Origin of the sequence: Bartonella sp. ML69XJBT (assembly GCF_028618515.1) — a bacterium.
In the GTDB taxonomy this organism is placed as follows: Bacteria; Pseudomonadota; Alphaproteobacteria; order Rhizobiales; family Rhizobiaceae; genus Bartonella.
Window position 1 is genome coordinate 57,672 of the sequence record NZ_JAQITB010000005.1, and the last position, 57,671, is coordinate 115,342.

Genomic DNA, 57,671 nt, shown 5'->3' on the forward strand with positions numbered 1-57,671 from the left:
GCACATAGCAATTCGATGATCAAGATATGTGGTAACGTTTCCACCACCCAATCCTTTTCCGGAGCTTTTTCCATGAACAATGAGAAAGTCTTCCCCTTCTTCACATTCTACATGATTTATTTTGAGTCCTTTTGCGATTGCAGAGAGTCGATCTGATTCTTTAACGCGTAATTCCTCAATTCCGAGCATCATCGTTTTGCCTTCAGCAAAGGCTGCTGCTACCGCTAAAGCGGGATATTCATCAATCATTGATGGGGCTCGTTTTTTGGGCACAACAACGCCTTTTAGCGTTGAGGATTGAACACGCAGATCGGCAACATCCTCTCCACCTGTTTGGCGTTGGTTCAAAAGTTCAATTTGAGCACCCATTTCCCATAATGTTTCGATAAGTCCTATTCGAGAAGGGTTTATAAGAACATTTTCAATGGTGATATCAGAGTCCTCTACAAGAAGGCCAGCGATCAGTGGAAAAGCCGCAGAAGAGGGGTCTCCTGGGATATCAAGAATTTGTCCGGTAAGATGTGGTTGGCCATTGAGGTGAATAAAACGTGTGCCTTCTATATCTGTTTCTATTTCAAGTGCAGCACCAAATGCTTTTAACATCTTTTCCGTGTGATCTCGTGTTGGAATTGGTTCAATAACGGTTGTGGTACCAGCTGTATTAAGACCAGCAAGCAGGATTGCAGATTTAACTTGGGCAGAAGCCATGGGAATACGATAGCAAATTGGGTTAGCCATTTTGGGACCATGAAGCGTTAAAGGAAGAAGGTCACCACGAGTTGCTGTAACGTCAACACCCATTGATCGTAATGGATCGAGAATACGTCCCATAGGACGTTTGGAAAGAGAGGCATCACCGATAAAGGTTGTTTTCATATGATAAGGGCCAACCATTCCCATAACGAGGCGAACACCTGTTCCAGCATTACCAAAATTGAGAGGGTTTTGTGGCGCTAAAAGGCAACCATTTCCAGTCCCTCGTATAATCCAGCGATCATTTTTCTTTTTCATACAGGCGCCCAAAGCTTGTATAGCAGCCGCTGTCTTTAAAACGTCATCACTCTCAAGTAGTCCGTGAATATGTGTTTCACCAGTTGCGAGTCCTCCCAATATAAGAGATCGGTGAGAAATTGATTTATCTCCTGGTATTTTAATTTTTCCAGAAAGACGGGTAGATTTGTAAGCGGTTATAGGTATTGCTTTTTGCATAGAAATTCTATTTAATTTTATCTAAATTTTACGAAATTAATCCCCTCCTTAGCACATGCTTTGAGAGGCGTCATGAGGAAATCTATGGAGAATGATGTATTTATCTTTTGACAAAGACATTATTTTTTGATTAAGCACCATGAAATTTATTTTTTAATGGAATGATAGTTAAGCAAAAGAGGCACGGTTTATGGCAAAACAGGATCTTGGAACTAAGCGTGTTGATCCAGAAACGGGAAAGAAGTTTTATGATCTTAATCGCGACCCTATTGTATCGCCTTATACAGGGATTTCTTATCCACGTTCTTATTTTGAGGTTGCAGCAGCTGAAGCAAATAGTGAAGAAGATGTTGATACTGAAGAGCTTGATACAGCACTTGAGAAATCTGCCTTTATGCTTCTTGAAGAGGATGGTGACGATTCTAAAGATGATGATCTTCCTGATTTGGAGGATGGTGATGTTGATCTTGGTGATGACGATGATGCCTTTTTGTCCCATGATGAGGACGATGAGGATGATGATGTTGCCGATATTCTCGGAGGCGGTGTTTCTAACGACGATGATTCTTGAAAGTTAAGAGAAGCGTAAAGTTATTCTTTTCATTGAATGCAAATTTTTCTTGATCTTCGATTTTTATCGTTCTAGAAAATTTCAGTCAGGTTGTTTACCTTTCTTTTAAAAGGGCAACTATATGGGGCTATAGCTCAGCTGGGAGAGCGCTTGCATGGCATGCAAGAGGTCAGCGGTTCGATCCCGCTTAGCTCCACCAAACAGACCAAAGTTTTTTTCAATAAGCTATCAATATTTATAAAAAGAATTTATCTGCTGTGAAGGGTGCATTTTTATCTATAGCATTTTCAATGATTGCATATTGCATAATGTGCCTATTTCCAAGAGTTCGCTATACGCCTTTTCTTTGATAATACTCAGGAAATTTATTGCTATGAAAGCGCAAGAGCAGATGAGTGATATTTTGTAGTTTGCGCAAATATCTTTACACGGAAAATGAAAGTCTGTTCTCATATTATTTCTTAAATCAAAAGCTTTAGCGATCATTTTTGCAGAAAATGTTATTTGGATGACCAACAATAGCTGTAGCTTTCAATTTTGTGATTTAATTGTCTCAATAACGGGCTTTTTTTATTTTTCGCAGGCGACCTCTTGTTTTTAAGGGGAGATTGCAGCAAAACAAAGAAAATGGAATTATTTGAGGGGAAAAAATAATGCCTTCTTACCGTTCAAGAATATCGACTCATGGACGCAATATGGCAGGGGCTCGCGGTCTTTGGCGTGCGACAGGGATGAAAGAGACTGATTTCGGCAAACCTATCATTGCTATTGCCAATTCTTTTACACAATTTGTACCAGGACATGTCCATTTAAAAGATCTTGGACAGTTGGTAGCACAACAGATAGCAATTGCTGGCGGTGTTGCGAAAGAGTTTAATACTATTGCTGTAGATGATGGAATTGCGATGGGGCATGATGGAATGCTCTATTCTTTGCCATCACGTGAAATTATTGCTGATTCTGTTGAATATATGGTCAACGCCCATTGTGCTGATGCACTTGTCTGTATTTCCAATTGTGACAAAATAACGCCAGGTATGTTAATGGCTGCTTTACGCTTGAATATTCCAACAATCTTTGTTTCAGGCGGTCCTATGGAAGCAGGTAAAATTAAATGGAAAGGTCAAAATCTTACTGTTGATTTGGTTGATGCCATGGTTGCTGCGGCTTCAGAGCATAATTCAGAAGAAGAAATTGTGGAAATGGAGCGTGCTGCTTGTCCCACATGTGGTTCTTGTTCAGGAATGTTTACGGCTAATTCTATGAATTGTTTAACCGAAGCATTAGGGCTTTCTCTTCCTGGCAACGGGTCAATATTAGCAACGCATAGAGATCGCCAAATGCTTTTTGAAGAAGCAGGAAGACAGATTGTTACATTGGTCAAACGTTATTATGAACAAGGAGATGAGACAGTTTTACCGCGTTCGATCGCCTCACGCAAGGCTTTTGAAAATGCCATGGCTGTCGATATTGCTATGGGAGGATCCACCAATACTGTTTTACATCTTTTAGCGGCTGCGCAAGAAGGTGAAGTAGATTTTACCATGACGGATATTGATCGGCTTTCACGTCGTATTCCTGTTTTGTGTAAGGTTGCTCCTTCTGTTGCAAATGTGCATATGGAAGATGTCCACCGCGCGGGTGGAATTATGGCTCTTTTAGGAGAATTGGATGCTGCCGGACTCATTGATACCTCTACTTATACGGTTCATGCAAAAACGATGAGGGAAGCTCTTTGCCACTGGGATATAAAACAGACACATGAATCAACGGTTCATGAATTTTATCGTGCAGCGCCAGGGGGGATTCCAACGCAAACAGCGTTTAGTCAATTTTGTCGCTATGAAACCCTTGATCTTGATCGTGAAAAAGGTGTGATTCGTGATAGAGAACATGCCTATTCGCAAGATGGAGGATTAGCGGTTCTTTATGGGAATATTGCCAGAGATGGTTGTATTGTAAAAACAGCGGGTGTTGATCAATCAATTTTAACTTTTAAAGGTTCAGCAAGAATTTTTGAAAGCCAAGATTCAGCAGTTTCAGCAATCTTAAATAATAAAATTCAATCAGGCGATATTGTTTTAATTCGCTATGAAGGTCCCCGTGGTGGACCTGGAATGCAAGAAATGCTCTATCCAACAAGTTATCTCAAATCCAAAGGATTAGGCAAGGACTGTGCACTTATAACGGATGGACGTTTTTCAGGAGGAACTTCAGGACTCTCAATAGGTCATATCTCACCAGAGGCTGCAGAGGGAGGAGAAATTGCTTTGGTAGAAGAGGGAGATATCATAGAAATTGATATTCCTAATCGTACCATTCATATGTTGGTCGATGACGCTGAGATAAAGCATCGTCGTGCTAAAATGGAAGCAAAAGGAAAAGCAGCTTGGCAACCGGTTGAGGAGCGTGAGCGTAAAGTCTCAAAGGCTCTCAAAGCTTATGCAGCGATGACAACTTCTGCTGCTAAGGGTGCGGTTCGTAGCATATGATTGTATGAAAAACCTTATTTATGGAAAATGAATAGAATTGTAAGTCTTTTTCGTAAGATGACAATACATTGATTTATAATGATGAATTATCATTTTTCAACTTGGATCACAACTCCGAATATCGTGAGATTTTCTCATCACAAATCCTCTCATATTGAATCGATTAAGATCACTTGCTTGCACGTCATAAGCGGGCTGGCGTGTGGGTAAAACTGGACAAGAAAGGAGTAAAAATGCCTCTTATGAATGCTCTCAAAGGCAAGGGTTATCGCAATATTGGGAGTTGGCAACTATAATGATGGTGCTGGCTTGCTTCTTTACAAGCATAAAGATGGTGGTGCTAATAGCTTTATCGTTATACCCTTCATGGTAGGTTCCGTGAAATTGGCTTTTGTGCTTTAAGAAATGTTTCTTTAAAATAAGCCCGTGAATGTGCAACTGGGTGGCGTTCTGTTTTACATGAAGGTCGTGACTTCATGAAAAAACGAGAGAAACAAAAGCGTGAAGCAATGCGCAATCTCCATTATTTAAAGGACATTGCTTGTGATACTTTTGAAAGTCGGAAAGCAGAGTTTCAAACTGATTATTTTACATGCTCTGGAAGAATATTTAAAATCAGAGCGCATCAGAATGACAAGTATCACGCTGACGAATATGGGTGCTACAAATTGCATTTTTGTATAAAAACAATTAGCTTTAAGAAATGTTATGCATTTGCTTTCTTGGTCTCTACTTTTTACTGCTTTTAAAGAGACATTGTGTGAAAGCAATGATAAGATAGTGAAGAGTCGATATGCGTTAGAATGATCAAGGAAGAATGCTTTTTTTAATTTTCTATAAAGGGCTTAGTTTTTTTCCAGTTGTTTGAGGCGGTAAATTTCTTCTAAAGCTTGTTTAGGGGAAAGTTCATCAGGGTGAATATTTGCTAAAGCTTTATGAAGTATGCAATGGTCTTGTGTTTTTTCATTGACAGGAGATACTGCTTTAAGGGAAAAAAGCGGTAAATCATCAATGAGTTTATGTCCTTTCCCAGCCATTTCACCTTGTTCTAATTGGTGGAGAACATCTGTAGCACGGGCAATAACCGCTGGCGGAAGCCCAGCAAGTTTTGCAACTTGTACGCCGTAGGATCGGTCTGCAGCTCCTGGTGTGACTTCATGAAGAAAAACCACATCACCATCCCAATTTTTAACTTTCATTGTTACATTATGAAGGCGGTTAAGCTTTTCTGTCAGTGCTGTCATTTCATGAAAATGGGTAGCAAGAATAGCACGACAGCAATTAACTTCATGCAGATATTCCACAGCTGCCCACGCAATGGAAAGTCCATCAAAGGTTGATGTTCCTCGTCCAATTTCATCAAGAATAACAAGGGATTTGTGACTAGCGTGGTTAAGAATTGTTGCTGTTTCCACCATTTCCATCATGAAGGTTGAGCGCCCTCTTGCAAGGTCATCGGAAGCACCAACACGACTAAAGAGGCGATCAACGACGCCAATATGTGCGCAAGTTGCTGGAACAAAGGATCCCATTTGCGCCATAATAGCAATAAGTGCATTTTGCCGTAAAAAAGTGGATTTTCCTCCCATATTGGGACCGGTCAAAAGCCAGATTGCTGCATATTGATGATTTTCTTGTACAGAAAGATCACAATTATTGGCAACAAAGGGTTCTGCTGCCTGTTTTCGGAGTGCTTGCTCTACGACAGGATGGCGACCAGCAGTGATATGAAAGGTAAGAGAATGATCAATTTTAGGACGACAATATCCTTGTTCTTCAGCCAGATGTGCTAATGCGACGGATACATCCAAGACAGCAAGTGCTTCGGCTGCTTTACGAATGAAATCAACCTGCTCAGTAATTTCATGCACAAGGGTTTCAAAGATTTCTAGTTCAAGTGTCAGTGCGTGGTTAGCAGCATGGGCAATACGGCTTTCAAGGTCAGCAAGCTCTGTTGTGGTAAAGCGCATAGCATTTGCCATTGTTTGCCGATGAATAAAACGTGCTTTGGCTTGAGGGTTATTTGTGAGTGCGGATGCTTGCACATTTGTGACTTCAATGAAGTAGCCTAGAATATTATTATGCTTGATTTTAAGAGTCTTAATATCTGTTTCTTGGGCATATTGTGTTTGAAGTTCCAAAATAACACGGCGCGATTCATCACGTAGAGCACGCATTTCATCAAGCTCTTTATGATATTGAGGGCGAATAAAACCACCATCACGTTTAAGCAGAGGAAGATCATCCGCTAATGCTCGTTCTAAATGATCATGTAAAGCAGTAGGCAAATGTGAGAAAACCTGTTGTACGTCACTGATTTCTTGAGGAAGCAATTGATTATTAAAAAGCTGGTGAATTTCACGAATAATTTCAAAACCACGCTGGATTGTAGCTATATCACGGGGACCACCTCGTCCAAGCACCAAACGTGACACTGCACGGGGCATGTCTGGCCCCCCTTTTAAAATGAGCTTTATAGCTTCTGCAAGCGAGGTGTTTCGTAAAAAAAAGGCAACCGAATCGAGACGATGATCAATAGCTGAGGGTGTGGTGAGAGGCGCAATAAGGCGATCGACAAGAAGACGTGATCCCCCTCCTGTTACAGTACGATCAATAGCTTTTAATAAGCTTCCATCACGTTGTCCTGAAGTGGTTCGGACAAGCTCAAGACTAAGTCTGGTTGCAGCATCAATGAAAAGGGTAGCACTTTCATTTTGACGTTCAGGACGCATAAGAGGAGGGCGATGCGTGACTTGTGTTTTTTCGATGTAACGAATGGCAGCAGCGATTGCAGAAAGTTCAGGGCGAGAATAATCGGCAACACCTTCAAGGGTTGAAAGTTTAAAATAACCGCAAATATCGCGTTCAGCAGTGACTGTGTCAAAGAGATTAGCAGGTTGAGGCAAAACAATGCGATTGAGAACATGAAAAAGTGATTTATGGGATTTATCATGAAAGAAAGAGTCAGCGACAATAATTTCTTGAGGATCTACGCGCATAATATCTGCCAGAAGTTTTTCATGACGGCTTTCTGTTACACGAAATATGCCTGTTGAGATATCAATCCAAGAAAGGGCAAAATCCTCTCCGTCGCTGGTTTTGATGCGAGCAAGTGTCATCAGATAATTTGCACGCGTTGGATCAAGAAGCTTTTCTTCGGTAAGAGTTCCAGGTGTGACAAGGCGAACGACATTGCGTCGAACAACTGATTTTGATCCACGCCTTTTAGCTTCTGCAGGATCTTCTGTTTGTTCACAAACAGCAACGCGGTAACCACAAGCAATGAGTTTTTGCAAATAGTCATCAGCAGCATGAACGGGAACCCCACACATAGGAATATCTTCACCCAAATGTTTGCCACGTGTTGTAAGTGTGATTCCTAAAGCTTGGGCAGCTTCAACTGCATCATTAAAAAACAATTCATAGAAATCACCCATACGGTAAAAGAGAAGGGAATCATTATTGACTGCTTTGATTTCTATATATTGCTCCATCATAGGAGTGAGGCGTTGTTGATGAGGAGCAGATGAGAGGGCAGGCTGAGGAATTAAATTATTTTTATAGTTGTTTTTTTTATCCATGTTTACGCGCCTGTTTCCTTCAAGTGAGGTTTTAATGCCCTTTTTTGTTTACTTCAGTAATACTTATCTTCATTATCTCTAAAAATTGAAACGTGTAATCAGGTTGGTTAAAGCAAGCATAGCGATTTCTCATGTATGAATCAAATTTTAAAATTGGGTAATTACACGTATCATAGAGCATAATTGACACTGTTTTGGAGAGAATTGAGTGAAATGAAAAAGCAAAATCAGAAACTACCTCAAATGATTTATGGTGTTAGTGAGCAAGAAGCTCTTGATTTTCATAGTTGTGGTCGGCCTGGAAAGCTTGAAATTATTGCAACAAAGTCTATGGCAACACAGCATGATTTAGCACTTGCCTATTCACCAGGTGTTGCTGTTCCAGTTAAAGCAATTGCTCAAAATCCAGCATTGGCTTATGATTATACGACAAAAGGAAATCTTGTGGCTGTTATATCAAATGGAACAGCTATTTTAGGATTGGGCAATTTAGGTGCGCTTGCATCTAAGCCTGTAATGGAAGGCAAAGCAGTGCTTTTTAAGCGCTTTGCGGATATTGATTCCATTGATTTGGAAATTGATACAGACGATCCAGAAAATTTTATCAATTTAGTACGTCATTTGGAACCGTCTTTTGGCGGTATCAATCTTGAAGACATTAAAGCACCAGAGTGTTTTATGATTGAGAGTCGCTTACGCGAAATCATGAATATTCCTGTTTTTCATGATGATCAACATGGTACAGCAATTATTGTTGCCGCTGGCGTACTGAATGCTCTGTATTTAACAGGGCGTGATATGCAAAATACTAAGTTAGTCTGTAATGGTGCTGGCTCTGCTGGAATTGCTTGTATTGAATTGATTAAAGCAATGGGGTTTCGACCTGAAAATGTTATACTCTGTGATACGAAGGGCGTGGTCTATGAAGGGCGCAAAGAGGGAATGAATAAGTGGAAAGCTGCCCATGCTCTTCGAACCGATAAACGCACGCTTGCCGAAGCAATGGAAGGTGCGGATATGTTTTTTGGGGTTTCTGCTAAAGGCGCAATTACCCCTGAGATGGTCAAATCAATGGCACCACAGCCAATCATTTTTGCCATGGCCAATCCCGACCCAGAAATTACACCAGAAGAGGTTATGCAAGTGCGTAATGATGCCATTATGGCAACAGGTCGTTCGGATTATCCAAACCAAATTAACAATGTTCTTTGTTTTCCTTATATCTTTCGTGGTGCGCTTGATGTACGTGCGACGGTTATCAATGAGGACATGAAAATTGCTGCTGCAAAAGCTTTAGCGCAGTTGGCCCATGAAGAGGTTCCTGACAGTGTGGCAGAAGCTTATCGCGGCAAGCGATTGAAATTTGGACCCAATTATATCATTCCTGTTCCTTTTGATCCACGTTTGTTTACGGTTGTTTCAAAAGCGGTGGCAAAAGCGGCAATGGAGAGTGGTGTTGCGCGAAAGCATATTGATGATTTAGAGGCTTATGAACGTGATTTGAGTGCAAGACGTGATCCCATTTCCTCTGTGATGCGTGGAGTTTATAATCATATTCGCCAAGCGCCAAAACAGATTGTCTTTGCAGAAGGTGAAGAAGAGCAAGTCATCCGAGCTGCTGTTTCCTATGTTCATCAAAAACTAGGACAAGCAATTTTGATTGGTCATGAAGAACAAGTAAGAGAAACTGCTGCTGTTGCTGGTATTGATCTTGAGCGAGAAGGTATTTCACTGATGAATGCTAAGCTTTCCTGTCGTACGGATGCTTATGCGAATTACCTTTATAAAAAGATGCAGCGTCAAGGCTGGCTATTGCGTGATTGTCACCATCGTATCAATAATGATCGCAATTATTTTGCTGCTTGTATGGTGGCATTAGGGGATGCTGATGCAATGGTTACAGGGGTAACACGCAATTACGAAACAGCATTAATCGATATACGTCGTGTGATTAATGAAAAACCAAAAGAACGGCTGATTGGTATCTCAATGGCTATTTGCCGTGGGCGAACTGTGTTTATTGCAGATACAGCTGTTTACGAGGATCCTAGCGCCGAAGAACTTGCTGATATAGCGGAACAAACAGCTTCTTTTGTCCATGGATTTGGATATCAACCAAGGGTAGCTTTTTTAGCATTTTCTACTTTTGGTTATATGAAGGGACAAGTTACACAAAATATCCAAAATGCTGTTCGTATTTTGCATGAACGCGGGGTTGACTTTGAATTTGATGGAGAAATGAGTGCAGATGTAGCGCTCAATTTGAAATTGATGCAGCAATATCCCTTTATGGGATTAACAGAACCAGCTAACATTTTAATAATGCCTGGCTATCATAGCTCTTCTATTGCGAGTAAAATGTTGCAAGAGCTTGGTGAAGCAACCATTATTGGACCTATTCTGATTGGATTGGAAAAATCTGTCCAAATTGTACCGTTTAGTGGAAATGATACGGATGTTGTCAATATCGCAATGCTAGCAGCGTATCATGCAAAAAAGTTGTAAAAAAAAGGCCCTGATATTTCAGGGCCTTTTTGACAATAAAAAATAAATTTTTAAGATGGTTGTACCTGACTCTGATTGTCATTTTGTTCTTCAGCGAGACGTTTTTGAAACAATGCTGCAAAATCAATTGGATCAATCCAAAGAGGTGGAAATCCCCCATTTTGGGTGGCATCAGATATAATTTGCCGCGCAAATGGAAACAAAAGACGAGGACATTCAATAAAAACAAGAGGCATAACATGCTCTTGTGGAATGTTTTTAATATGAAAAACACCACCGTAAATGAGTTCTACATGAAACAGTGTTTCCGCGTCATCATTGGCTTTTACGGAGAGGGATAAAATAACATCATAATTATCATCACCAATTGGGTTTGCGTTGACATTAATATTGATATCTATTTGTGGTGCTTTTTCACGCGAACGCAGTGAATGAGGAGCACTTGGGTTTTCGAATGAGAAATCTTTTAAATATTGCGTTAATACAGCAAAAACTGGCTCTCCACCACTGTTGTTCATTTCACCTTCAGCCATAGTATAAACCTTTTCATTTATGATAATATATATTTTTCTATTTTAGAACCGCAGATTAAGCTGGTTATCACGCCTTGCAAAAGGTTGCAAGAAACGCTCCTCTTGTCTTGATTATTTTTTAATTTGGATACAGATTGTTGGGAATTTCAATGATTATCATCATTTTTACGCCATAAGGATTCTGTAGTATTATAAACTTCGTAGTCTTCTGCTTTAAGATCAATGGTTTTTTCAGCAGCATTTTGAGTATTGGTTTTATTTTTAGTACGGGTGTTTATTTTATTTCTAGATAATGAAAAGAAATGCCAGATAAGAGAACGAATTGGCTTAATAAGGAGTAATATTCCCAAAATATCGCTTACAAATCCAGGGAGAATGAGCAAAATAGCGCTCACAATGACGAAGGTATCATTGATAATAGTGTTTTCTAGTCTACGTCCTTGAATAAGTTCACTTTGTATATTTTTTAAAAGGCTAATTCCTTGAACTCGCAATAAAATACCTCCAACTATTGTTGTGAGAACAACCAAACTCAAAGTTGCTAGAATTCCAATTTCTTTTCCAACAAAAATAAAACCAGCGATTTCAATTAAAAGAGCGCTAAGGAAAATAATGATAAAAAAGCGAGGATTTATAGGGTAAGACTTTATCACATGAAAACTCCCTTCTGAATAGTTTAGGATAGAAGATTATACGAGTCATTCTTTTAAACATACATGAAGAAAGGTTATAAAAATACATGAGAGGTTATAAAAATATTTGAATAGTAGATTCCTCATTTTACATATTTATTGATAAATGATATTGACTGCAATGTTTATACAGATCATCTTAGGTTTGGAGATTGACAGCACCCATGGAATTTGACGTTATACTTGTCGTAGCTCTTGTTATTATGGTTATCGTTTTTGTGCAACTGCGTAATGTATTAGGAAAACGAATTGGTTTTGAAAAACCTCCCTTTGATCCTTATTCGCATCGTTCTAAAAAACAAATTGAGGCAGAAACGACAGATAATATTGTTTCGTTCCCTCATCAGGAAAATTCGCAAAAGAATGATTTTAGCGAGATTGATACGATTTCACCAGAAGGAACTATACTGAATGAAGGTTTGCGAGCGCTTCGCAAAATTGATTCTCATTTTTCTCCTCAATTTTTTATAAAAGGTGCACGGGTTGCTTATGAAATGATTGTTACAGCTTTTGCTAGAGGTGATCGAGATCAACTTAAAAGATTGCTTTCTCAAAATGTTTTTGAAAGCTTTTGTGCTGCTATTGAGAAACGTGAAAACAATAATGAAAGAGTTCAGTTTACTTTCGTTGGAATTAATAAGATAGAGTTCGTTTCAGCAGCAATACAAGACAAGGACGAATTTATAACTGTGCGGATTATCAGTGAGATGATTTCTGTAACCTATAATGGGCAAGGAGAGCGTATAGATGGTGATCCTGATGCTATCGTAGAAATTAGAGATGTTTGGACTTTTGTTCGCAACAGCCTATCATCAGATCCAAATTGGAAACTTTTTGCAACAGAAGATGAAAATTAAGATTTTTTATCCCATAAGATCATAATAAATAAGCTTTATAAGAGATTGAAGATTGAAATGTCTACGGAGGAATGGAGACGCAAAAAGGAATTCTTGACTCCACAAGATCGTCTTTTATGGGAGAGGGTGTGTCGTACAATAAGACCGCTTCATGATAAAGTCTATTCTTCTCTTACAAAAGATGCAGCAAGTATTGATAACGCAAAACAGCGCCTAGCGCCAATGTTTTCATTATCTCAAGAAAATACACAGAAACAAACAGTAGTTAAAACAGAAAAGGAAACGCTTGCACGAGCGCATAAAATCCATTTTTTTGATCGTGCTGCATATCGCAAGATTGCCAAAGGTCATTATCCTATAGAGGCGCGTCTTGATCTTCATGGTTTTATGCAGGAAGAAGCTTATTTTTTCTTAAAAAAATTTCTACAATCATCTCAGCAGAATGGATTGCGTTATGTGCTTGTGATCACAGGAAAAGGACGATCGCCTGGGAGTGATGCTGCTTTGTATAAGTTTGTTCCTCATTGGTTATCAACACCAACTTTTCGATATTATGTGCATGCCTTTGAGCAGGCGGCTCGCCAACATGGTGGTGGAGGTGCGCTTTATATCTGGTTGCGCCGTTTTGCACTAGGCAAAGGGCATGATATCATTTGAGTTATTGTAGGTTCAATCTTTCTTTTGTTCGTTATGGTATTTTACAAGTTATATGTTTGGCAGAAATATGGGAGCACAAACTTTAATCATGAGGTTTGTGCTATTGTGTCTGATTTTTATAAAGAGCAATTCTGTTTATCTGTTTAAGCCAATCTGTAAGGAAATAACCACCATCAGTTCAAAAATATTCGTGGCATAACGAGTCTGTAGAAAGAATATCCAAAGCTCTACAAAATTTTTAAAAGATTCTCATTCTCTTCAAGAATGAAATATTTGTTTGTTATCTTTATTTTTGATGCTTTGGGCTAGCATAGCAGCATATTGAGATTGGTAGATGCTATAGACAGTTTTTTATAAAAGAGCATAAAATATTTTATCGTCACTTTTTATTTAAGACATATACAATAATGAAGTTTTACTGCCCTTATTCTTATGTTTCTCAACGAACAAAGTAGAACCATCATTATATTTATAATCTCCATTCTATACTTCATATATTCAAACGATTCATAAGGATTATTTTCCTCATTTTTATTTCCTCAGTATTTTTTATGATTCATAATAAGAGGATTTGAATAAGAAAATACCATTATATTGAGCAAGTTTATTGAATCTGAAAAAGATTATTTATCATTAATAATCAATATGTTGATAATTTAAAAAGGAAGAGTTCTTCAGTGTAAAAAACTAACTTATGATATGCAAATATGAAGGAGAGCTGTATTCAAAAAGAACAAAGCATATTTGAAACTATAAGTTATTTTTATAAAAGAGCATAGGGAATGCATACACATTGATGTGACAAGATTTAGGATTGTATAGCAGTGAAAGAGAGGTGTGTGTCGAGAACAAGATATACAAAAGATTTGAAAGGTTGATATGGTCTGTCTCTAGGTGCAGTTGTGTAATTAAAGTGGTTTTAGTAACAGTAAGCATTTTCTTGTTTGTAAGAAATATTTATTAGATTTTTTCTTCAGAAAATTCTTGCTGTTTAAAACGATAAGTTGTTGAGCAAAATTCACATGTGACGGAAATATATTGATTTTTAACCATTTCATTTCGTTCATCAGGGGGGAAGCCTTCAAGCATTCCTTTAATTTTTTCACGCGAACAAGAGCATTGGTCTACAAGAAAAAACGGATTAAAAACTCTGACACCGTATTCATGGAAAAGACGGAATAATAGCCGCTTACTGCCGACTTGGGGATCTGTCAATTCTGCACTTTCAATGGTTGCTGTTAGCGTTTTAGCTTCTTGCCATTGGTTTTCAAGTTGTATATCGATTTTCCCTTCTTCTTGTTTTTGACCTAGATTATCTATTTGATGATGAGATGCTGCTTTGGGCAAGAATTGGGTCAAAATCCCTCCTGCTCGCCAGTTTTTCTGTGTTTTTCCTTGTTGGTCTCGATTGACCAATATAGCGACTGCCAAACTGATATCGGTAGGAATTTGTTCTGATTGATCAAAATAAATACGAGCAGCTTCTTGTAAGTTTGTTCCGTCTAATGCAACGATTCCCTGATAGGGCTGTGTATGGGAGCCTTGGTAGATGGTGAAGGCTAAAGTGCCTTTTCCCAAAAGGGTTTTTGAAGATATTTGCTCATTGGCAATTGCTTTTTTTAACTGTTCTTTATCAAAACGCGCATAACCCCGCAGATGAGAGGGAGGAGAGAAATCACATACCAACATATTAACCAGCCCATTGGAATGGGTTTGTAAAATAAATTTTCCCTTGAGTTTTAGGGAAGTCCCAAGTAAAACGGTCACAACTAAAGCTTCTGCGAGAAGGTAAGAAACTGGTTCAGGATATTGATGTCTTGTAAGAATAGAATTTAAAGCGTCACCAAGTTGTACAGCACGCCCACGAATATTCAGTTCTTCTACTTGAAAGGGAATAACAGTATCATCTTCACTCAAGTGAATATTATTGAGAGAAGATTCATCTGTGGATTTTTTGCGCATATTCTTGCCTTTTATATGATCTGTTTTGCAAGATATTGTGAAGAGAAAAATCCATCTTGTAAACACCATGCAAGAACTGCTTTTTGGGTATGAAGACGATTTTCCGCTTCGTCAAAAACAACCGAATGTGCTCCATCTATCACAGCATCAACAACTTCTTCACCACGATGAGCAGGAAGGCAATGCATGAAAAGAGCATTGGGTTTGGCTAATTTCATTAAAGCTTCATTGACTTGATAAGGTTGAAAAATAGAATGATCGCGGGCACGAAACTCTTGTCCCATGGAAAACCATGTATCTGTAATAATACAATCGGCATCTTTAGCAGCCTTTTGAGGATTATGCGTTAATGTAATATGAGCACCTCGTTCACGTGCCCAGTGAACAAATTTTTCTTGTGGTTCGCTGCCTTTTGGAGTGGCAATACGTAAGTGGAAGTTAAAAAGGGCAGCCGCTTCGATCAAGGAATGAAGGACATTATTACCATCTCCCATCCATGCAAATATTTTTTTTGCAATGGGCCCACGATGTTCTTCATAAGTTAGGATATCTGCTAGAATTTGGCAAGGATGTGTGTCATCTGTAAGAGCATTAATGACAGGAATCTGTGCATATTGTGCCAATTCAAGCATTCGGTTATGTGTTGTTGTTCGTAATGTAACAATATCTACAAAACGCGATAAGACCCGTGCTGTATCAGCGATAGTTTCACAATAACCAAGTTGCATCTCTGAACCCGTTAACATGATTGTATCTCCCCCAAGTTGGCGCATGCCGATATCAAATGAAATACGGGTTCGTGTGGATGGTTTTTCAAAAATCATTGCGAGTGTTTTATCAACAAAAGGTTTTGAGCTTTTCCCTGCTTTGAAAGATGCCTTAAGGTTTTTTGCATAATCGATAAGAGCACGTGCTATTTGCGGGGTTAAAATGGATAAATCGGTGAAGTGGCGAAGAGCATTTGTCATGTTTGTCATATTTTCCTTTTTTTATTTTTTTGCGAAAGAGAGGCAATTGCTTTTTCAATACGACGTAAGCTTTCATCGATTTCTTCTTCCGTGATGATAAGAGGGGGCAATAAGCGCACTACGTTATTGTTGGCATAAGTGCATAGAACATATTCATTTTCCAAGGCACTTACGACTACATTTGAGGGGACAACACACTGAATGCCTATCATCAGTCCTACCCCTTGAATTGCAGAGATAATATCAGGATAGATATTGATCATTTTCGAAAGCCCATTTTTAAGCTTATCGCCTATCTTCTCAACATGCTGGAGAAAGTCTTGTTCTAAAATGATATCAAGGACACTATTGCCTACCGCCATTCCAAGAAGATTTCCTCCAAAGGTTGAACCATGGGTCCCTGGTGTCATACTTTTTGCGGCTTTCTCTGTTGCAAGACAAGCTCCCAGCGGAAATCCACCACCTAATCCTTTTGCAAGAGTAAGAATATCAGGTGTGATATCACTCCATTGATAGGCAAAAAGCTTTCCTGTACGTCCAATACCCGTTTGGACCTCATCTAAAATCAATAATAAATTATGATCGTCGCATATTTTGCGCAAAAATTTTAAAGTTTCGTGAGAAACCGTTCGTATTCCTCCTTCACCTTGAATAGGCTCAATAAGAATAGCTGCGGTATTTTTATTGATGGCGTTTCGCAAAGCGCTTTCATCACAAAAAGGAATTTGAATAAATCCACCAGCTTTTGGTCCAAAGCCTTCGAGATATTTTTCGTGCCCAGTAGCAGCAAGCGTTGCAAGTGTGCGTCCGTGAAAGGCACCTTCAAAAGTAATAATTTCAACGCGTGTTGGATGTCCGGATGTATAATGGTAATGACGAGCTGTTTTGAACGCGCATTCTAATGCTTCAGCACCAGAATTACAGAAGAAAACCTTATCAGCAAAACTATTTGCACAAAGCCGTGCAGCAAAAGCTTCTTGTTCAGGTGATTGAAAAAGATTGGAAATATGCCAAAGTTTTTCAGCTTGTCTTTTGAGAGTATCGACCAACCTTGGGTGCGCATATCCTAATGCATTAACAGCAATACCAGATGTCAAGTCAAGATAACGCTCTCCTTTATCAGAAATAAGCCAGACACCACTGCCTTGTTTAAAATGCAAATTACGTCGAGCAAAACACTTATAAAGTGGCTGTAGAGCAGTAGTGCCCATTATTATTTCCTTTTATATTTTAAATTTTGTTATACAATAAACAAAACAATGTGATAAATAAAGCAGTGTTCTACCTTTAGATACAGTATAATCATCACTTCATTATTACACCCATATGATAAATCATTAGCGAGATGGCTAGAAAGTCAATAAAGGTTCTGCAATAAGTATTTTAGGGGAAAGTCTTAAGCAAATACGATAGTTTGGCCTGTACTTGATTTGCAAGTTGGGGAAAACGTTCTAAATAAACTTTTCAAGAGGGAAACACTCTTGTCAGAGAGTCAATGCATATTGTAGTTTAAGTCAGCAAACAAGATTGTGTTGAAGTTTTAAGTTCCATAGGTTGAATGAAATTGTTGTGCTTAGGGTGGAGTAATTTTTTTCATTCAATTCATTGGGGACATTATTCAAATATTTGAAGATGCAAAGGGCTGCATCTCATTGAGGTGATCAGAATTGGAGTGCTGATATGGGTTGGACAGATAAACGCGTTGAACTTCTTAAGAAACTCTGGAGTGAGGGGTTAAGTGCAAGTCAAATTGCCGCCCAGTTAGGTGGGGTCAGCAGGAATGCGGTAATCGGTAAAGTGCATCGATTAAAGTTACCGGGACGTGGTAAAACAGCCCAAGGGAGTGTACGTGCCCAAAAGACACCTGCCAGTAGTCCATCATCTCCGCGTATGCGTCGTACAACATCGACGGTATCGCCAACGATTGCTCCGTCTTGCAGCGTTGGAGCAACGGATGTAAAGATGGAGACTGTAGTCGAGGATATAAAAGAAACCGATGTGCCTGAGAAACCGAATGTCGTTGTGCCTATATCACGCCACCTTAATCTTTTGCAATTGAGTGAGAATACATGTAGGTGGCCCGTTGGAGATCCTTTATCATCAGATTTTCACTTTTGTGGTGCTGATTCCGGTGAAAATAGTCCTTACTGTGCTTTTCATGCTAAAATAGCATTTCAGCCAATCTCTGAAAGACGTCGGATAAGAATATAATATTTGAATGTAAGCGCTATTAACTTCTCTATTGTATCATTACTATCAAAGGTGAGAATTTTGCTGAAAAGGGAAGTTTTTTCTGTTAAGAGATATCTCCAAGTATTATTTTTTGTGTTATTGTATAATGAGGCTCTGTCAAGGTCGAAAAATTGTCTATTTTTACTGTTTTTATTTAGCTTTACGGATCAAAGTATCTACAGCAGTATTTTATGAATAATGCAGATTGTATAAAGCTTCACATTTTTGTTTTTCATACTCTTATAGTGGCGTCGTTTTTCTTATGCAGAAGATTACACCATTTATTCAGTTACGCACTCATCTTAAAGAAATTTACTTTGTTTATTCTATTGCTTTAGTGGCATAATGCAAAGTCTATGGCGTACTATCATATTTACTTATTCCTAATGTACAGAGCTACTTTTGCATTAAGTTCCACAAGAATGCAGAGTAAGTTTTCTCAAGTGGTTTTATTTATGTGTCTCTTCTTACTATATCATGCGAGCAAATTTTTTGAGAATTTATCATCAGAGGGAGAAATAAGAAAATTTAACCCTATTCTCATTCTTTAATATGGGAAAACAACGCATTATCTTTACGCATCAATGTATTTTTATTGGATATCTCTTCTTGCATGATAGCCTTTTCAATTTTTGGCAGGATTTTGTTCTGATAAATTTGCCACGTTAAGGGGCCAACATGTTTAGCAATAATAATGTGCTCTTTATTCAAAAGAAAGGTTTCTGGTGCTCCATATACTCCCCAGTTAATGGCTGTATATCCTGAAGCATCAAAGCCAATTACTTTAAAAGGGTTTCCAAAACGATTCAGAAAGCGTTGAGCGTTTTCTTTATTATCTTTATAATTAATACCAATAAGATCAAAACGTTTATCTTGTGCAATCTTCATTAAAAACGGATGTTCTTTACGACAGGCAGAACACCAAGATCCCCAAAAATTGATTAATATTACACGTCCTTTCAATTGGTCTGAATGGAGGAAATGATTTTCATTGACAAGAAGGGGAAGACTTATTAGGGGAGCTGATTTTTCAACGAATCTGTTTGGCAGAAGGGAAGTATCATTGGGGTATTTTCTCCCTATAAGATAGAAGAAAAGCACAGTGAGAAAAAGAAAAAACACAAATGGTCCCAAAAGACCAAACACGATAGATAAAGATGTGTTTTTTTTAATTTTTTGAGGGGTATTTTTCATTATGTTTTTCTTTCCAAAACAGCTCTTTTTTGTTCAACTGTTGTAGGATTTTTTTTTGATAGAGAGCTTTGCAAAGGATGTGACTCATAAGGCACAGAAGGAGGATTGCGGAAAGCATGTAACTCAAAATAACAATTTGCTTGTGGTGAAGAGTACCAAGAAAAAAGTCAATTTGCTGAGAGAGATTTCCTAAAAGTCCACTATGAATGCTATTAAAATCAGGCATGATGAAAATTCCTAATGTTGCGCATGACGGGCTTTTTTTCTTTGAAGTATCTGGATATGACGGCTGTTGATTTCGTTGCGCATAGCCATCAAATAGAATAAAATAAACAGAAAGCTAAAGCAAAATATCATTGCGATAAGGGGCCATAACATAGCACGCTCGATTGTTGGTCCCCCTGAACGTAAGAGCGATGAAGACTGATGGAGTGTATTCCACCAATTAACAGAAAATTTGATAATAGGAATATTGACAAGTCCAACGAGTGTGAGAATGGCTGTTGCGCGTGCAGCTTTTTCTTGATTATGGAAAGCACGAGCAAGCATGACAATGGCAAGGTAGATAAAAAATAAGATCAAAACTGATGTGAGTCGTGCATCCCATACCCACCATGTTCCCCATGTAGGGCGTCCCCAAAGCGCGCCTGTTATCAGAGCCAAGGCTGTAAAGATTGCTCCAATAGGTGCACCACATTTAAGTGCTACATCAGCAAGATGATATCTCCAAATCAGACTCCCTAAAGCAGCAGCACTTATGATGATATAACAAAATGTAGAGAGCCACGCGAATGGTACATGAATATACATAATCTTAACGGTAATACCTTGCTGATAGTCATCAGGAGAATACATAATTAGAATAAGTCCTAGGATAAGAAGGACCAATGTCATACTGGTTAACCAAGGCAAAACAACACGACTTATTTTCATAAAACGGATTAAACTTACTGGGAGTGTCCCCATGTTATGTCTGTGAGATATTTCATTCATGAAATTTATAATAGGCAGAGTTTTTCTGTGCAGCAATCCTCTTTTACTCTTCTGCTAAAAGCTTGAGTGTTATAGCAGCAACAAAGGAACTAAAAAGACTTAAAAGAAGTGAGAAAGCGATAAGAAGAGTCAAGGAACTAAGAAAAGAGGCACTTGGATTTGTTGGAGCTGTAGCGGCTGAAACGCCAAAAATCACGATAGGAATGATCCATGGTAAGATAATAATAAAGATGAGAAGAGTGCTATGTAACAATGACGTTGCAAGGGCAGCTCCTATAGCGCCAATGAAAATAATAGCAGGTGTTCCACATAAGAGGGTGAGTATTGTTGTAAAAGTTGTTATTGCATCGAGATGGAGCATGAATGCTAAAATTGGTGTAGCAAAAATAAGAGGAAGCATTGTTCCTGCCCAATGGGCGAGGCATTTAGTAAATACAATCAGAGTAAAACTTTGTCTTTGTCCAGAAAGAATGAATTGATCAAGACTTCCATCATCATGATCGGTTTGAAAAAGTTTATTGAGATTAAGGAGTCCTGCAAGAAGGGTCCCAAACCATAATATGCCAGGGCCTATTTGTGCAAGTATTTTAGGATCTGGCCCAATGGCAAAAGGAGTTATCATAATAACGGCGATGAAAAACAACAGCCCTTTTAATGAAGAGGCTTGTGGTGCTAGAGTTAATTTAAGATCACGCCAGAACAATGCTTTCATTTTTTATCTTTCTTGGAGAGGGAAGAATTTTTCCAAAGCAATATTATGATTTTCTGGAATACCGAGGGGGTGATGGGTTGCAGCAATAATCATACCACCTTGGTTTAGATGATGCTGAAAAATATGAGCAAAGAGACTTTGCGCATAGCTATCAATGCCCGATATTGGTTCATCTAAAATCCAAATAGGACGATAGGAGAGCAAAAGACGGGCAATAGCTACGCGTCTTTTTTGTCCAGTTGACAAGACATGAAAAGGTAAGTGTTCAAGATCAGAAAGACCAATATCAACAAGGGCTTCATGTGGAGAGCGTAGATATTGTCCATAAAATGCTGACCAAAATTGTAGATTATCGATGACAGATAAAAAAGGTTTCATAGCGTTTTGGGGAGCAAGATAATGGCACGCAGTTGCTACCGGATATGTTTGTTCTTGGTCTTTAAGGATGACATTGCCTTCAGTGGCTTTAAGAAGACCAACAATGATTCGCAGTAATGTAGATTTACCGATGCCATTTGGACCTGTGATGGTCATAAGTTGCTGTGGGAGTAGACAAAAAGAAAGACCTTGAAACAGAACCTCTTCGTTTCTGTGAGCTGCTAAATCTATGCCCAATAACACCATGTGTGTACCTATTTTTCTTTTATTTCTATAATCTTTATTGCAGTATAAGATAAAAAACATGTTTTTTATGTAATTATATCTAGAATAGTTCTAGAAATAGTTTTATAAAGCTTGTATTACATCAAAATCTGGTGGAGAATGGTTTTTATTTCCGATTTCTGAATTTGCTGATGAAAAGGTAGAGGAGGAAATGGAAGGGAGAAGTTATTGCGTCTTCACTCAAGCTGCGACCTTGACTCGTGGTTTGTGTTGTTTGTTCCGGAAAATTAGATGGTTTGTAGTATGAGGGTGGACAGTCGTGACTCAAATTGATAGCTTTAATTGTCGTAGAATTTTAAATGTTTGTGGCAAGGAATATACTTATTATAGTTTGATCGAAGCGGAGAAAAATGGACTTAACGGCATTTCTCGCTTACCGTTTTCGATGAAAGTAATTCTTGAAAATTTATTACGGTTTGAAGATGGACGTACGGTTAAGAAAGAAGATATCTTAAACGTTGCTAAGTGGTTAAATGATAAAGGCAATGCTAGAGCAGAAATCGCCTATCGCCCTACACGCGTTCTTATGCAAGATTTTACAGGTGTTCCTGCGGTCGTTGACCTTTCTGCGATGCGTGATGCTATGGTTAAACTTGAAGGGAATGCTGAAAAAATCAATCCTCTCATTCCTGTTGATCTTATCATTGATCACTCCATTATCGTTGATGACTTTGGCAATCCCATGGCTTTTAAGGAAAATGTTGAGCATGAATATGAGCGCAATGGTGAGCGCTATCGTTTCTTGAAATGGGGTCAGCAAGCATTTCAAAATTTTCGCGTTGTTCCTCCAGGAACAGGGATCTGTCATCAGGTGAACCTAGAATATTTAGCGCAATGCGTGTGGTTGAAGGGTGAGGAGCAGCATCAGACGGTTTATCCTGATACTTGTGTGGGGACTGATTCGCATACGACTATGGTGAATGGTTTGGGTGTTTTAGGTTGGGGCGTTGGTGGTATTGAAGCTGAAGCCGCAATGTTAGGTCAGCCCGTTTCTATGTTATTGCCTGAGGTGATTGGTTTCCGTCTCACAGGTAAACTTAAAGAAGGTGTAACAGCGACCGATTTAGTGTTGATGGTAACACAAATTTTACGCAAGAAGGGTGTTGTTGGTAAATTTGTTGAGTTTTTTGGTCCTGGTCTAGAACATATGACGCTTGCTGATCGAGCAACGATTGCAAATATGGCTCCCGAATATGGAGCAACCTGTGGTTTTTTCCCCATTGATAAGGAAACAGTACGCTATCTCCATATGACAGGGCGTGATGAGAATCGTATAGCGTTAGTGGAAGCTTATTCCAAGGCGCAAGGGATGTGGCATGATGAAGCTATAATCGATCCCATTTTTAGTGATACAATAGAATTAGATATGGAAAATGTTGTGCCTTCTATGGCCGGTCCTAAACGTCCTGAAGGGCGTATTGCATTGGAAAGTGTCGGGCAAGGCTTTGAGAAAGCATTAGTCGAGGATTATAAGAAGACTTCTGAGCAAGATAGTCGTTATCAGGTTGAAGGGGAGGAATATGCGCTTGGTCATGGCGATGTGGTGATTGCTGCCATTACTTCTTGCACGAATACATCAAATCCAAGCGTTCTTATTGCTGCGGGTCTTTTAGCACGTAATGCTGTAGCGAAAGGTCTCAAAAGCAAACCATGGGTTAAGACTTCTCTTGCGCCTGGTTCACAAGTTGTTGAAGCTTATCTATGCAATTCAGGGCTGCAAAAAGATTTGGATGCACTAGGGTTTAATTTAGTCGGATTTGGATGCACAACATGTATTGGAAATTCTGGTCCTTTGTATCCTGCTATTTCTAAAACGATTAATCATCATGGTCTCATTGCCGCTGCAGTTCTTTCCGGAAATCGTAATTTTGAAGGGCGTGTATCACCCGATGTGCAAGCAAATTATTTAGCTTCACCACCATTAGTTGTTGCACATGCTTTGACAGGAACTGTGCGTAAAGATTTAACCAAAGAGCCTCTTGGAACAGGTTCAGATGGCCAACCAGTCTATTTGAGAGATATTTGGCCAACCTCTCAAGAAATACAAGAATTTATCGAAAAGAATGTCACGCGTAAGATTTTTGCTGAAAAATATGCGGATGTCTTTAAGGGGGATGAAAATTGGCAAAAAGTTAAGGTTCCAACAGGGGTAACATATGCTTGGGACGAACAGTCAACATATGTGCGTAATCCGCCTTATTTTGATGATATGCGGAAGACGCCTGAGGTCTTGCCAGATATTAAAGATGCACGGATTTTAGGTTTGTTTGGTGATAAAATCACAACGGATCATATTTCTCCTGCTGGTTCCATTAAGATTGATTCTCCTGCTGGAAAATATTTAACGGATCATGGGGTGAAGATGGCTGATTTTAATCAATATGGAACGCGTCGTGGGAATCATGAAGTGATGATGCGTGGAACCTTTGCCAATATTCGCATTCGTAACTTCATGCTAGGAGAAAATGGTCGTGAAGGAGGCTATACAGTTCATTATTCATCAGGAACAGAGCAAGCCATTTATGATGCAGCCATAGCATATAAACAAGAAGGCGTTCCGCTGGTTATTTTTGCTGGTATTGAATACGGCAATGGGTCGTCTCGTGATTGGGCAGCCAAAGGGACTAACCTTCTTGGTGTAAAAGCAGTGATTGCTCAATCTTTTGAGCGGATTCATCGTTCTAATCTTGTTGGTATGGGAATTGTTCCCTTTGTATTTGAAGAGGATACGAGCTGGAGATCTTTGGGTTTAAAGGGGGATGAAAAGGTAACCATTGAAGGGATTCATAACTTAAAACCTCGTCAAAAAACTGTTGCCACCATCACTTTTTCTGATGGGATGATAATAACTGTTCCATTATTATGCCGTGTTGATACTGAAGACGAGTTAGATTATTTGCACCATGGTGGTATTTTGCAATATGTTTTGCGTAATTTGGCAGTTTAAACCGCATTTATGCGTTTAGGATTGTCTTTAAACGACGAAGATCTCAAAAGGTTAGGGTTTGTTTTTTTATACTTAATCTGTGAAAATTCGATTGACGTTGGTTTAAGGATTGCGTTATAAGCTGCACAGTTATTGGCAGCTTTATAGTATTGCTTGAATTAGATTTATTTGGATTGGTAGAGATATTATTGAGACTAACCATATCCGATGCGTTGAAAGAAAGATATATTTATGGCGAATACACCTTCCGCTCGAAAAGCGGTACGCAAAGTTGTGGCACGCACACAGGTTAATAAGGCACGCCGTTCGCGCGTTCGTACTTTTATTCGTAAGTTTGATGATGCTGTGGCTGGTGGTGATAAGGCATCTGCGGAAATAGCATTTAAGAATTTTGAACCTGAAATTATGCGTGCTGTTTCCAAAGGCGTTTTTCATAAAAATGCTGCTGCGCGAAAAGTATCGCGTTTAGCAAAGCGTTTGAAAGCTCTGAGCGTTTAAACTTTTTCGATTTTATTAAAGATTTAAAAATCAGACCAGCATCTATGGATGCTGGTTTTTTATTTTCCCAAAATGCGTCACTTTTTAAGAGAGGGAATCAGTGATGATTCCTTCTATGAGAAAGACGAGAAGATTTATAGAGTTTGTATGGTTATCCACAAGCTTTGTGGATTTTTACAGAGTCTTTTTTGTCAAGCATTTTTATTTTTTTTTTTTAATCCGAAGGGATTCTTTAATTATTGGTAAATTTAGAGAAAAAAAATGAATTGAATCAATAATTTTCCTCATCTTTAATTTATATGAGCAGGTTTATAGGAGGTTTTGATTTTATTTTGACCCCTTGCATTTTACCTCTGCTGTTTTGTATGTTTCTCATGGAGACTAGAAACATGCAGGGTTCACATCAGTTTGTTATCCTGTGGTATGTATGAGTATAAGATGCTTGAGTTTAAGCTGTCATATGCTCTCATGTTGGATAGATTTTTTCTAACGTGTTTTTTGTTTCTTTGTTGGTATGTTGGCCATTTTAGAAGAATGGGTCATATCATGAGTGCAAGTAAATCTTATTGGTCATCTTTATTGGTGGGGTTGTAATGAAACTATCCTAGGGGAGGGTAAGTAATCTTATTTGGGGTAGGGCGTTTTGCCTTTGCTATGTTGGTTTTTAGCGATTTGGCAGAACAAAATTTTTATTTTTATCAGGATGAAAGATGGTGGATAAATTGAACTCTAAAGCTAGTTCCTTTAAAAGGGTTTCGGTGAATATCCTGTCGGCAGAAAAAGTAATCAAGATGACGGACAGTGGTGGAGCAGTGAGTAGAAATATTTCTGGAGGTTTTCCTATTATTTCAGAGGAGGAGGGTGCGGCGGCTTTTGCGCGGGTGATGGCCCAGTTAAAGGCGCAGGTTGGTATTGAGGCTTATACCAGTTGGTTTGGTCGTGTAAAGCTTGCTGAATATAGTCGTAATCTTGTAAAGCTTTCTGTTCCCACAGCATTTTTACGTTCATGGATTAATAATCACTATGGTTCTCTTTTGGTAAATTTGTGGAAACAAGAGAACGCAGCGATTCTTCGTGTTGAAGTTATTGTTCGTGGTATGAAACGCGTTTCTGGAGGTGTGGTTTGTAAAACAAGTGCAGCTCCTGTTGTTTTGGAAGAACAAACGACTCCGCTTTTTGTTGAGAATTACACAGAGAATTCTGTAAAGAGTGTTCAAGCGGGTGTTTTTGGTTCACCACTTGATTCTCGCTATACGTTTGAAAGTTTTGTGGAGGGTTCTTCTAATCGTGTTGCTTTAGCTGCTGCGCGTTCGATTGCAGAAGGGCATAAAAGTGCTTTAAGGTTTAATCCTCTTTTTGTTCATGCCTCTGTTGGTTTAGGGAAAACACATTTGCTTCAAGCTATTGCGGCAGAGGCTTTGAAGCGTTTAACGCCTGCGCGTGTTATTTATTTGACTGCTGAATATTTTATGTGGCGTTTTGCAACGGCGATTCGTGATAATGATGCTCTTTCTTTTAAAGAGCAGTTGCGTGATATTGATCTTCTCATTATTGATGATATGCAATTTTTGCAAGGAAAGTCGATTCAGCACGAGTTTTGTCATTTACTTAATATGTTGCTTGATAGTGCGAAACAAGTTGTTGTCGCTGCGGATCGTCCACCAGCAGAATTAGAATCGCTTGACCTTCGGGTTCGGTCTCGTCTTCAGGGCGGGGTCGCCCTTGAAATTGAGGCGCCAGATTATGAAATGCGTTTGAAAATGCTACAGCAGCGATTGAAGGTAGCACAGCAAGATGATAATACGCTTTCGATTTCTGATGATATTCTAGAATATATTGCAAGGACAGTTTTAGGATCAGGACGTGATATTGAGGGAGCATTTAATCAACTCTTGTTCCGCCAATCATTTGAAACGGATTTATCCTTAGAGCGGATTGATGAATTATTGGGCCATTTGACACGTTCTGGTGAGCCTAAGCGCATTCGAATCGAAGAAATTCAGCGTACGGTTGCACGTCATTATAATGTTTCTAAACAAGATTTATTATCCAATCGTCGGACACGTACAGTTGTCAAACCGCGGCAAGTTGCGATGTATTTAGCAAAAATGTTGACGCCTCGCTCGTTGCCAGAAATTGGGCGTCGTTTTGGTGGTCGTGATCATACGACAGTTTTACACGCAGTTCGTAAAATTGAAGATTTGGTTTGTGGTGATCAGACATTGGCCAAAGAGCTTGAATTGCTTAAACGATTAATTGGAGAGCAGGCTGCTTAGTATTTACAGTCTTTCCTTATTTTAAAAGAAATAGTGCAGGGGGGGGGATGCTAGCTTTTTTCTTATACAAGTGTCACTTGCCATTTTAAGAGAGGTTGAATAAAATCTGGCGAATGATTCTTAAGGAAATAGGTTATTTTTCTAGAGAATTTCTATAGTTTTTAGTGAATTGTAACGGAGATTTTATGCGTATTACAGTTGATCGCAGTCAGTTTCTTAAATCTCTTGGTCGTGTTCACCGTGTGGTGGAACGTCGTAATACCGTTCCTATTTTATCAAATGTTTTGATTGATGCAGAGAATGGAAATGTGCAGTTAAAAGCGACAGATCTTGATTTAGAGGTTACGGAATCTTTTACAGTCAATGTTGAACAAGCAGGAGCAATAACTGTACCAGCATATTTGTTATATGACATAGTTCGAAAACTTCCTGATGGAAGTGAAATTGTCTTATCAGTCGATGAAAATCAAGCAAGCACAATGTCTGTCGTTTCGGGTTGTGCGCATTTTCAGCTTCAGTGTCTTCCAAAGATAGATTTTCCTGAGTCCCTTCCAGGTCAGTTTGGTTATCGTTTTTCTCTATCGGCTTCAGGATTGAAACATTTACTTGATTGTACGCAATTTGCTATTTCTACAGAAGAAACCCGTTATTATCTCAATGGGATTTATTTTCATGTTGTGAATGATGGAATTTTGAAGTTGCGTTTGGTTGCGACTGATGGTCATCGTTTGGCACAAGTTGATATGGAAGCTCCTTCAGGTGTTGATGGTATGCCAGGTGTCATTATTCCTCGTAAAACTGTAGGAGAATTGCAAAAGCTTCTTGCGGAAGAAATTGATGGTGATGTGTGTGTAGAAGTTTCAGAGACAAAAATTCGTTTTTCTGTAGGTTCTGTGGTTTTTACATCGAAATTAATTGATGGAACATTTCCAGATTATCAACGTGTTATCCCTCTTGAAAATGATAAAAAATTAATTGTTAACAGACAGGATTTTTCTTCTGCTGTTGATCGTGTTTCAACGATTTCGAGTGATCGTGGACGTGCGGTGAAATTAACGATTGAGTGTGGACAATTGAGGCTTGTCGTTAATAATCCTGATTCAGGTAGTGCGGAAGATCAATTAGCGGCAACTTATACATCGGATCCGCTTGAGATAGGGTTTAATTCACGTTATCTTTTGGATATTGCTGGGCAACTTTCCAGTGATGAGGTGGTTTTTATGTTGGCAGATGCTGTAGCACCAGCTCTGATTCGTGATAATGATGATTCAGATGCGCTTTATGTGCTGATGCCCATTCGCGTTTAGGGACCATTGTTTTGCAATGCATAGCTGGTCATGTGCACAAAGTGGCAGTGAGGCAGCTAAAGCTTGTGCATTATCGCAATTATTCCTCCTTTAATATCCTTTTTTCCGGTCAGCATGTGGTTTTTACTGGCCATAATGGTGCTGGTAAGACGAATCTTTTAGAAGCGTTATCTTTTCTTTCTCCTGGTCGCGGTTTGCGGCGTGCTGCTTATTCTGACGTTAGTTTTGCAAATGGTGGTGGTAAAGGATTTGTTGTCTTTGCACGTCTTGAATGTGCTCTTTATGGCGAAGTAAAGATTGGTACAGCATTTGAACTTGAGACTAATAGTCGAAAAATACATATTAATGGTGTGAATGAGCCAGGTGATTGCTTAACAGATTACTGTCATATCAGTATTCTTACACCTTCTATGGATGGGCTTTTTACAGGACCTTCTCTTGAGCGGCGTCGTTTTTTAGATCGTATGGTTTTGGCTATTGATCCTTTGCATAGTCGTCGCATAGCAGATTATGATAAGGTGATGCGTGCGCGCAATCGTTTATTTTTGGATGGCAATGAAAATTATGCTTGGTTTAATGCGTTAGAAAAGCAGATGGCAGAACTGGCAACGGCTATTGCTGCGGCACGTATTGATGTTATTCGGCTTTTAAATGATCTGTTTGTACAAACGCCATCTCAGAGAGCTTTTCCACGCGCTTTTTTACAAATTAATGGTTTTTTAGAAACCGCTTTGAGTAAATTATCGGCTGTTGAGGTTGAAGAGCAATTTTATGATCGATTGCGACATAACCGTGCAATAGATCGAGCAGCTGGAAGGACTCTGGAAGGCCCCCATCGCACAGATTTACAAGTTTTTTATGCTGATAAAAACATGGCTGCGACATCTTGTTCTACGGGTGAGCAAAAGGCGTTGCTAACAAGTTTGGTTTTGTGTCATGCGCGTTTAACAGGTATGATGTCGCAAAGGGCGCCTATACTTCTTCTTGATGAAATGGCAGCACATCTTGATTCTCATCGGCGTGCTGCTTTATTTGATATTCTTGATGATTTAGGGGGGCAAACATTTATGACAGGAACAGACCGCATTTTATTTAATTCCTTAAAAGGACGAGCAGAGTTTTTTGAGATTAAGGATGGAGCTTTATTTCAGTAAAAACGTGCTCAATTTTTTTGAGAAAGAATGGTCGAGAAAAAGAGGCTTATGATGTCTGGAATTATAACGGTTTTAAATGGTCCTAATTTAAATTTTCTTGGGAAACGTGAGCCAGAAATTTATGGAACTAAAACTCTAGAAGATATTGAAAAATTTTGCAAGGAATGGGCAACAAGAGCTGGGTTAATTGTACATTTCCATCAAAGCAATTATGAAGGGCAATTGGTAGAATGGATACAGGAAGCGGTTGGAATGAGTGCAGGATTGATTATCAATCCTGCTGCTTATAGCCATACTTCTGTTGCAATTCTTGATGCTTTAAAAATGTTTACAGGGACAAAAGTAGAGGTTCATTTGTCTCATATTTATCATCGTGAAGCTTTTCGCCAGCACTCTTATACGTCTGCTGGTGTGGATGCTGTCATTGCTGGTTGTGGGAGTGATGGGTATTGGTTTGCGCTTGAATATATTGCCAAGAGGTTTAAATTTGGCATAGAGGAATTAAAAGTTGTATAATGTCGAGGAGAGCATTTGAATTTACTTGATAATTCTTTTTAAATCGGTAAGCATATTATTAAGATTTTGTCATGTTTTGATGGCAACTTCTGATATGTATGATGGGGCAGGTGAAATGAAAAACTTTGTTAAACAAATAAAAATTCTCGTAATTTTAGGAGTTGTGTTGCTTTTATCAGGTTGTAAGTTTGACGTTCTTCACCCGGCGGGATATGTTGCACGGCAACAGCTTATTTTGATTGTTATTTGTGTTGCTGTTATGCTTTGTGTTGTGATTCCAGTCATGGTGAGTGTGGTATTTTTGGCCATTAAATATCATGCGTCAAATACGTCTGCGGAATATTTACCTGATTGGGGGCATTCCAATAAAATTGAAGCATTGATGTGGGGCATTCCAATTGTTATCGTGTCTGTTTTGGGTGCATTGACTGCCTATTACACCTATAAGCTTGAACCCGAAAATCCGCTTCCCACGGAAATTGTTGGGGAAGGAGAGCCGTTGCAAATAAATGTTGTGGCTACGGATTGGAAATGGGTTTTTATTTATCCTCAATATGGGATTGCAGCAGTCAATGAAGTTTATGCACCTGAAGGTCGCCAGGTTTTATTGCAGTTGACATCAGAGAATTCTGTTAATGCTTTTTGGGTACCAAAACTGGGCACAGTTCTTTATGCGATGCCGCAAATGAATTCTAAATTGCATTTGATAGCTGATAAGCAAGGAGTATTCAAAGGAGTTTCGGCGAATTACAGTGGTGATGGTTTCGCAGGAATGCGGTTTAAATGGCATTCTGTATCTTTGCAGGATTTTGATAAGTGGGTTGCTAAAGCTCGGGCCCATGGTCAAGTACTTGATCGTGCATCTTATCGTCAGCTTTCTATTGCGCCTCGTATGGGTGATATTGCTGCGAAGGAAAAGGATGCTGAGGTACGTTATTTTGCACCTGTTGAGAAGCAGCTCTACTACCGGATTGTTAATCGATGTGTTGATGCAAATACGGTGTGTAATGAAGATTTAATGAAGCGAGCTGCGGCTCAGACACTTTGGGGTGCACTTTGTTCAGTTTTTGATCCTGATGGTTATTGAGTGCATCAATCGAGAAAGAGACCTTTTAAAATAAGGTCTTTTTAAAATGAAATTTATCTTATACGGGTTGAGAAATGTTTGGAAGACTTACAGATCCTACGGCTGGTGCTTTTCACGCACTGGCACATGAACCGATTGTTTTATACACATGTATTGCGATTTTTGTGGGTGGTTTAATTGCTGTTCTTGCTTTGACAGTACTTGGATGGTGGGGAGTCTTATGGCGAAATTGGATTACAACAGTTGACCATAAACGCATTGGCATTATGTATATAGTGCTTGGTATTATTATGCTTGTTCGCGGTTTCGCGGACGCAATTATGATGCGAACGCATCAGGCTTTGGCTCTTGGGAGCGAAACAGCGGGTTATTTACCTCCTGAGCATTTTGATCAGATTTTTTCGGCCCATGGTACCATTATGATTTTTTTCATGGCCACACCGATTTTATTTGGTCTTTTCAATTATATTATACCACTTCAAATTGGTGCTCGTGATGTTGCTTTTCCTTTTGCCAATAATTTGGGATTTTGGATTACAGCTGCAGGAGCAATACTGATTAACATATCACTAGGTGTTGGTAATTTTGGTCGTGGTGGCTGGTTGATGTATCCACCTTTCACAGAGTTGCAAGGAAGTCCAGATACAGGGGTAGACTATTATTTATGGTCACTTCAATTGTCTGGTATTGCAACAACGATGGGAGCAATCAATTTTGTTGCAACTATGATAAAAATGCGAGCACCTGGTATGACGATGATGAAAATGCCCGTCTTTTGTTGGAGTGCTTTCGTTAGCAATGTTCTTATTTTAGTGATTTATCCTGTCTTAACTGTAGCGTTTGCTCTCTTGGCATGTGACCGTTATTTGGGCATGAATTTTTTTACCAATGTTGGTGGTGGAAATCCAATGGTATGGATTAACTATGTTTGGATTTTTGGGCATCCTGAAGTTTATGTTTTGGTTGTTCCTGCTTTTGGGATTGTTTCTGAAGTTGTCTCAACGTTTTCTTCAAAACGCCTTTTTGGTTATACTTCAATGGTATGGGCAATGTTGGTTATTTTGATTCTTTCACTTGTTGTTTGGGGACATCACTTCTTTACAATGGGAGGGGGAGAAGCTGTCAATACCTTCTTTGGTCTTGCTACGATGATCATTGCGGTTCCGACGGGTGTAAAAGTTTTTAATTGGTTACTAACCATGTATAAAGGGCGGATTCGTTTTGAGCCTCCAATGCTTTGGTGCATGGGGATGATCTTTACATTTGTTGGTGGTGGATTAACAGGTGTTTTATTATCTATTGTGCCTGCGGATTGGCAATTTCATAATTCGCTGTTTTTGGTAGCGCATTTCCATCACACAATTATTGGAGGTGTTGTGTTTGCCTATCTAGCTGGACTTGCCTTTTGGTTTCCAAAAGTTTTTGGTTATAAACCAAACCGGATGCTAGGCATTGCATCTTTCTGGTGTTGGTTCATTGGTTTTTATCTTGCCTTTTTTCCAATTTATGCGCTTGGGTTCATGGGCGCAACGCGCCGTCTCCAACATTACATGGAGCCTAGTTGGCAGCCGATGTTTATGATTGCAGCATTGGGGGCTTTTATTATCTTACTTGGTATCCTTTGTTTTGTGCTGCAAGTTGTTTTGGCAATTTGGTACGGTATTAAGCATAAGGGACACTTACCAATAACGTTAAATGATTCCTGGGGTGATGCACGTACGCTTGAATGGTTTACCTCTTCACCACCTCCTTCCTATAATTTTGCAATTATCCCAGAGGTGCGCTCTGATGATGCCTATTGGAATATGAAGAAGAATGGTTATCAGCGTCCAACAAATGGATTTTCAAAAATTCATATGCCGTCAAATACATCGGCAGGAATTATTGCTGGGTTCTTTTCATTAGTTGTTGGTTTTGCACTTGTTTGGCATATTTGGTGGCTTGTTGCGATTGGAATGATTGGTTTTGTTGCAACGATTGTGCATCATTCATTAACAGGTGATCATCATGGTTACTATATTCCAGCTGAAGAAGTGCAAAAGACAGAAGATGCTTTTACAGCTGTCCTTAAAAAACAGGGAGCAACAGTATGAGTACGATGACAATGAAGAATGCTCACATTGATGAGCACCATCACGACAACAGTTCGGTCATGACGTTTGGTTTCTGGGTTTATATCCTTTCGGATTTGATCTTATTTTCGACACTTTTTTCAAGTTTTGCTGTTTTTTCTGCTTCTTATGGTGGAGGAAAAGCAGGCAATGAATTTATTGATTTAAAGTTTGTTTTGGTTGAAACTGCTATTTTATTGCTTTCATCAATTACTTATGGGTTTGTGATGGTACAAACCCATAAAGGTAATCTTAGTAGTGTGCGTGTATGGATGGCTATAACCTTTGTACTCGGATGCTGCTTTATTGGCATGGAAATTTACGAATTCCATGAACTTTTGGGCGAAGTATTTTATTACGACCCTGGTGCTTATGCTGGTATTGATCCTGCAACGGGTTTGAAGCTTTTTGGAAAAGAAGTTTTATCTGCTTATTGGTCAGCGTTTTTTGCTTTGGTTGGCACCCATGGTCTTCATGTGAGTGTTGGTCTTCTCTGGATGGTGGTGATGTTTTTTCATCTGCGTCGGAGTGGTTTGGATCAGGATAATAAAACGCGTTTAGCATGCCTTTCAATTTTTTGGCATTTGCTTGATATTGTATGGGTTGGTGTTTTCACCATGGTTTATCTGTTAGGAGCGCTGTAATGAACATGCAAAACGAAACACATGGTCCCAGTACTGGTTCCTATTTAATCGGCTTTATTCTGGCTGTATTTTTTACTTTGGGTTCTTTTATTCCTGTGATGTATGGAATGATGGAGAGTTGGGCAATTAGTACAAAAGTTGCATATCTTATTGGAATGGCGATTATTCAAATCATAGTGCAGATTGTTTTCTTTTTGCACTTGAATTCTGGCCCAGATGCGAAATGGAATTTAAGTGCTTTGTGGTTTGCAGCCATTTGCGTTTTGATTATTATTGGAGGTACGTGGTGGGCTATTTCTCATTTGAATTATAATATGATGGGTGGTTCAGGACGTATTATTGAGCCGGAAAGAACAACAGAAGATAGTTCTATATCGACGGACAAATTATCAGAGAAACAGAAGCCAACAGGAGATTTGTTAAGTACTCAGGTTTCTACAGAGCAAGGGCCGAATACACCAGCTTCTGTAGAGCAGGCACCAGGTGTGGAAATGCCTATGGGGCAAGTACCAAGTACACAGGCTCCTCTAGAGCAGGCACCAGCTGTAGAAATGCCTATGGGGCAAGTACCAAGTACACAGGCTCCTCTAGAGCAGGCACCAGCTGTAGAAATGCCTATGGGGCAAGTACCAAGTACACAGGCTCCTGTAGAGCAGGCACCAGGTGTGGAAATGCCTATGGGGCAAGTACCAAGTACACAGGCTCCTCTAGAGCAGGTACCAGGTGTGGAAATGCCTATGGGGCAAGTACCAAGTACACAGGCTCCTGTAGAGCAGGCACCAGCTGTAGAAATGCCTATGGAACCAGCACCAAACACGCAAGCGCCTGTGCAGTAAAATTATCAAGAGTAAAAATATTCATAGAGCCAATGCCAAGTGCATTGGCTTTTTTGTAAGTTTTAGTCACAAACAAGATTATGGGGGCAAGATTATGGGGCGCAAGGTGAGTGATAAACAGAGGGGCAGAGAGTAAATTTAAGAGGCATCATTTTGAATATATGTTTATTTTAAACGAAAAAGTCTATAGGTGCTTAAGTGAAACCTCAATTTTGACCTGAGGTAAGCAGTCATTTGGAGAAGCTATAATATTATTTTCATACGATTGAAAGGGGGGATGAGAATTTTGAAAAGGTTTCACAGTATGTTAGAATAAAACCATAACGGACTACAAAGAGAAATTTGGAGAATAATCAGAAAGTTTGATGAAAGTCGTTTCGATAACAATTATTGGTGCTGGTTCTTTTGGCACGGCATTGGCGATTGCTTTGGCTCGTAATGGCCATCGTGTTTTACTTTGGGGGCATAATCCTCAGCATATCAAAGAATTACAGAAATATCGCTGCAATCAAGCATTTTTACCAGATATTCGATTTCCTGAAAATCTATCTCCCGAAGTTTCGCTTGAAACTGCAATAACAGCGAGCCAAAATATATTAATTGCGGTTCCAAGTCATGTATTTCACCAAGTATTATACAATATCCAACCTTATTTGGATCAACATTCACGTATTATTTGGGTAACGAAGGGCTTGGAGCATGGTACAGGACGCCTTTTACAAGAAGTTGCTTGTGAAATTTTAGGAGATAAAATTCCTTTGGCGATTTTTTCTGGACCAACCTTTGCCAAGGAGATTGCTGTTGGTTTGCCTACAGCAATTACAGTAGCAGCTTCTGATGTTGAATTTAGTAAAGAGTTACAGCAACTTTTCCATTGTGATAAAAGTGTTAGAGTTTATAAAAATTCTGATATGATTGGCGTTCAATTGGGTGGAGCAGTCAAAAATGTTATTGCTATTGGTGCAGGAATATCAGATGGCATGGGATTTGGGGCAAATGCTCGAGTAGCGCTTATCACACGAGGATTAGCTGAAATCAGTCGTTTGGGTGTTGCTATGGGTGCTGAACTTTCCACATTTATGGGCATGACAGGTTTAGGTGATCTGGTTTTAACATGTACGGATAATCAATCGCGCAATCGCCGTTTTGGTATGTTGCTGGGTCAAGGAATGAATATAAAAGAAGCGCAAAAACAGGTTGGTCAAGTTGTTGAAGGTTATTTAAATACTAAAGAAGTGCATGCATTAGCACAGCGCATAGGGTTAGAAATGCCAATTACAGAGCAGATCTATCAAGTCCTATTTTGCGATAAAAGTGTAGTCGAAGCAGCCAATACATTATTGAGCCGAGCACTCAAAGATGAAATACATGATACAGTATGTTTCTAAACTATTCGCACAGATAAAAGATATGGTAATAATATAACAGAAATTTTGAAGCTTATTACGCTGACCATAAGACAAAACAATAAGATTCTAGCAAATAGCAAATGAGAGGGCTATAGGAGCTAATCTTTTACACGATATAACTTAAGCATGGCAATATGGGTTAACCATGAAAAACTAAACCCCTTCTTACACCATATCTTTAAAAAATAAGCTATTTTCTTCAATTACAGATTCTACAGATGAGAAGAAAGCATTCAACACATTTTAAAAAGGCTATGTAAATAGTCATTTTCGCACTTTAATAAAGCATTATGAAGATTCATTCTCCCTGTGTCTCCTCACTTTGTTTTAATTCTTCAAGTGTTGGCATAGACATAATGTTATAGCCTGAATCAACATAATGAATTTCACCAGTAACGCCTGATGATAAGTCAGAGAGTAAATAAAGAGCAGATTTTCCTATTTCATGAATATTTACGGTGCGGCGCAATGGCGCATTACGACGTTGATAGGAAAAAATCGCACGTGCAGCTGCAATACCATTGCCCGCTAAAGTTCTCACAGGTCCAGCTGAAATTGCATTAACACGAATATTTTGAGGACCAAAATCCGCAGCTAAATAACGTACCATAGCTTCTAAAGCGGCTTTAGCTACACCCATAATGTTGTAATTAGGGACAACTTGTTGTGAAGCTCCATAGGTAAGTGTCAAAAGAGCACCTCCATTGGGCATAAGTTTACCAGCGCGCTGAGCGATTTCAGTAAAAGAATAAGCAGAAATAACCATTGTACGCTGAAAGTTTTCACGTGTTGTTACATCAACATAACGTCCTTTTAATTGATTCTTATCTGAAAAGCCGATGGCATGAACAACGAAATCAATCGTTTTCCATTCTTTTTCAAGATGTTCAAAGACACGATCGACATCTTCAATTTTTTCAACATCGCATTCAAGCAACAATTTGCAACCGAGCTGTTCTGCTAAAGGTTGAACACGTTTTCCGAAGGCTTCTCCTTGATAGGTAAATGCCAATTCAGCTCCTGCTTTTGCTAGTTGGCATGCAATGCCCCATGCAATCGAATGGTCATTTGCAACCCCCATAATAAGGCCACGTTTGCCCTCCATCAAACCTTTCATATTATTCTCCGTAAGACCGTGCTTTTTTCAACCAGCTAAGAATCCCTATTTATGCATAGCGTTGGAAAATGAGCGTTGCATTGGTACCGCCAAAACCGAATGTATTTGACAATACAGTATTAAGTTGTTGATGATCACGACGTTCACGAACAATGGGCATATCAGCAAAAGTTGGATCAAGCTCTTCAATATGGGCGCTCTCGCAAATAAAATTATGATTCATCATTAACAATGTATAGATTGCCTCGTGAACACCAGCGGCTCCTAAAGAATGACCGGTCAGAGATTTTGTGGCGGAAATTGGTGGGCATTGATCACCTGCTCCAAAGATACGGCGAATTGCTTCTATTTCGGGAGGATCACCAACAGGTGTTGCTGTTGCATGAGGGTTGATATAATCAATTTTATTCTTTACGGTTGCAAGCGCCATGCGCATGCATCGTTCTGCTCCTTCACCGGATGGAGCAACCATATCATGCCCATCCGATGTAGCGCCATATCCAACAATTTCTCCGTAGATTTTTGCGCCACGCGCTTTGGCAAGTTCGAGCTCTTCAAGAACCAAAACACCTGCTCCACCAGCAATAACAAATCCATCACGATTGACATCGTAGGCACGTGAAGCTTTTTCTGGTGTGTCATTATACCTACTGGACATCGCACCCATAGCATCGAAGAGTACAGATAATGTCCAGTCTAAATCTTCACAACCACCAGCAAAGATGCGGTCCTGTTTGCCATATTGTATCAATTCATAAGCATTTCCAATACAATGATTAGAGGTTGCACATGCTGAAGAAATTGAATAGTTCACGCCTTTAATTTTAAAAAAAGTTGCAAGTGTTGCGGAGGCTGTAGAACTCATTGCTTTGGGTACGACAAAAGGACCAATGCGCTTTGGACCTTTTTGCCGTGTAATATCAGCAGCTTCAACGATTGACTGAGTTGAAGCGCCTCCAGAGCCCATAATGATACCCGTGCGTTCATTTGATACGTCATGGAGCTCTAAACCCGCATCAACAATTGCTTGATCCATAGCGATGTGATTCCAAGCAGTTCCACGTCCATGAAAACGCAAAGCACGTCGATCAACCAGTTCTTCTATATTAACATCAGGTTTACCGTAAACTCTGCTACGAAAACCTAATTCAGCATACTGAGGTGCATAAGAAATTCCGGATTTGGCTTCATACAAACTGGTTAAAACTGCCCCTATATTATTTCCAATTGCAGAGACAATTCCCATTCCAGTTACAACAACGCGACGCATCCATACCTCCTTGTTTCATACAGAATAACAAAATGTCCTGTTAGCAGAAATAATTTTAATCTTCTTTAAATAAGGCAACACGTAAATCACTTGCTTTATAGATAGCTTCTCCATCTGCTTTTACCCATCCATCTGCTATTCCTAACACCAAATTTCCACGCCGGATACGTTTAAAATCTATTCCATATTCAAGAAGTTTGGTTTGCGGAGTTACCATACCTGATAATTTTACTTCACCTGTTGATATAGCTCTCCCTTTTCCTGGTTCACCTAACCAGCCTAGAAAAAAACCTGTTAATTGCCACATACCATCCAACCCGAGACAGCCTGGCATAACTGGATCACCTATAAAGTGACAATCAAAGAACCATAGGTCTGGGGTAATGTCAAATTCAGCGCGAACCATTCCTTTATCGTATTCACCCCCAGTTTCACTAATTTGGGTGATTCGATGAATCATCAACATTGGTGGGGCGGGTAATTGTGCATTACCTTTACCAAACATTTCGCCGCGAGCACAGCTTAGAAGCTCTTCATAAGTATAGCGAGACTTTTGTTCAGCCATTTTTACTCCATTTGTTTGCGTATATTTTGACTTCTGTGCTTTTCCCCAATCTACTTTTAGAGCAAATTTTAAAGAGAGGGAAATGATTTTATATCATTTTTAATGACAAAAGCCCTTTTTTATGTATCCTGTGTGTGATTATAAAAAATTGTAATGAAAAATTATATCACACTGTTTCCATTTTTTATATTTTACTTATTTGAACAGAATTATATTGTGGTTTTAAACATGTCAGTGAACGCAGACAATTTCATTTTCAATCAAGAGCAGCAGCCTGCAAAAGATTGTGAGAAGGTTATACGTTATTATTCGATTTCTACGTTAGAAAAGTATTTGCGTAAAAATGGTTTGCGACCAACACGTCAGCGGTTAGAACTTGCTCATATGATTTTTTCTCAAGGTAACCGTCATATTGCTGCTGAAGAGCTTTATGAAGAAGCGGTAAAGGCAGGTGTGCCTGTATCTTTGGCAACGGTTTATAATACGCTCCATCAATTTACGGAAGCGGGGTTATTACGGATTATTGCTGTAGAAGGTTCGAAAACTTGGTTTGATACCAATACATCTGATCACTACCACTTTTATATAGAAGGTGAAAATCGTATTCTTGATATTCCTTGCGATTTAGGAGAAGCGCCTATTATTGGGAATTTGCCTAAACCACCAGAAGGTATGGAAATCTCACATGTTGACTTGATAGTTCGATTAAAACCGAAAAGCTAATTTGATTACAGAACATGAGAGAGTTCAATAAGAGATAAAAATTAAGCTTTATTGGTTAAAACGTTCATCAATTATTTACTTTTTCATCAGGATAGATCCCCCATAACAGGGATTGAGGAAGCCAGCCTCGGATATTATTGATGCTTAGTTCGCACCACTGTCCATTACATTGGCGAATATTACCAATGACATTGGGCTCTACTTCTGCTACAAGTTCTGCGTTGTCTGCGGGACTTTTGCGTAGCATCAGCCTTTTTGTTTTATCTTTTTGCCATGGAATGGTTATAGCGGTCCTTTTTCCAGAGAGAAGCGATTGATAGATCCACCCCTCATCACCTTCAGTATCACGAATTTTGCGCCATTGGTCGTATTCTTGAATAATTTCAATAGGAAGCCCCTGTTTTTTGTAGGTAAAGAGAATAGTATAATTGCTTCCTGGTCCGATGCGCACATTCACACGGGTAGGTTTAATGGAAGCAAACCGTGGCAGTGGTAAACCACTTGGTCCTAAATTCTGCCCTGAGTTTTGCCCTGAATTTTGATTGACTGTTTGTGCGTGCACAAAACGAGGGGAATTGAATACAAAAACACCTGCTGTGAGGATACATGATGTGAGTACTGAGAATCGAAACCAACGAGAATATTGCACACTTAAACCTTTAATTTTTTTGTTTCTCTATATTGGCAATCTAAGATCTGAAAGAGAGAATTGAGAACTGATAAAAGCTATGGCACACTGCTAGTTAAAGAGATCTAAACAATAAGGAAATGGTTACAAGAATCATGGAATAAGTTAAGATAAAAATTTAAACTGCTTAATGTTTTCTTTATGTATGAGAGGGTACCTTTAAATCAACAGTGAATTTTTCATCCAGTTATATGATTGAGATAAATATTGAGTGGATTGAAGTGTATACGAGTTATATCAGCTTTTATAAACAGATTTGCGGTAAGGTATTGTGCCTACCTATTTGATTTATTTCATCAAATGATGCAAAAGCTGTATTTGTCTTATGGTTAAAAAACTGTTCAATGAGAGCTCAATAGAGAAATAAGCATGTAACTTGAAAAGCAGTTTTAGAAGAGAGAGAAATATGCTCTCAATGAGATGTTCAAATACAAAAGCATTCGCACTATTGAGGATAAACCAAAATGGGAGAGGCTATAATTTCACAAACATGAGACAATTTCGGATGCTAACATTTCTTACAAGCTTTTTATTTTGGTTATAAAATAACACTATTTGTTTAATGAGTAATGCTAGAGTGCGGTAAAGCAAATACAGGAGCCTATAAGAGCTTCTCATGAATTCCAAATTGTCATGAAACACCAAAGATCATAGAGTTTTATTGTCTCATTTAATAAATGTTAAGGAGAAAGACTGCATGTCGGATATTTATACCTTCTACACGCTCAATTGCATATTGTCATAGCTAATTATAATTCGTGATTTGAGCTGATTAAGAGAATTTGAAAGATGCTAAAGAGTGAGTAGAAAATAATAAAATCCTCAAAAGAATGTACATATGAAGAAAAAATAATATTAAGAGGTAGAAAAATCTCTACACTATGTTATACTCTGCGTGATAGCAAACAGCTCCCACACACGGCATAATGAAGAGCTAAATAAACCCACTCATTATAACGAAGACTAACCGCTACGATCTAAACAACGTACCAACGCACAACAGCAGATGAACAAAACCAAAAACGATAAAGAATACCTCTCATCGTACTAAATTATTTGAACACTTTACCCACTGTTATTGCTACGAAATTCTATAGAGCAAAAAACACTACTTTATCGCACAAGCTCGACCGTTATTAAACAGCACCTTCTCTTTGCGCACGTTTACGAGCAAGCTTACGTGTACGGCGAACAGCTTCAGCTTTCTCACGAGCACGTTTTTCCGATGGCTTTTCATAATAACCACGCATTTTCATTTCACGAAAGATACCTTCACGCTGCATCTTTTTCTTCAATGCGCGTAGCGCTTGATCAACATTATTATCACGAACGAGTACTTGCACTATCTATCCTACTTTGTTTCACTGTCATACAATAATAGAAAAAACTAGTCTCTCTTAAATAGATATCTAAAAGGACATACATCATACGTACATTATACGCACAATACAGGTACACATACCACATAAAGAAAGTGTTTGTCTATATCGCTTTTAAAATTTTATTTTTTTGCTGTCGGATACTTTTCATAATGAATGATTGAATTTACAGATATAAGCTTATGAGAGTCCTTGTATCTGGTCATTTTCATCAAGATAAATTTTCTCAGCAACAGGGTAATGCGGTAAGCCAGGCATAGTCATGATATCTCCGCAAATGACAACAATAAAGCCTGCACCTGCTAAAAGACGAACTTCACGTATAGGAATTTCAAAATCAACAGGAGCTCCGTATTGAGTAGGATCAGCACAAAAAGAATAGGGTGTCTTAGCCATACAAATAGGGTATGTGCCATAACCTTCTTTTTCCCAACATTCAAGCTGCTTGAGAAGAGGGGCAGAGATCATAGCTCCACGACCACCATAGATATTTTTTATAATGGAATTAATTTTCTGAACGAGAGGAAGATCATCTTGATATAAAACTTTGAAATGAGAATCTTTTTCTTCAATTAAGGCAACGAGTTCCTGTGCAAGTGCTACTGCGCCTTTGCCCCCTTGTTGCCAATGTTTACAAATAATAGCCTTATGTCCGGTTGTTGCAACTATTTTTTGTAACGTACTTATTTCAGCATCGCTATCGGTATCAAAATGATTAAGTGCGACGACACATGGAATACCATAGTATTCCATATTTTTGATATGTCGTAAAAGATTGGCTGCACCCTTTTCTAAAGCGGCAATATTTTCTTTTGTCAGATCATTTTTATTCACACCACCATTCATTTTTAATGCACGAATTGTTGCGACAATTACTGTAGCATTCGGGATAATACCTGCTTGTCGACATTTTATATTGAAAAATTTTTCTGCTCCAAGATCGGCTCCAAATCCTGCTTCTGTGACAACATAATCAGCAAGTTTTAAAGCGGTTTTGGTTGCTATAACTGAATTACAGCCATGAGCAATATTGGCAAAAGGTCCTCCATGCACAAGAACAGGATTATTTTCGATTGTTTGTACAAGATTAGGTTGCATAGCATCTTTAAGAAGAACTGTCATTGCTCCCTCTGCATTGAGATCAGCAACTGTCACAGGTGTTTTATCATAACGATAAGCAACGATAATTTTTTTGAGTCTTTGCATAAGATTTTCTAGATTGTTGGCAAGGCAAAAAAGCGCCATAATTTCTGATGCAACAGTAATATCAAAGCCAGTCTGGCGAGGAAAACCATTGGTTACTCCACCCAAGGAAGTGACGATGTCACGCAATGTACGGTCATTCATATCAAGGACTCGTCTCCAAACAATGCGACGAGGATCGATATTCAGAGTATTTCCCCAGTAGATATGGTTATCTATCATTGCAGCAAGAAGATTATGAGCCGCTGTAATAGCATGAAAATCACCGGTAAAATGTAAATTAAGATCATCCATCGGTACGACTTGAGCATAACCACCTCCAGCAGCACCACCTTTGATACCAAAACAGGGACCTAAAGATGGTTCTCTCAAGGCGGCTATGGTTTTTTTTCCGATGAGATTGAGAGCATCATTAAGACCAACCGTTGTTGTTGTTTTTCCTTCTCCAGCAGGTGTTGGATTTATAGCTGTAACAAGGATAAGTTTCCCATCCGGATTTTTATTGAGTGATTTTATGTATGCAGAAGAAATTTTAGCTTTATCATGTCCATAAGGAATGAGATTTTCAGGGGCAATACCGATTTTTTTTGCAATTTCAGTAATGTGTTGCTTTTGAGCAGTGCGAGCAATTTCAATATCTGTTTTAGGCATGGAAGAACCCTTTAAACTTGGCTTTTGTTGACATTGAGAGCGTGTACTATAATCAGACAAGATAACCTATAGAATAAAAGGGTACAAGACATCATAAAAATTGATGACATACTGTGGAAGAGGGAATACTAAGGAATACTAGAGTGAAAGAAATGTTATAATTTAAAATAAAGAATCCCTCCATTTTTAATTCTGATAAGCTTTGAGAAAGGGTACGTGATTGAGAAAAAATGCATTTATATTAGAAACTGTTCATGAGAATGAACCGTTGCGTTTTTGGAGCTCATTACAACGCATTCTTCTCAATTTTCCTCATATTATGAAGGAAGAATGTTATAGCTTGAAAAGTTTTGTAATTTTTTAAGGGTGAAGATTTTTTCAAAAGAAGATAAAATATTTTATTTTGCATTTTAAGAAATGCAAAAAATTTGCAAAGATTTCCATTATTGAGGAATGAAAACGCATTAAATATCCGCTGTATCTAAAAATATCTCGAAAAGAAGCTTTGATTCGCAATTATTAAGGAGCAAGTATGATGCAATCTGACAACGCCACAAATACAATGGGAAATAGTTCAATAAAAGAAGTATTATTAAACCCCACTACTGAGGAAAATAGAGATTTATAAAAGTGGCGCACCCGAAGAGATTCGAACTCCTGACCCCCAGATTCGTAGTCTGGTGCTCTATCCAGCTGAGCTACGGGTGCATAGATTCCCAATTTTCTATCTTACCTAAGACAAAGGGTTCCTAATCGTTTCATGAAGGAATTGCAAGCAAAACTTGGTGGAAATAAAAATTTTACCTCTCCGTTTATGATATATTTTTAAAAAGGCTGCTCTATTTTCAGGTTTTAGTTGGATTTTGAGACGGTTGTTTTTGTATTTTGTAAACAGTATCATTTAAGATGAACGATAGTTAACTTGACCTTTTCGTTTACGAAAGATAGTCAAACGAAACATGAGATATGTTTTTTGCGGTGGGGGGGTAAGATGCGCTACCTGCAGTTCGGTTGTTGTATGAAACTCGGATATTACTGTTAAGGACTGTTTCAGATAAATTTACATATTCATGACACAGCAAGGGTAGATGTATGAAGCTGTTTAAAAAAGCCTTTCCACTGGTATTTCTCGTTATCGTTTTGATGGTTACTTATTGGGCAGGCAAACAAAGTTCACAGCAACGCATTTCTGTAGTGGATAAAACGATAAATATATCGCATAAAACTTCAAAAATGCCTAGCGGTAGTCCGCCAACGCATGTTGTTGTTGATCTTGTAAAAATTAAAGATTTTTATGAACAGTTGAATGCGCTTGGCAGTGGACAAGCATTAGCTTTTGTAGAATTAACGCCTTGGTCATCAGGCATTGTTGATAAGATTTTTGTGTCAGCTGGTACGAAAGTACAAGTGGGTGATGTAATTGCAAAGCTTGATTCTAAAAAGGAAGAAATAGCAGTTGCAAAAGCAAAAGTACAACGTGATAATAGTGCGCTAACACTTTCACGTATTCTTAAATTACGTGCCAGCAAAACAGCAACAGAGGTTCAGGAGATTACTGCCCACTTAGAACTGGATAACGCAAATTTGGCTTTGCGTAATGCTGAGTTAGATCTTGATAGGCGAATAATTCGAGCACCAATTAGTGGAGTTATTGGCATTTTACCCATTGGTGAAGGCAATGCTGTGACTCCTAATACCGTAATAGGTCGTATTGAGAATAGAGAACGTATTTTAGTCGATATATGGGTTCCTGAACGTTACATATCGCATATCCATAAAGGAGATGAAGTAACAGCGACATTAACAGCACAGCCTGATAAAATTTTTGTTGGTTATATTCATGCGATTGATAATATCGTTGATCCAGAAAGCCGTACACTTCATGTTCAGGTTAAAATCAAGAATGAAAAAGATACCTTCATGTCTGGTATGTCTTTTTCTATTGCTTTGCAATTTCATGGAGGTTCTTTCCCTGTTGTGAATCCTCTTGCAATTCAATGGAACAGCAAAGGATCATTTGTTTGGCGTGTAAGGGAGGGTAAGGTAGAATCCGTTCCAGTATCAATTATTCAGCATAAAGCAGATCAGGTATTTGTGAAAGCCTCCTTAAAAAATGGCGATCAAGTTGTCATACAGGGAGTGCAGATGCTTCATTCAGGAAGCCAAGTGATTATTGATGATCCAAAAACTGATCAACAGCAATTATCAACATTTCGTGAGCAGGATGTACAATGAGTCAAGAATTGAGCACCAAACATCCTTTAGCACAGGTCGATCAAGGTGGGATGATTGCATTATTTATTCGCAGACCAGTTTTCACCTTTGTTTTGAATGCGATGATTATGATTGCAGGGTTTGCTGCATGGTTGAATGTTGATGTACGCGAACTCCCCGATGTTGATACTCCAGTAACGACAATTATGACCACTTTTTCTGGTGCATCGGCGGAAACAATTGATCGAGAAATTACAAAAGTTATAGAAGATGCTGTTGCTCGTGTTTCAGGTGTTAAAACGATTTCTTCAAGTTCTTCTTTTGGCCGTTCTCGTGTAGAGGTTCATTTTAATGTTGGGGTTGATTTAAATATTGCAGCATCTGATATTCGTGATGCTCTCTCTCGTATTGCTTATTCTTTGCCTCCAAATGCTGATTCACCTATGATTATTAAAGCAGATTCGAATGCTGCTGCGATGATGTATTTGGTTGTGACTTCATCAACCATGAATATTGATGATTTAACAACGGTTGTAAATGACCAAATTGTCGATGCACTGTCCGCTGTTGATGGTGTTGGTGATGTACAGGTTGATAGTGCTGGTACAAAGATTTTTCAAATTGATGTTGATCAAGCAAAGCTTGCTAGCTATGGGTTAACTGTAGCAGATATTTCACGTGTACTTTCTGATATGGCAACGGATGTACCGGTAGGGTCATTACGTAATTCTAAGCAGACTTTAATTGTACGTGCTACCGCGCGTTTAACGACATCAGAAGCTTTTGAACAAGTTGTTTTAAAACCACATGTGCATCTTGGTGATGTTGCGCATGTTACTTTATCACCTGATGTGGAAACAGTTATTCTTCGTATCAATGGAAAGACAGGCATTGGGTTGGGGATTGTGCGTAAAGCACAATCCAATACCCTTAATATTTCTCAAGGTGTTCGAGAAGCTCTTGATCATCTTAAAACTGTTGTTCCTTCTTCTGTGCATATGAGTGTTATTAGTGATGATGCACTTTTTATTAAAAGTGCACTTCATGAGGTTGAGGTTGCACTGATTATTGCTATTCTCAGCGTTATCTTAGTTATTTTTCTCTTTCTGAGAGATATTCGTGTAACACTTATTCCCGCTTTATCTATTCCTGTTGCTTTGATTGGTACAATTGCTGCCATTTATCTTGTAGGATTTTCGTTGAATATTCTCACATTTTTGGGACTTGTTTTGGCAACAGGGCTCGTGGTGGATGATGCGATTGTTGTGCTTGAGAATATTGTTCGGTGGCGTAATATGGGATTAGGTTCTCGGGCAGCAGCAGTGTTAGGAACAAGGGAAGTATTTTTTGCTGTTTTAGCAACAACATTAACTCTCGTTGCTGTTTTTGTGCCTATTTCATTTCTTCCTGGGCAAGTAGGGGGACTTTTTAGAGAATTTGGTTTTGTATTAGCAATTTCGATTCTACTTTCTTCTATTGTAGCTTTGACGCTTTGTCCCATGTTAGCTTCACGCTTTCTTAAGGGACATGTTGAGGGTAATGGAGAAGGGGAACATTACTTTGCTTTTCTGGATAAATTAGGCTCTTTTTTTAGCAAATGGTATGCTTATAGTTTGCATAAATGTTTAGAAAGGCCTTGGACAGTTGTTTTTGCTTCGCTTATTTTCGCGTGTCTTTGTGTTGGAGGCTATACGAAATTACAACAGGAATTAACACCAGCAGAAGATAGGGCTCTTATCTTTTTAGTCATTAATGGACCACAGGGTATTTCAACACAATATCTCAATGAGCAAGTAGAGCAGATTGAAGCAAGTTTACAACCTTTACGTGATGCTGGAGAGATTGTTAATAGCTACTCTATTGCGGGGATTGGGGGTTCGCCCAATACTGCTTTTTTGGTTTTGTTGCTTTCATCTTGGGATAAACGCTTGCGTAGTCAACAAGAGATTGTAAAAGATGTTAATGCAAAGGTAAGACAGTTTCCAGCAGTTTTTGTGTTTGCAGCACAGGGAAATTCTTTAGGTGTGAGAGGAACAGGGCAAGGGTTGCAATTTGCAATTCTTGGCAATGATTACACAAAATTGCAGCCAATTGCTGATCAGCTTGTGAGTGCCCTACAAGCTGATCCACATTTTATTCGTCCACGTCTTACTGTTGATGCAACGCAACCACAATTTTTTATTGAAATGAATCGAGAAAAAGCTGCGGATTTAGGGATTGATATCACTAATTTGGGCAATACATTACAAGCAATGTTGGATGGTAAAAAGATAGGTTCCATCTATATAGATGATCATTCTTATGATGTTAAACTGACTTCGCGGAAGAATCCTATGAGAAGTCCTCATGATTTGGAAAATATCTTTTTAAAAACAAAAGGAAATCAATATGTTCCTTTATCCGTCATTGCAAATTTACATGAAAAAGCTATTGCGCCCCAATTAAAACGGGAAAAACGTATGAATGCTGTTATTTTAAGTGCCAATCTTGCTCCAGGTGTTGTTTTAGGGGACGCTTATCAGACTGTACAAAAAATTGCTGCTCCTCTGTTATCAAAAGGGAACTATGTGGTTCCTTTAGGGGAGGCGGCAACGCTTGATGAAACATCTTCCAATTTTATGATTGTGTTTGGAATTGCCTTTGTGATTATCCTCTTGGTTTTAGCTGCACAGTTTGAAAGTTTTATTTCAGGATTTATTATCATGGCGACCGTACCATTAGGGATTGGTTGCGCTGTGATTGCTATGTTGTTGAGCGGTGTCAGCCTTAATATTTACAGTCAAATTGGCTTGATTTTGTTGATTGGAGTTATGGCCAAAAATGGTATCCTCATTGTTGAGTTTGCAGATCAATTACGAGATCAAGGCAAAACTGTTCGTGAAGCCGTAGAAGAAGCAGCCAATATTCGTCTTCGTCCAGTTTGTATGACGATGATTTGTGCCATTTTAGGAGGAATTCCTTTAGTATTAGCCAAAGGTGCTGGTGCCGAAGCACGTGTAGCTTTAGGTTGGGTTATTGTTGGTGGTCTGGGTTTAGCAACTATTTTTACGTTGTATGTCACACCGGTTGTTTATCTTTTTCTTGGAAGTTTTGTAAGACGAAAAGCAGAAGAAGCGGTACGTTTAGCAACAGAACTCAGCCAAGTTGAATGATACATTTGATAAAAAGATTGAGAAGTTTTTTATTTGTTTTAAAAATGTCGTTTTCGGGTCTTATTTTTTCTTCTTTATACCCCTTCATTTTGTATGTGAGCAGTAAAAGGATGAGTAATAAAGGAGGTATTCGCTATTTTATGATGCGTTTTGTGTGTAGATTTCATTGTCAATAACTGTATGGGATAAATCTATGAAAGATCGTTTGTCGCTACGGAACGAGAAAGCTTTTGAGGGTACTTTGAAGGCTTTAAGAGAACACGCTACAAAGGATGGTGTGAGTGACATCCGTAGGCATTTTTTGGAAGATAAACAGCGTTTTTCCCATTTTTTTTTAAGACTTGACGATCTCCTTTTTGATTTTTCAAAATGTGGCGTAACGTTTAAAACATTACAACTCCTAGATGATTTGGCTGTTGCAGCAGATGTGTTAGGCAGGCGTGAAGCAATGTTTTCGGGGCAAGCTATTAATACAACGGAAAAGCGCTCAGTTCTTCATATTGCACTCCGTTTACCTGCTGATGAAGTTTTCATGTTGGATGGCCATGATTTGATTCAGGATATTCAAGCTGTTCTCCATGATATGGAAAGATTTTCTGCAAGAGTGCGTGATGGCAGCTATAAGGGGCACAGTGGTGAGAAGATAACCGATATTGTAAATATTGGTATTGGTGGTTCTGATCTTGGACCGGCAATGGTTACACGTGCATTAAAACCCTATCATGATGGTCCCCATTGCCATTTTGTTTCTAATGCGGATAGTGCAGATATTTTTGATGTTCTCTCTGTTTTGAAACCAGCAACAACGCTATTTGTCATTGCTTCTAAAACTTTTACAACGGCTGAAACAATGGCAAATGCTCAAGTTGCACGTCAATGGATTCGTTCACATTTAGGGGAAACGGCTGTTTGTAAACATTTTGTTGCTGTTTCGAGTGTCCTTGATAAAGTAGAGGAATTTGGCATAGATTCTTCGAGAGTTTTTCGATTTTGGGATTGGGTTGGAGGGCGTTATTCAATTTGGTCAGCTATTGGTCTTGTTGTGATGTTAGCAATAGGGGGGCATAATTTTCGTCAGTTTCTCCAAGGCGCTCTCCAAATGGATCAACATTTTAAAACAATGGCTTTCCATAAAAATATTCCTATTCGCTTCGCACTTTTAGGATTTTGGCATCGTGTTATTTGTGGTTATTCATCACGTGCTATTATTCCCTATGCACAACGTTTAGAGCATTTTCCAGCTTATTTACAGCAACTTGATATGGAATCCAATGGTAAGCAAGTTTCTTTGGAAGGCAAACCATTAAATTTTTCAAGTGGTCCAGTTGTTTGGGGTGATTCAGGAACCAATGGTCAACATGCTTTTTTTCAGCTTTTGCATCAAGGAACAGATATTATTCCTGTAGAATTTATTTTGTTTATCAAAGGACATGAGCAAAATTTATGTCCTATGCATGATATGTTGGTAGCAAACTGCTTAGCGCAATCCAAGGCCTTAATGAAAGGACGCAGTGTCGAAGATACGCGGCGTATTCTTTTAAAAAATGGCATTGATGCGTGTGAAGCGGATAAATTAGCACTTCATAGAAGCTTTGCAGGAAACCGCCCCAGTATTATGTTGATTCAGGATTTATTGACACCTTTCGCGCTCGGTCGTCTCATCGCACTTTATGAGCATCGTATTTTTGTCGAAGGTATTTTAATGGACATTAATTCATTTGATCAATGGGGGGTTGAGCTTGGTAAAGAATTAGCAGATGAATTGTTACCAATACTTCGCGGAGAAAATAAAGCAGATAAACGCGATAGCTCAACATTAGGATTGTTAGCACATATCCAGGCAAGACGTGCAAAATAACGCAGAATCCATTGTGTACCACCATCTTTACGCTTATGAGAGAATAAGCCAGCATCATTCTATTTATCAGCTCAAAATATTGCGATAATCCTTGTATTTAATAGTCTATAAAAAGCATTTGTATTTTTTAATTCACACCCTCATCCTCAGCTTATGACGTAAAAGGAGAGCACTCTACAATATTCGAGACTCTCATTCAACATACAAAAAGGTAAATTACCATTATAAATCAATACAGTGTCGCAACATAAGTTATAGTCGTTCTTAATGAGATGGAAAAGGGATCTATGAGAGAAGAATGCATGATAACCCACCATTTTATGCACATGTATCATTCATACATTGCTTGCTAATTGAATTTTAGCAGCAGAAAATCAACAAAGAGCGGACAATCATAAAAATTAAAATCGGTTGATCCTATCACATCAGCTGTTGCTTATATTGGTAGCAAAATCAGGTTAGAGAAGACTATAAAGTAGCGGCTTCGAGCAATAAGCGAGTAAAAAGATATAAATAGAGCACACTGCCAATGGAAGCATCACAAACTCTTGTTGAAAGATCCTCTAATAAGGTATATCGTGTCAAGCAACAGCTACTAAATCATGGAGAATTTATGAGTAATATTCCTACTTATCCTGTTACCCCAAATCTACAGTTGGTATACGTATCAAACGTAGAGCATTCTACCGCTTTTTACAAATTCATCTTCAAGAAAGAGCCTGTATTCATCTCGCCACGCTATGTTGCATTTGCTTCTTCGGGTGATGCACTCTTTGCACTCTGGTCTGGGGGCGATGCACCTGAGGAAAATATGCCTCGTTTTTCAGAAATTGGCATTATGTTGCCTCATGGAGAGGACGTAGATAAGCTATATGCGGAATGGCAAGAGCAGACCACCGTTGAGATAAATGTCTTGAAAGAACCGTATACTGATATATTTGGACGTACCTTCCTCATCAAAGATCCCGACGGCCATATTATTCGTGTTTGTCCACTAGATTAAATTGAAATGCAATTCGGTCAACTTGAATTCCTCAAAGCTTCTTTTGTTATTTTAATAATGCCTCAGAAATCCGAAAAGCTATCACACATTTTATGCTAAAGGAAACTATGCCATTTTATGCATGCTGCTTCTTAAATCATACGATTCTTTTAATAAGATTCCTGCTCACGACGGATCATCAAAAATTGCGATCTTTAAGAGAGAAAAATAAAGACTCATTAAAGAGGCTTTAAATGATCTTTGAAAGGTCTTTGAAGACCCTTTGAGACCCCCTTTAAAACACCGTGAAAAAAATGAATTGGTACAAAACCTGCTGGCAAGCTACAAAAAATATTAAAAAAACGCTTTATTGAGCACTTTGGCGGAGAGAGAGGGATTTGAACCCCCGATAGAGTTGCCCCTATGCCGCATTTCGAGTGCGGTGCTTTCAACCACTCAGCCATCTCTCCGTAAAAGTACAATAAGATTTACACTGTTTGAGTATATGACGGGTAGATAAACTTCAATTGCTCTTAGTACAACCCTTTTTTGTTTTTTTATATGACTTTATTGACAGAGAAGAGAAATTCGGTCATATACGCAAAATGCAAGCGTGGATAAATCTGCGCATATTTGTGTTTAGAGGGATATTTTGTCCTTCTTTTAAAATCTAATACGACTGATAAAAAGCGGCCTATTTTTTCTTATTGATAAGGTAGAAATTCAATAAGAATTAAATAAGAGCTGGAGTGAACGAAAGGATAAAAAATGTTCGCAGTCATTAAAACCGGTGGTAAGCAATACCGCGTTATTGCTAACCAAGTGGTGAGAGTTGAAAAAATTATTGGCACTGCCGGTGACATCATTGAATTTAATGATGTATTGATGGTAGGGCAAGAGGGTGATGCGGTTATTGGTGCTCCTGTTGTTGCGGATGCTTTAGTTACGGCTGAAATTGTAGAGCAAATACGTGGACGTAAGGTTATTGCATTTAAGAAGCGTCGTCGTCAAAATTCGAAACGTACGCGTGGTCATCGCCAAGAGCTAACAACACTGCGTATTTTAGAAGTGTTAATGGGTGGTGCAAAACCTAAAAAAGCAGCAACAAAACCAATTAAAGAAAAAGAAGAAGCAACTGCATTAAAAGAGGAAACAAAAGCGGTTCCTTCTGTTAAAAAAACAGCTAAGAAAGCAGCTGAAAAAAAGACTATGCCGCCCAAAAAAGCGGCAGGAGCATCAAAGAATAAAGAAGATTAAAGGAGAACGTCCATGGCACATAAAAAAGCTGGTGGTTCCTCGCGTAATGGTCGCGATTCAGAATCGAAACGTCTTGGCGTTAAAAAATTTGGTGGTGAAGCCGTTATCGCTGGAAATATTATTATTCGCCAGCGTGGTACACGCTGGCATCCTGGTAACAATGTTGGTATTGGAAAAGACCATACCCTTTTTGCACTGTCAAATGGCGTAGTTTCTTTTCAAAGAAAAGCCAATAATCGTTCCTATGTTTCGGTCATTCCTGTGGGAGAGGCATCAGAATAGATTATAATATTTTCTATATAAGCCGAAATTTCATTAGAATTTAGTGGTAAGATCATGAATATTAAAAAGGGAAAGATAGGATACTATCTTTCCCTTTTTTTTGTTGATGGTATAATAAACACAGAAGCATGTAGATAATTGAAATGGTAGAGTTTAGGCAACTATTTTTCTCAAATAATGAAAAAATGACGACTCTATTGAGTTTGTAATGAAGACGTTGATACGGTGATAGAACTTTCCGATAAATTGGTGTATAATATGAGTGGGAAGATTTTTTCTTTTGACGTGCAAAAAATGCTCAATAATTTATATTTTCAGAGAATTTTAGAGAAATTTGATGGGAATATTTGCTTGATCATTTGGGTAAGGGTGAACAAATTTGCAGAGGTTAAGGGTGTACATAAATATTCTTTAAACGGTTATAGATATTGATTGGGTTATCCGTTTAGGAGAGAAAAAATATTTAAAAGAGGTTATACAAAGTGTTGATCAAAACTATTTTGAAATGAAATGTTTTTAGGGAAGAACAATCTAGAAGAGAGGAAATCACCTTTAAGGAGGCGTTGTTTGAGATGATCGAAATGACAGGTATGTAATCAGTGATATCGAAGTTTTTTTGATCTATCTATTATGGGATGGTATGAACATAAATTCTATCAGTATTTAAGAGAAGATTGATCTAAGCTAAAAGCGTTTTTCATTTTATAATTTTATTTTCTTTAGCAATCTCACATATTTTTAGGGAGAGATACTTAACTGGTGCGGAGACAGAGGGGCTATGTGGTTGCATTATTGATTTGAGAAAGGAAAACATATGATATCGTTAAAGTGATATGGTGAGGATTTTATGTTATGAGATATTTAGCGACGCCGGATTTTAAAGAGGAAAATGACGTGTAGGTATTTGTGTTCTGTAGTGGATCAGAGAGAAGCAAAGAGAGAAATATGGCTTGCTGAGTTGAGAGGAGATCAGTTAAATTTGCAGATGATGGGGGAGTGGCTTTCTTAGTAATGGGGAATAATGACAAGTTATATAGAGTAACTTGGGAGAGTGGGAGCATTTTTAAAAATAGTTTTTTAGTAAGTTGGGTATGTAAAGAGCGGGGCATTTGTCTTTGTGAAGTACAGAAGGAAAATCATATTTGTCTATGATAGTTTTAGGGCAATTTTGGTGCCGTTGTTCTCTAATTATTGAATCAGTCATGTTGGGGCAGTTGGATACTTTACTTAAGTTATCTTCCGTATAACAGAGGCAAATTGTAGTGTTATTGATCGTTTGTATTTTTGAAAACTGCGGCTTTGAAATGAAATTGATCAGGCAGATTCATACTTAAATGTGAGGCAGTTTAAATTTATTATGAGACGTGAGGAAGTAGAGGCAATGGATACAGATTTTAATGAGGGTGAAATCTTGTCTATCAGATCTGTACAGCTTGCAGCTACTTTTGATCATAAGCATGATGTGATTCATGCTGCTGCTGAATTGCTTGTACAGGTTGGTGCCGTTAACAAATGTTATCTAGCAAGTATGCTCAAACGTGAAGCAATAACGAATACTTGGTTTGGGAATGGTATAGCAATTCCCCACGGAATGTTTGAAAGTGGTGATTTGATTATCAGGGATGCTATTGCTGTTATACAGATTCCTGCTGGTGTTGAGTGGTGGGATGGAAATAAGGCGCGTTTGGTTATTGCCATTGCTGCTTGTGCGGATCGCTATAGAGAAATTTGCCAACAGTTAACACCTCTTTTATTTGATAAGGAACGGCTTGAAACACTTTTGACAACTGCTGACAAACAACAGATTGTCACAACTCTTTTTGGTAAGGACGTGAAAATAGGAAAGGCATCTATAGGTGATCTTTCAGTGTGTCTAGCATGGACTTTAGATTATCCAAGTGGCCTTCATGCACGCCCAGCTTCTCTTTGGGTTGATTTTGCGAAAAAAGTTCAAAACTCTATCAGAGTTCGCCACGGTCAATATGCCGTTGAAATGAAAAATTTGGTTGGTTTATTGCAATTAGGAGCAAAAAATGGTGATGTTCTCATTTTTTCAACGGATGCTGTAGAAGGTATACAACTTCTTAAGAATGCGATTTCTGTTGTGAAGAAAGTGAGTATAAGTGAAAAGTGTATGGTGAGAGAAATGGAATCTCAAACAAAGACTTTTCATGGTTGGTATCCACGTTTCAGACAAAAAGAGATCTCTGGTGTTGGGGCAAGTTCAGGGTTAGCTTTTGGCAAGATTTTTGTTTTAAAGAAAAACAATATTTCCATAATAGATCAGCCAATAGGTTTTGCAGTTGGTGCAGCGTGTCTTGAAAATGCTCTTACAAAAACAAAACATAAAATGGCATCTGTTATTGCTGATATTACAGCGCGTATGGGTGCAGATTCGGCTGCGATTTTTTCTGCACAAATGGTTTTGCTTGAAGATGAAAATTTGATAGCTCAAGCTTATCGTTTTATGGCAGAAGGTCATGGTGTCGCTTGGTCTTGGGATAGAGCTGTTCGGCAATTTGCAGATATGTTCTCTAAGATAGACAATCCTATATTAGCAGGACGTGCTGTTAATTTAATTGATGTTGGTCGTCGTGTTTTAGGAGAAATCAATCCATCTTATAGATCATTTTTTTTAAATGATATTCCACGTGGTGTTATTCTGGTTACGGATGATCTCTCTCCTTCTGATGTAGCGCAGCTTGATTGTACAAAAGTACAAGGGTTAGCAACGGCATGGGGAGGTCCACTTTCTCATACGTCTATTTTGGCACGTACTCTTGGTATTCCCATGGTTGTCGCTATGGGTGTAGATGTTTTATCAGTTGAGTGTGGTGTTCAAGCTATTATTGATGGCGATAACGGGTTTGTTTATCTTGATCCTGCTGCTGAAGATGTTGAGGATGCTCAAAGGCAGATAAGTATTGCCACGCAAAAGCGTGACGGTGAGATAGGTGTGTGTAAATTACCAATACAAACGACAGATGGCCAAAGAATTCGTATCATGGCTAATGTCAACTACGCAAATCAGGTTCCTATTGCACTAGATTTGGGGGCAGAGGGTGTTGGGCTCATGCGTACAGAATTTTTGTTTTTAGATAGTCCACATATTCCAGATGAAGATGCACAATTTGATGTGTACCGTGCGATGATTGCAGCAGTAGGGGATAAGCCATTAATTGTTCGCGCACTTGATATTGGTGGGGATAAACAGGTTACACATTTACATTTGTCTAAAGAGGACAACCCCTTTTTGGGTGTTAGGGGAACGCGGCTTTTGTTGCGACGACGTGATCTTTTGGTTCCTCAGTTACGTGCTCTCTATCGAGTTGCAAAAGAAGGTGGAGATCTATGGATTTTATTTCCAATGGTCATGTCTGTTTCAGAAATTTTGTCTATAAAAAAGATCACAGAAGAAATTCGCAACGATATTGATGCACCAAAATTAAAGCTTGGTATTATGATTGAAGTTCCAGCAGCTGCCATTATGGCAGATGTTTTAAGTGCTTATGTTGATTTTTTTTCGATTGGAACCAATGACTTAACACAATATACAATGGCTGTTGATAGACAAAATCCTTATCTCGTTTCTGAAGCTGATAGTCTTGATCCAGCAGTTTTACGCATGATACATCAAACGGTTCAAGGCGCAGAAAAACACGGGTGTTGGGTTAGTGTTTGTGGCGGTATGGCTGGCGATCCTTTTGCAGCAATGATTTTGACT

The 57,671-nt window shown here is 38.7% G+C and carries 42 protein-coding genes, 3 tRNA genes and 2 pseudogenes (2 of these 47 cut by a window edge); 27 read left to right on the forward strand and 20 right to left on the reverse strand.

Translation table 11 applies throughout. The annotated features are described in order from the left end of the window. Nucleotides 1–1,209 carry the 5' portion of a 3-phosphoshikimate 1-carboxyvinyltransferase gene (aroA, locus tag PVV68_RS02875; RefSeq protein ID WP_273782650.1) on the reverse strand. 120 nt of this gene lie to the left of the window's left edge, so the window shows 1,209 of its 1,329 coding nt (coding positions 1–1,209); the start codon lies at nt 1,207–1,209; its stop codon lies off the left edge, out of view. Nucleotides 1,210–1,399: 190 nt separating this feature from the next. Here aroA and PVV68_RS02880 point away from each other — a divergent pair, with 190 nt between their 5' ends. The 4 genes and pseudogenes from PVV68_RS02880 to PVV68_RS02895 all read left to right on the forward strand — a co-directional run. After that, entirely contained in the window at nt 1,400–1,780 is a 381-nt protein-coding gene (locus tag PVV68_RS02880; protein WP_273720221.1) for a TIGR02300 family protein, read from the forward strand. A gap of 123 nt (nt 1,781–1,903) precedes the next feature. Then, nucleotides 1,904–1,979 (forward strand) — tRNA-Ala (locus tag PVV68_RS02885). Nucleotides 1,980–2,433: 454 nt separating this feature from the next. After that, on the forward strand, nt 2,434–4,272 hold the full coding sequence (gene ilvD / locus PVV68_RS02890) for a dihydroxy-acid dehydratase (protein ID WP_273720218.1): 1,839 nt from the start codon (nt 2,434–2,436) through the stop codon (nt 4,270–4,272). A gap of 233 nt (nt 4,273–4,505) precedes the next feature. Further along, nucleotides 4,506–4,856 (forward strand): annotated as a pseudogene (locus tag PVV68_RS02895) (integrase arm-type DNA-binding domain-containing protein); the annotation flags it as partial. Between the two features lie 261 nt (nt 4,857–5,117). Here the strand turns inward: PVV68_RS02895 and mutS are convergent. Further along, nucleotides 5,118–7,853, reverse strand: coding sequence for a DNA mismatch repair protein MutS (mutS, locus tag PVV68_RS02900; RefSeq protein ID WP_273720217.1), 2,736 nt, complete (start codon nt 7,851–7,853; stop codon nt 5,118–5,120). 213 nt (nt 7,854–8,066) lie between these two features. Between mutS and PVV68_RS02905 the strand changes: the two genes are divergently transcribed. Further along, a complete protein-coding gene (locus PVV68_RS02905) occupies nt 8,067–10,358 on the forward strand; it encodes an NADP-dependent malic enzyme (protein WP_273720214.1) in 2,292 nt (763 codons plus the stop codon). Nucleotides 10,359–10,408: 50 nt separating this feature from the next. Here PVV68_RS02905 and secB read toward each other — a convergent pair whose 3' ends face one another. Further along, on the reverse strand, nt 10,409–10,891 hold the full coding sequence (gene secB, locus PVV68_RS02910; protein WP_273720212.1) for a protein-export chaperone SecB: 483 nt from the start codon (nt 10,889–10,891) through the stop codon (nt 10,409–10,411). Nucleotides 10,892–11,037: 146 nt separating this feature from the next. Further along, nucleotides 11,038–11,544, reverse strand: a complete 507-nt coding sequence (locus PVV68_RS02915) for an FxsA family protein (RefSeq protein WP_273720210.1) — start codon at nt 11,542–11,544, stop codon at nt 11,038–11,040. Nucleotides 11,545–11,747: 203 nt separating this feature from the next. Here PVV68_RS02915 and PVV68_RS02920 point away from each other — a divergent pair, with 203 nt between their 5' ends. Both PVV68_RS02920 and PVV68_RS02925 read left to right on the forward strand, forming a co-directional pair. After that, nucleotides 11,748–12,440, forward strand: coding sequence for a Tim44/TimA family putative adaptor protein (locus PVV68_RS02920; RefSeq protein ID WP_273720298.1), 693 nt, complete (start codon nt 11,748–11,750; stop codon nt 12,438–12,440). 57 nt (nt 12,441–12,497) lie between these two features. Further along, nucleotides 12,498–13,097, forward strand: coding sequence for a Smr/MutS family protein (locus PVV68_RS02925; protein WP_273720208.1), 600 nt, complete (start codon nt 12,498–12,500; stop codon nt 13,095–13,097). A 960-nt stretch (nt 13,098–14,057) separates the two neighbouring features. Here PVV68_RS02925 and PVV68_RS02930 read toward each other — a convergent pair. From PVV68_RS02930 to PVV68_RS02940, 3 genes are read right to left on the reverse strand one after another with little or no spacing between them, the layout of a single operon-like run. After that, the gene (locus PVV68_RS02930; RefSeq protein WP_273720206.1) at nt 14,058–15,059 is read right to left on the reverse strand and encodes an Hsp33 family molecular chaperone; all 1,002 of its coding nucleotides are present in this window, start codon (nt 15,057–15,059) and stop codon (nt 14,058–14,060) included. A gap of 11 nt (nt 15,060–15,070) precedes the next feature. Next, entirely contained in the window at nt 15,071–16,027 is a 957-nt protein-coding gene (argF, locus tag PVV68_RS02935; protein ID WP_404978431.1) for an ornithine carbamoyltransferase, read from the reverse strand. Between the two features lie 5 nt (nt 16,028–16,032). Beyond that, nucleotides 16,033–17,238, reverse strand: a complete 1,206-nt coding sequence (locus PVV68_RS02940) for an aspartate aminotransferase family protein (protein WP_273720203.1) — start codon at nt 17,236–17,238, stop codon at nt 16,033–16,035. Between the two features lie 469 nt (nt 17,239–17,707). Here PVV68_RS02940 and PVV68_RS02945 point away from each other — a divergent pair, with 469 nt between their 5' ends. Next, entirely contained in the window at nt 17,708–18,238 is a 531-nt protein-coding gene (locus tag PVV68_RS02945) for a GcrA family cell cycle regulator (protein ID WP_273720201.1), read from the forward strand. Between the two features lie 561 nt (nt 18,239–18,799). Here PVV68_RS02945 and PVV68_RS02950 read toward each other — a convergent pair. From PVV68_RS02950 to ccmA, 5 genes are read right to left on the reverse strand one after another with little or no spacing between them, the layout of a single operon-like run. Next, a complete protein-coding gene (locus PVV68_RS02950) occupies nt 18,800–19,453 on the reverse strand; it encodes a DsbE family thiol:disulfide interchange protein (RefSeq protein ID WP_273756389.1) in 654 nt (217 codons plus the stop codon). Beyond that, nucleotides 19,428–19,679: a hypothetical protein gene (locus tag PVV68_RS02955; RefSeq protein WP_273756390.1), complete on the reverse strand. Its 252-nt coding sequence runs from the start codon at nt 19,677–19,679 to the stop codon at nt 19,428–19,430. The genes PVV68_RS02950 and PVV68_RS02955 overlap by 26 nt, the downstream gene beginning before the upstream one ends. A gap of 11 nt (nt 19,680–19,690) precedes the next feature. Then, nucleotides 19,691–20,446: a heme ABC transporter permease gene (locus PVV68_RS02960; protein ID WP_273782651.1), complete on the reverse strand. Its 756-nt coding sequence runs from the start codon at nt 20,444–20,446 to the stop codon at nt 19,691–19,693. Between the two features lie 43 nt (nt 20,447–20,489). After that, nucleotides 20,490–21,158 (reverse strand): heme exporter protein CcmB, encoded by a 669-nt coding sequence (gene ccmB / locus PVV68_RS02965; protein WP_273756392.1) that lies wholly within the window; start codon nt 21,156–21,158, stop codon nt 20,490–20,492. Between the two features lie 3 nt (nt 21,159–21,161). After that, nucleotides 21,162–21,782 carry a heme ABC exporter ATP-binding protein CcmA gene (gene ccmA, locus PVV68_RS02970; protein WP_273720196.1) on the reverse strand — a complete coding sequence of 207 codons (621 nt, stop codon included), beginning with the start codon at nt 21,780–21,782 and terminating at the stop codon, nt 21,162–21,164. 298 nt (nt 21,783–22,080) lie between these two features. On the opposite strand from ccmA, the gene acnA reads away from it, so the two are divergent. From acnA to gpsA, 11 genes are all read left to right on the forward strand, one after another. Continuing rightward, entirely contained in the window at nt 22,081–24,768 is a 2,688-nt protein-coding gene (acnA, locus tag PVV68_RS02975) for an aconitate hydratase AcnA (protein WP_273782653.1), read from the forward strand. Nucleotides 24,769–24,999: 231 nt separating this feature from the next. Next, the gene (gene rpsT, locus PVV68_RS02980; RefSeq protein WP_273720194.1) at nt 25,000–25,266 is read left to right on the forward strand and encodes a 30S ribosomal protein S20; all 267 of its coding nucleotides are present in this window, start codon (nt 25,000–25,002) and stop codon (nt 25,264–25,266) included. 710 nt (nt 25,267–25,976) lie between these two features. Continuing rightward, entirely contained in the window at nt 25,977–27,542 is a 1,566-nt protein-coding gene (dnaA, locus tag PVV68_RS02985) for a chromosomal replication initiator protein DnaA (protein ID WP_273720192.1), read from the forward strand. A gap of 185 nt (nt 27,543–27,727) precedes the next feature. Then, nucleotides 27,728–28,849: a DNA polymerase III subunit beta gene (gene dnaN / locus PVV68_RS02990; protein ID WP_273720190.1), complete on the forward strand. Its 1,122-nt coding sequence runs from the start codon at nt 27,728–27,730 to the stop codon at nt 28,847–28,849. Between the two features lie 20 nt (nt 28,850–28,869). Further along, complete coding sequence (gene recF, locus PVV68_RS02995) at nt 28,870–30,003, forward strand: DNA replication/repair protein RecF (protein ID WP_273720297.1); 1,134 nt, start codon at nt 28,870–28,872, stop codon at nt 30,001–30,003. A gap of 51 nt (nt 30,004–30,054) precedes the next feature. Further along, nucleotides 30,055–30,519, forward strand: a complete 465-nt coding sequence (gene aroQ, locus PVV68_RS03000) for a type II 3-dehydroquinate dehydratase (RefSeq protein ID WP_273720296.1) — start codon at nt 30,055–30,057, stop codon at nt 30,517–30,519. A gap of 115 nt (nt 30,520–30,634) precedes the next feature. Then, on the forward strand, nt 30,635–31,606 hold the full coding sequence (cyoA, locus tag PVV68_RS03005) for a ubiquinol oxidase subunit II (protein WP_273720295.1): 972 nt from the start codon (nt 30,635–30,637) through the stop codon (nt 31,604–31,606). 74 nt (nt 31,607–31,680) lie between these two features. Then, on the forward strand, nt 31,681–33,699 hold the full coding sequence (gene cyoB / locus PVV68_RS03010; RefSeq protein WP_273720189.1) for a cytochrome o ubiquinol oxidase subunit I: 2,019 nt from the start codon (nt 31,681–31,683) through the stop codon (nt 33,697–33,699). Further along, nucleotides 33,696–34,361, forward strand: coding sequence for a cytochrome (ubi)quinol oxidase subunit III (locus tag PVV68_RS03015; protein ID WP_273720188.1), 666 nt, complete (start codon nt 33,696–33,698; stop codon nt 34,359–34,361). The genes cyoB and PVV68_RS03015 overlap by 4 nt, the downstream gene beginning before the upstream one ends. Then, the gene (cyoD, locus tag PVV68_RS03020; protein WP_273782655.1) at nt 34,361–35,197 is read left to right on the forward strand and encodes a cytochrome o ubiquinol oxidase subunit IV; all 837 of its coding nucleotides are present in this window, start codon (nt 34,361–34,363) and stop codon (nt 35,195–35,197) included. Before PVV68_RS03015 ends, cyoD begins: the two co-directional genes overlap by 1 nt. Before the next feature lie 365 nt (nt 35,198–35,562). Beyond that, entirely contained in the window at nt 35,563–36,585 is a 1,023-nt protein-coding gene (gpsA, locus tag PVV68_RS03025) for an NAD(P)H-dependent glycerol-3-phosphate dehydrogenase (RefSeq protein ID WP_273720293.1), read from the forward strand. A 319-nt stretch (nt 36,586–36,904) separates the two neighbouring features. On the opposite strand, the gene fabI is transcribed toward gpsA, so the two are convergent. From fabI to fabA, 3 genes are read right to left on the reverse strand one after another with little or no spacing between them, the layout of a single operon-like run. Next, complete coding sequence (gene fabI / locus PVV68_RS03030) at nt 36,905–37,723, reverse strand: enoyl-ACP reductase FabI (protein WP_273720185.1); 819 nt, start codon at nt 37,721–37,723, stop codon at nt 36,905–36,907. Nucleotides 37,724–37,772: 49 nt separating this feature from the next. Beyond that, nucleotides 37,773–38,993: a beta-ketoacyl-ACP synthase I gene (gene fabB / locus PVV68_RS03035; protein ID WP_273720184.1), complete on the reverse strand. Its 1,221-nt coding sequence runs from the start codon at nt 38,991–38,993 to the stop codon at nt 37,773–37,775. Nucleotides 38,994–39,048: 55 nt separating this feature from the next. Beyond that, nucleotides 39,049–39,558 (reverse strand): 3-hydroxyacyl-[acyl-carrier-protein] dehydratase FabA, encoded by a 510-nt coding sequence (fabA, locus tag PVV68_RS03040; protein WP_273720182.1) that lies wholly within the window; start codon nt 39,556–39,558, stop codon nt 39,049–39,051. 228 nt (nt 39,559–39,786) lie between these two features. Here fabA and irrA point away from each other — a divergent pair, with 228 nt between their 5' ends. Next, complete coding sequence (gene irrA / locus PVV68_RS03045) at nt 39,787–40,281, forward strand: iron response transcriptional regulator IrrA (RefSeq protein WP_273720180.1); 495 nt, start codon at nt 39,787–39,789, stop codon at nt 40,279–40,281. Between the two features lie 67 nt (nt 40,282–40,348). Here the strand turns inward: irrA and PVV68_RS03050 are convergent, their stop codons facing one another. The 4 genes and pseudogenes from PVV68_RS03050 to PVV68_RS03065 form a co-directional block, all read right to left on the reverse strand. Beyond that, entirely contained in the window at nt 40,349–40,930 is a 582-nt protein-coding gene (locus tag PVV68_RS03050) for an SH3 domain-containing protein (RefSeq protein ID WP_273720178.1), read from the reverse strand. A gap of 1,147 nt (nt 40,931–42,077) precedes the next feature. Then, nucleotides 42,078–42,312, reverse strand: a pseudogene (rpsU, locus tag PVV68_RS03055) (30S ribosomal protein S21). 216 nt (nt 42,313–42,528) lie between these two features. Next, nucleotides 42,529–44,202 (reverse strand): formate--tetrahydrofolate ligase, encoded by a 1,674-nt coding sequence (locus tag PVV68_RS03060; protein WP_273720176.1) that lies wholly within the window; start codon nt 44,200–44,202, stop codon nt 42,529–42,531. A gap of 631 nt (nt 44,203–44,833) precedes the next feature. After that, nucleotides 44,834–44,910, reverse strand: a tRNA-Arg gene (locus PVV68_RS03065). 384 nt (nt 44,911–45,294) lie between these two features. Between PVV68_RS03065 and PVV68_RS03070 the strand changes: the two genes are divergently transcribed. The 4 genes from PVV68_RS03070 (at nt 45,295) to PVV68_RS03090 (ending at nt 52,429) form a co-directional block, all read left to right on the forward strand. After that, the gene (locus PVV68_RS03070) at nt 45,295–46,437 is read left to right on the forward strand and encodes an efflux RND transporter periplasmic adaptor subunit (protein WP_273720174.1); all 1,143 of its coding nucleotides are present in this window, start codon (nt 45,295–45,297) and stop codon (nt 46,435–46,437) included. Beyond that, nucleotides 46,434–49,568, forward strand: coding sequence for an efflux RND transporter permease subunit (locus PVV68_RS03075; RefSeq protein WP_273720172.1), 3,135 nt, complete (start codon nt 46,434–46,436; stop codon nt 49,566–49,568). Before PVV68_RS03070 ends, PVV68_RS03075 begins: the two co-directional genes overlap by 4 nt. A 193-nt stretch (nt 49,569–49,761) precedes the next feature. After that, nucleotides 49,762–51,426, forward strand: a complete 1,665-nt coding sequence (gene pgi / locus PVV68_RS03080; protein WP_273720170.1) for a glucose-6-phosphate isomerase — start codon at nt 49,762–49,764, stop codon at nt 51,424–51,426. A 613-nt stretch (nt 51,427–52,039) separates the two neighbouring features. Further along, nucleotides 52,040–52,429, forward strand: coding sequence for a VOC family protein (locus PVV68_RS03090; RefSeq protein ID WP_273720168.1), 390 nt, complete (start codon nt 52,040–52,042; stop codon nt 52,427–52,429). Between the two features lie 359 nt (nt 52,430–52,788). Here the strand turns inward: PVV68_RS03090 and PVV68_RS03095 are convergent. After that, nucleotides 52,789–52,878 (reverse strand) — tRNA-Ser (locus tag PVV68_RS03095). 298 nt (nt 52,879–53,176) lie between these two features. Here PVV68_RS03095 and rplU point away from each other — a divergent pair. The 3 genes from rplU to ptsP all read left to right on the forward strand — a co-directional run. Next, nucleotides 53,177–53,665 (forward strand): 50S ribosomal protein L21, encoded by a 489-nt coding sequence (gene rplU, locus PVV68_RS03100; RefSeq protein WP_273720167.1) that lies wholly within the window; start codon nt 53,177–53,179, stop codon nt 53,663–53,665. A gap of 12 nt (nt 53,666–53,677) precedes the next feature. Then, nucleotides 53,678–53,947, forward strand: a complete 270-nt coding sequence (gene rpmA / locus PVV68_RS03105; protein ID WP_273720166.1) for a 50S ribosomal protein L27 — start codon at nt 53,678–53,680, stop codon at nt 53,945–53,947. Between the two features lie 1,381 nt (nt 53,948–55,328). After that, nucleotides 55,329–57,671: the 5' portion of a phosphoenolpyruvate--protein phosphotransferase gene (gene ptsP, locus PVV68_RS03110; protein ID WP_273720291.1), read on the forward strand. The gene runs 165 nt beyond the window's last position; the window shows 2,343 of its 2,508 coding nt (coding positions 1–2,343); the start codon lies at nt 55,329–55,331; the stop codon falls past the right edge of the window.

Excerpts from the sequence above, each read along its gene's own strand:
- cyoD (WP_273782655.1), top strand. The coding sequence starts at position 34,361 with ATGAACATGCAAAACGAAACACATGGTCCCAGTACTGGTTCCTATTTA.
- PVV68_RS02920 (WP_273720298.1), top strand. The coding sequence starts at position 11,748 with ATGGAATTTGACGTTATACTTGTCGTAGCTCTTGTTATTATGGTTATC.
- PVV68_RS02955 (WP_273756390.1), bottom strand. The coding sequence starts at position 19,679 with ATGCCTGATTTTAATAGCATTCATAGTGGACTTTTAGGAAATCTCTCT.
- PVV68_RS02930 (WP_273720206.1), bottom strand. The coding sequence starts at position 15,059 with ATGCGCAAAAAATCCACAGATGAATCTTCTCTCAATAATATTCACTTG.
- cyoB (WP_273720189.1), top strand. The coding sequence starts at position 31,681 with ATGTTTGGAAGACTTACAGATCCTACGGCTGGTGCTTTTCACGCACTG.
- fabI (WP_273720185.1), bottom strand. The coding sequence starts at position 37,723 with ATGAAAGGTTTGATGGAGGGCAAACGTGGCCTTATTATGGGGGTTGCA.
- PVV68_RS03070 (WP_273720174.1), top strand. The coding sequence starts at position 45,295 with ATGAAGCTGTTTAAAAAAGCCTTTCCACTGGTATTTCTCGTTATCGTT.
- PVV68_RS02940 (WP_273720203.1), bottom strand. The coding sequence starts at position 17,238 with ATGGGCACTACTGCTCTACAGCCACTTTATAAGTGTTTTGCTCGACGT.
- fabA (WP_273720182.1), bottom strand. The coding sequence starts at position 39,558 with ATGGCTGAACAAAAGTCTCGCTATACTTATGAAGAGCTTCTAAGCTGT.
- PVV68_RS02960 (WP_273782651.1), bottom strand. The coding sequence starts at position 20,446 with ATGAATGAAATATCTCACAGACATAACATGGGGACACTCCCAGTAAGT.
- PVV68_RS03090 (WP_273720168.1), top strand. The coding sequence starts at position 52,040 with ATGAGTAATATTCCTACTTATCCTGTTACCCCAAATCTACAGTTGGTA.
- cyoA (WP_273720295.1), top strand. The coding sequence starts at position 30,635 with ATGAAAAACTTTGTTAAACAAATAAAAATTCTCGTAATTTTAGGAGTT.
- PVV68_RS03015 (WP_273720188.1), top strand. The coding sequence starts at position 33,696 with ATGAGTACGATGACAATGAAGAATGCTCACATTGATGAGCACCATCAC.
- PVV68_RS03075 (WP_273720172.1), top strand. The coding sequence starts at position 46,434 with ATGAGTCAAGAATTGAGCACCAAACATCCTTTAGCACAGGTCGATCAA.
- PVV68_RS02925 (WP_273720208.1), top strand. The coding sequence starts at position 12,498 with ATGTCTACGGAGGAATGGAGACGCAAAAAGGAATTCTTGACTCCACAA.
- PVV68_RS02880 (WP_273720221.1), top strand. The coding sequence starts at position 1,400 with ATGGCAAAACAGGATCTTGGAACTAAGCGTGTTGATCCAGAAACGGGA.
- PVV68_RS03060 (WP_273720176.1), bottom strand. The coding sequence starts at position 44,202 with ATGCCTAAAACAGATATTGAAATTGCTCGCACTGCTCAAAAGCAACAC.
- secB (WP_273720212.1), bottom strand. The coding sequence starts at position 10,891 with ATGGCTGAAGGTGAAATGAACAACAGTGGTGGAGAGCCAGTTTTTGCT.
- fabB (WP_273720184.1), bottom strand. The coding sequence starts at position 38,993 with ATGCGTCGCGTTGTTGTAACTGGAATGGGAATTGTCTCTGCAATTGGA.
- ccmB (WP_273756392.1), bottom strand. The coding sequence starts at position 21,158 with ATGAAAGCATTGTTCTGGCGTGATCTTAAATTAACTCTAGCACCACAA.
- rpmA (WP_273720166.1), top strand. The coding sequence starts at position 53,678 with ATGGCACATAAAAAAGCTGGTGGTTCCTCGCGTAATGGTCGCGATTCA.
- mutS (WP_273720217.1), bottom strand. The coding sequence starts at position 7,853 with ATGGATAAAAAAAACAACTATAAAAATAATTTAATTCCTCAGCCTGCC.
- PVV68_RS02950 (WP_273756389.1), bottom strand. The coding sequence starts at position 19,453 with ATGAAAAATACCCCTCAAAAAATTAAAAAAAACACATCTTTATCTATC.
- aroQ (WP_273720296.1), top strand. The coding sequence starts at position 30,055 with ATGTCTGGAATTATAACGGTTTTAAATGGTCCTAATTTAAATTTTCTT.
- pgi (WP_273720170.1), top strand. The coding sequence starts at position 49,762 with ATGAAAGATCGTTTGTCGCTACGGAACGAGAAAGCTTTTGAGGGTACT.
- argF (WP_404978431.1), bottom strand. The coding sequence starts at position 16,027 with ATGACAAATGCTCTTCGCCACTTCACCGATTTATCCATTTTAACCCCG.
- rplU (WP_273720167.1), top strand. The coding sequence starts at position 53,177 with ATGTTCGCAGTCATTAAAACCGGTGGTAAGCAATACCGCGTTATTGCT.
- PVV68_RS02905 (WP_273720214.1), top strand. The coding sequence starts at position 8,067 with ATGAAAAAGCAAAATCAGAAACTACCTCAAATGATTTATGGTGTTAGT.
- ilvD (WP_273720218.1), top strand. The coding sequence starts at position 2,434 with ATGCCTTCTTACCGTTCAAGAATATCGACTCATGGACGCAATATGGCA.
- irrA (WP_273720180.1), top strand. The coding sequence starts at position 39,787 with ATGTCAGTGAACGCAGACAATTTCATTTTCAATCAAGAGCAGCAGCCT.
- ccmA (WP_273720196.1), bottom strand. The coding sequence starts at position 21,782 with ATGGTGTTATTGGGCATAGATTTAGCAGCTCACAGAAACGAAGAGGTT.
- gpsA (WP_273720293.1), top strand. The coding sequence starts at position 35,563 with ATGAAAGTCGTTTCGATAACAATTATTGGTGCTGGTTCTTTTGGCACG.
- dnaN (WP_273720190.1), top strand. The coding sequence starts at position 27,728 with ATGCGTATTACAGTTGATCGCAGTCAGTTTCTTAAATCTCTTGGTCGT.
- rpsT (WP_273720194.1), top strand. The coding sequence starts at position 25,000 with ATGGCGAATACACCTTCCGCTCGAAAAGCGGTACGCAAAGTTGTGGCA.
- dnaA (WP_273720192.1), top strand. The coding sequence starts at position 25,977 with ATGGTGGATAAATTGAACTCTAAAGCTAGTTCCTTTAAAAGGGTTTCG.
- PVV68_RS02945 (WP_273720201.1), top strand. The coding sequence starts at position 17,708 with ATGGGTTGGACAGATAAACGCGTTGAACTTCTTAAGAAACTCTGGAGT.